This window comes from Methanoculleus sp. DTU007 (assembly GCF_001512385.1).
Taxonomy (GTDB): Archaea; Halobacteriota; Methanomicrobia; order Methanomicrobiales; family Methanoculleaceae; genus Methanoculleus; species Methanoculleus thermophilus.
The window spans coordinates 1-46,394 of sequence record NZ_LFRO01000008.1 but is presented as its reverse complement, the minus strand read 5'-3'; the positions used below and the strand labels follow the sequence as shown (position 1 = coordinate 46,394).

General features: G+C 60.1%; 43 protein-coding genes, 2 tRNA genes and 1 pseudogene. 22 read left to right on the top strand and 24 right to left on the bottom strand.

Annotation, left to right across the window (positions count from 1 at the left end; translation table 11 throughout):
• The 5 genes and pseudogenes from ACI94_RS00945 to ACI94_RS00925 all read right to left on the bottom strand — a co-directional run.
• A pseudogene (locus ACI94_RS00945) lies at positions 1 to 556 on the bottom strand (DNA polymerase subunit beta); the annotation flags it as partial.
• 3 nt (positions 557 to 559) lie between these two features.
• Positions 560 to 1,135 (bottom strand): L-threonylcarbamoyladenylate synthase, encoded by a 576-nt coding sequence (locus tag ACI94_RS00940; protein WP_066957584.1) that lies wholly within the window; start codon positions 1,133 to 1,135, stop codon positions 560 to 562.
• Positions 1,135 to 1,812: a DUF5612 domain-containing protein gene (locus tag ACI94_RS00935; protein ID WP_066957586.1), complete on the bottom strand. Its 678-nt coding sequence runs from the start codon at positions 1,810 to 1,812 to the stop codon at positions 1,135 to 1,137. The genes ACI94_RS00940 and ACI94_RS00935 overlap by 1 nt, the downstream gene beginning before the upstream one ends.
• Positions 1,813 to 1,914: 102 nt before the next feature.
• Entirely contained in the window at positions 1,915 to 2,973 is a 1,059-nt protein-coding gene (locus tag ACI94_RS00930; RefSeq protein WP_066957588.1) for a flippase-like domain-containing protein, read from the bottom strand.
• A 276-nt stretch (positions 2,974 to 3,249) separates the two neighbouring features.
• Entirely contained in the window at positions 3,250 to 4,464 is a 1,215-nt protein-coding gene (locus ACI94_RS00925) for an FprA family A-type flavoprotein (protein WP_286680982.1), read from the bottom strand.
• An 83-nt stretch (positions 4,465 to 4,547) separates the two neighbouring features.
• Between ACI94_RS00925 and ACI94_RS00920 the strand changes: the two genes are divergently transcribed.
• On the top strand, positions 4,548 to 5,363 hold the full coding sequence (locus tag ACI94_RS00920) for a V4R domain-containing protein (RefSeq protein WP_273259235.1): 816 nt from the start codon (positions 4,548 to 4,550) through the stop codon (positions 5,361 to 5,363).
• 137 nt (positions 5,364 to 5,500) lie between these two features.
• Here the strand turns inward: ACI94_RS00920 and ACI94_RS00915 are convergent.
• Positions 5,501 to 5,571, bottom strand: a tRNA-Gly gene (locus ACI94_RS00915).
• Positions 5,572 to 5,908: 337 nt separating this feature from the next.
• Between ACI94_RS00915 and ACI94_RS00910 the strand changes: the two genes are divergently transcribed.
• From ACI94_RS00910 to ACI94_RS00870, 9 genes are all read left to right on the top strand, one after another.
• Positions 5,909 to 6,367 carry a 30S ribosomal protein S15 gene (locus tag ACI94_RS00910; protein ID WP_066957594.1) on the top strand — a complete coding sequence of 153 codons (459 nt, stop codon included), beginning with the start codon at positions 5,909 to 5,911 and terminating at the stop codon, positions 6,365 to 6,367.
• Between the two features lie 6 nt (positions 6,368 to 6,373).
• Positions 6,374 to 7,591 (top strand): DHHA1 domain-containing protein, encoded by a 1,218-nt coding sequence (locus ACI94_RS00905; RefSeq protein ID WP_066957596.1) that lies wholly within the window; start codon positions 6,374 to 6,376, stop codon positions 7,589 to 7,591.
• Entirely contained in the window at positions 7,588 to 7,881 is a 294-nt protein-coding gene (locus tag ACI94_RS00900; protein ID WP_066957599.1) for a KEOPS complex subunit Pcc1, read from the top strand. Before ACI94_RS00905 ends, ACI94_RS00900 begins: the two co-directional genes overlap by 4 nt.
• 4 nt (positions 7,882 to 7,885) lie before the next feature.
• Entirely contained in the window at positions 7,886 to 8,479 is a 594-nt protein-coding gene (locus ACI94_RS00895) for a 30S ribosomal protein S3ae (protein WP_066957601.1), read from the top strand.
• A gap of 58 nt (positions 8,480 to 8,537) precedes the next feature.
• A complete protein-coding gene (locus ACI94_RS00890) occupies positions 8,538 to 9,026 on the top strand; it encodes a hypothetical protein (protein ID WP_150468710.1) in 489 nt (162 codons plus the stop codon).
• Positions 9,027 to 9,085: 59 nt separating this feature from the next.
• Positions 9,086 to 10,321, top strand: a complete 1,236-nt coding sequence (locus tag ACI94_RS00885) for a 2,3-bisphosphoglycerate-independent phosphoglycerate mutase (RefSeq protein WP_066957605.1) — start codon at positions 9,086 to 9,088, stop codon at positions 10,319 to 10,321.
• 17 nt (positions 10,322 to 10,338) lie between these two features.
• Positions 10,339 to 11,178, top strand: a complete 840-nt coding sequence (locus tag ACI94_RS00880) for a polymer-forming cytoskeletal protein (protein WP_066957607.1) — start codon at positions 10,339 to 10,341, stop codon at positions 11,176 to 11,178.
• A 5-nt stretch (positions 11,179 to 11,183) separates the two neighbouring features.
• The gene (locus ACI94_RS00875; protein WP_066957609.1) at positions 11,184 to 12,020 is read left to right on the top strand and encodes a hypothetical protein; all 837 of its coding nucleotides are present in this window, start codon (positions 11,184 to 11,186) and stop codon (positions 12,018 to 12,020) included.
• Positions 12,021 to 12,142: 122 nt separating this feature from the next.
• Entirely contained in the window at positions 12,143 to 13,330 is a 1,188-nt protein-coding gene (locus ACI94_RS00870) for an MFS transporter (protein ID WP_273259236.1), read from the top strand.
• Between the two features lie 41 nt (positions 13,331 to 13,371).
• On the opposite strand, the gene ACI94_RS00865 is transcribed toward ACI94_RS00870, so the two are convergent.
• From ACI94_RS00865 to ACI94_RS00855, 3 genes are read right to left on the bottom strand one after another with little or no spacing between them, the layout of a single operon-like run.
• Positions 13,372 to 15,384 (bottom strand): DEAD/DEAH box helicase, encoded by a 2,013-nt coding sequence (locus tag ACI94_RS00865; protein ID WP_066957613.1) that lies wholly within the window; start codon positions 15,382 to 15,384, stop codon positions 13,372 to 13,374.
• Positions 15,381 to 16,190, bottom strand: coding sequence for a winged helix-turn-helix transcriptional regulator (locus tag ACI94_RS00860; RefSeq protein ID WP_273259237.1), 810 nt, complete (start codon positions 16,188 to 16,190; stop codon positions 15,381 to 15,383). The genes ACI94_RS00865 and ACI94_RS00860 overlap by 4 nt, the downstream gene beginning before the upstream one ends.
• A complete protein-coding gene (locus ACI94_RS00855) occupies positions 16,174 to 16,686 on the bottom strand; it encodes an ArsR family transcriptional regulator (protein ID WP_066957617.1) in 513 nt (170 codons plus the stop codon). The genes ACI94_RS00860 and ACI94_RS00855 overlap by 17 nt, the downstream gene beginning before the upstream one ends.
• 57 nt (positions 16,687 to 16,743) lie before the next feature.
• On the opposite strand from ACI94_RS00855, the gene hypF reads away from it, so the two are divergent.
• Positions 16,744 to 18,954, top strand: coding sequence for a carbamoyltransferase HypF (gene hypF / locus ACI94_RS00850; protein WP_066957619.1), 2,211 nt, complete (start codon positions 16,744 to 16,746; stop codon positions 18,952 to 18,954).
• 204 nt (positions 18,955 to 19,158) lie between these two features.
• Here the strand turns inward: hypF and rpl12p are convergent, their stop codons facing one another.
• The 8 genes from rpl12p to ACI94_RS00810 all read right to left on the bottom strand — a co-directional run bounded on the left by rpl12p (position 19,159) and on the right by ACI94_RS00810 (position 25,008).
• Entirely contained in the window at positions 19,159 to 19,476 is a 318-nt protein-coding gene (gene rpl12p, locus ACI94_RS00845; RefSeq protein WP_066957621.1) for a 50S ribosomal protein P1, read from the bottom strand.
• Between the two features lie 31 nt (positions 19,477 to 19,507).
• Complete coding sequence (locus ACI94_RS00840) at positions 19,508 to 20,533, bottom strand: 50S ribosomal protein L10 (RefSeq protein ID WP_066957623.1); 1,026 nt, start codon at positions 20,531 to 20,533, stop codon at positions 19,508 to 19,510.
• The gene (locus ACI94_RS00835) at positions 20,533 to 21,174 is read right to left on the bottom strand and encodes a 50S ribosomal protein L1 (protein WP_066957625.1); all 642 of its coding nucleotides are present in this window, start codon (positions 21,172 to 21,174) and stop codon (positions 20,533 to 20,535) included. Before ACI94_RS00835 ends, ACI94_RS00840 begins: the two co-directional genes overlap by 1 nt.
• 51 nt (positions 21,175 to 21,225) lie before the next feature.
• Positions 21,226 to 21,702, bottom strand: coding sequence for a 50S ribosomal protein L11 (locus ACI94_RS00830; protein WP_066957627.1), 477 nt, complete (start codon positions 21,700 to 21,702; stop codon positions 21,226 to 21,228).
• A 206-nt stretch (positions 21,703 to 21,908) separates the two neighbouring features.
• Positions 21,909 to 22,382, bottom strand: a complete 474-nt coding sequence (locus ACI94_RS00825; RefSeq protein ID WP_273258859.1) for a transcription elongation factor Spt5 — start codon at positions 22,380 to 22,382, stop codon at positions 21,909 to 21,911.
• A gap of 5 nt (positions 22,383 to 22,387) precedes the next feature.
• Positions 22,388 to 22,597: a protein translocase SEC61 complex subunit gamma gene (locus ACI94_RS00820; RefSeq protein WP_066957629.1), complete on the bottom strand. Its 210-nt coding sequence runs from the start codon at positions 22,595 to 22,597 to the stop codon at positions 22,388 to 22,390.
• Positions 22,598 to 22,603: 6 nt separating this feature from the next.
• Positions 22,604 to 23,701 (bottom strand): cell division protein FtsZ, encoded by a 1,098-nt coding sequence (gene ftsZ / locus ACI94_RS00815; protein ID WP_286680981.1) that lies wholly within the window; start codon positions 23,699 to 23,701, stop codon positions 22,604 to 22,606.
• Positions 23,698 to 25,008 (bottom strand): D-aminoacyl-tRNA deacylase, encoded by a 1,311-nt coding sequence (locus ACI94_RS00810; protein WP_066957633.1) that lies wholly within the window; start codon positions 25,006 to 25,008, stop codon positions 23,698 to 23,700. The genes ftsZ and ACI94_RS00810 overlap by 4 nt, the downstream gene beginning before the upstream one ends.
• A gap of 93 nt (positions 25,009 to 25,101) precedes the next feature.
• On the opposite strand from ACI94_RS00810, the gene ACI94_RS00805 reads away from it, so the two are divergent.
• From ACI94_RS00805 to ACI94_RS00795, 3 genes are read left to right on the top strand one after another with little or no spacing between them, the layout of a single operon-like run.
• On the top strand, positions 25,102 to 25,284 hold the full coding sequence (locus ACI94_RS00805) for a hypothetical protein (protein ID WP_066957635.1): 183 nt from the start codon (positions 25,102 to 25,104) through the stop codon (positions 25,282 to 25,284).
• Positions 25,281 to 26,483 carry a gephyrin-like molybdotransferase Glp gene (gene glp, locus ACI94_RS00800; protein ID WP_066957636.1) on the top strand — a complete coding sequence of 401 codons (1,203 nt, stop codon included), beginning with the start codon at positions 25,281 to 25,283 and terminating at the stop codon, positions 26,481 to 26,483. The genes ACI94_RS00805 and glp overlap by 4 nt, the downstream gene beginning before the upstream one ends.
• Positions 26,477 to 28,354: a molybdopterin biosynthesis protein gene (locus ACI94_RS00795; RefSeq protein ID WP_066957637.1), complete on the top strand. Its 1,878-nt coding sequence runs from the start codon at positions 26,477 to 26,479 to the stop codon at positions 28,352 to 28,354. The genes glp and ACI94_RS00795 overlap by 7 nt, the downstream gene beginning before the upstream one ends.
• On the opposite strand, the gene ACI94_RS00790 is transcribed toward ACI94_RS00795, so the two are convergent.
• The gene (locus tag ACI94_RS00790) at positions 28,281 to 28,763 is read right to left on the bottom strand and encodes a TIGR00725 family protein (RefSeq protein ID WP_083524814.1); all 483 of its coding nucleotides are present in this window, start codon (positions 28,761 to 28,763) and stop codon (positions 28,281 to 28,283) included. The genes ACI94_RS00795 and ACI94_RS00790 overlap by 74 nt on opposite strands.
• 265 nt (positions 28,764 to 29,028) lie before the next feature.
• Here ACI94_RS00790 and ileS point away from each other — a divergent pair, with 265 nt between their 5' ends.
• Positions 29,029 to 32,211 carry an isoleucine--tRNA ligase gene (gene ileS / locus ACI94_RS00785; protein WP_273258866.1) on the top strand — a complete coding sequence of 1,061 codons (3,183 nt, stop codon included), beginning with the start codon at positions 29,029 to 29,031 and terminating at the stop codon, positions 32,209 to 32,211.
• Here ileS and ACI94_RS00780 read toward each other — a convergent pair.
• Complete coding sequence (locus ACI94_RS00780; RefSeq protein WP_066957640.1) at positions 32,194 to 32,928, bottom strand: tRNA(His) guanylyltransferase Thg1 family protein; 735 nt, start codon at positions 32,926 to 32,928, stop codon at positions 32,194 to 32,196. The two genes, ileS and ACI94_RS00780, sit on opposite strands and share 18 nt — an antisense overlap.
• A 41-nt stretch (positions 32,929 to 32,969) precedes the next feature.
• Complete coding sequence (locus ACI94_RS00775) at positions 32,970 to 33,233, bottom strand: PRC-barrel domain-containing protein (protein WP_286680980.1); 264 nt, start codon at positions 33,231 to 33,233, stop codon at positions 32,970 to 32,972.
• 52 nt (positions 33,234 to 33,285) lie between these two features.
• Here ACI94_RS00775 and ACI94_RS00770 point away from each other — a divergent pair, with 52 nt between their 5' ends.
• On the top strand, positions 33,286 to 34,422 hold the full coding sequence (locus ACI94_RS00770) for a CBS domain-containing protein (RefSeq protein WP_273258868.1): 1,137 nt from the start codon (positions 33,286 to 33,288) through the stop codon (positions 34,420 to 34,422).
• 887 nt (positions 34,423 to 35,309) lie between these two features.
• On the opposite strand, the gene ACI94_RS00765 is transcribed toward ACI94_RS00770, so the two are convergent.
• From ACI94_RS00765 to ACI94_RS00755, 3 genes are read right to left on the bottom strand one after another with little or no spacing between them, the layout of a single operon-like run.
• Positions 35,310 to 36,953 carry a radical SAM protein gene (locus ACI94_RS00765; RefSeq protein ID WP_066957646.1) on the bottom strand — a complete coding sequence of 548 codons (1,644 nt, stop codon included), beginning with the start codon at positions 36,951 to 36,953 and terminating at the stop codon, positions 35,310 to 35,312.
• The gene (locus tag ACI94_RS00760) at positions 36,943 to 37,566 is read right to left on the bottom strand and encodes a 6-hydroxymethylpterin diphosphokinase MptE-like protein (RefSeq protein WP_273258870.1); all 624 of its coding nucleotides are present in this window, start codon (positions 37,564 to 37,566) and stop codon (positions 36,943 to 36,945) included. Before ACI94_RS00760 ends, ACI94_RS00765 begins: the two co-directional genes overlap by 11 nt.
• Positions 37,563 to 39,065: a DHH family phosphoesterase gene (locus ACI94_RS00755; RefSeq protein WP_286680979.1), complete on the bottom strand. Its 1,503-nt coding sequence runs from the start codon at positions 39,063 to 39,065 to the stop codon at positions 37,563 to 37,565. The genes ACI94_RS00760 and ACI94_RS00755 overlap by 4 nt, the downstream gene beginning before the upstream one ends.
• 71 nt (positions 39,066 to 39,136) lie before the next feature.
• Between ACI94_RS00755 and ACI94_RS00750 the strand changes: the two genes are divergently transcribed.
• Positions 39,137 to 39,210: transfer RNA gene (locus ACI94_RS00750), tRNA-Lys, on the top strand.
• Between the two features lie 361 nt (positions 39,211 to 39,571).
• On the opposite strand, the gene ACI94_RS00745 is transcribed toward ACI94_RS00750, so the two are convergent.
• Complete coding sequence (locus ACI94_RS00745; protein WP_066957649.1) at positions 39,572 to 40,459, bottom strand: ABC transporter ATP-binding protein; 888 nt, start codon at positions 40,457 to 40,459, stop codon at positions 39,572 to 39,574.
• An 82-nt stretch (positions 40,460 to 40,541) separates the two neighbouring features.
• Between ACI94_RS00745 and ACI94_RS00740 the strand changes: the two genes are divergently transcribed.
• The 5 genes from ACI94_RS00740 to ACI94_RS00720 form a co-directional block, all read left to right on the top strand.
• The gene (locus tag ACI94_RS00740; protein ID WP_066957651.1) at positions 40,542 to 42,347 is read left to right on the top strand and encodes an ABC transporter; all 1,806 of its coding nucleotides are present in this window, start codon (positions 40,542 to 40,544) and stop codon (positions 42,345 to 42,347) included.
• Positions 42,344 to 43,426, top strand: coding sequence for an ABC transporter permease (locus ACI94_RS00735; protein ID WP_066957653.1), 1,083 nt, complete (start codon positions 42,344 to 42,346; stop codon positions 43,424 to 43,426). Before ACI94_RS00740 ends, ACI94_RS00735 begins: the two co-directional genes overlap by 4 nt.
• A gap of 126 nt (positions 43,427 to 43,552) precedes the next feature.
• Positions 43,553 to 44,230 carry a hypothetical protein gene (locus ACI94_RS00730; RefSeq protein WP_066957656.1) on the top strand — a complete coding sequence of 226 codons (678 nt, stop codon included), beginning with the start codon at positions 43,553 to 43,555 and terminating at the stop codon, positions 44,228 to 44,230.
• A gap of 55 nt (positions 44,231 to 44,285) precedes the next feature.
• Positions 44,286 to 45,593, top strand: a complete 1,308-nt coding sequence (locus ACI94_RS00725) for a methyl-coenzyme M reductase glutamine C-methyltransferase (protein WP_066957658.1) — start codon at positions 44,286 to 44,288, stop codon at positions 45,591 to 45,593.
• A 146-nt stretch (positions 45,594 to 45,739) separates the two neighbouring features.
• A partial coding sequence (locus ACI94_RS00720; RefSeq protein WP_286680978.1) for a PRC-barrel domain-containing protein occupies positions 45,740 to 46,394 on the top strand: 655 nt, incomplete at its 3' end.

Below are 46,394 nucleotides of genomic sequence, written 5' to 3'. Positions count from 1 at the left end.
GCAGGACGAACGCGTCAAACGAGATCTCCGGGACCCTTTTATCGTAGACCTTCCGCCACATCCCCTCGCTCATCGCGGGGATCACCCCCGCCGCCACCAGGTGCCGGAGCTGGCGCTGGGCGGTAAACCAGGCGTCGCCGTAGACCACCATATCGATATCGGAGGCGGCGTTCTCAAGGCCGCAGAGGAGCGAACCCGTGCACCCGAACGAGCCAGCCGGGAGGCTGAAGTGTGAGAGGAGTCTCCTTACCCGATCGTTCCGGGCAGCCACTTTCCCGATCTCCTCCTCCGGTTTATAGACCCGGACTACGTCGCTGTGCGGCACCCGGTGGACTGAATCCAGGTACTCCGGTTTATGCTCCCTGATCCAGGCGAATGCCTCGGAAAAATCGTATTTCCGGTAGCGCCTTCCGGTGGTGCGGCTCACCCGCTCCCCCTCCGTATCGGGGACGTAACGGAGAATACAGCCTACCCGGTCGGAGTTGTCGTAGTTTGAGACCGCATAGAGGCAACCCTCGCGGTCCTCGATAAAATCGCGAAGCCGTATCGTATTCATGGGTTACAGGGCCTCCAGAAACGCTTCCACCTCTTCCCATTCGGTGCCCTTCCGCAGGATGCGCCGACTGGAGAGATCCGCCACCGTGCTCGGCGTGCCCGGGAGCTCGCCACCGTCGACCAGGTAGTCGTGGGGAACGGAGACATCTTCCGGCCGGGTCGGCGGGGCCTCGCCGGAGAGGTTCGCGCTGGTAGCGGTGATGGGGGAGTCAAGCCGGGAGATTATTTCAAGCGCGATCGGGTGGTTGGGCCACCGAATGCCGATAAGACCGCTTCCGCCCGTGAGAGTCTCTGGAAGGCAGGACTTCGCCGGGAGGATCACCGTGACCGGTCCGGGCAGGAACCTGTCGATGAAAGCCCGGGCGGCGTCGTCTACCACCGCGACGGCACGGAGCATCTCCATATCCGAGACCGCAACCGAGATCGGTTTTCCAAGCGGCCGGTTCTTGGCCTCATAGACCCGCATCACTGCATCCTCGGAGAGTGCATCCGCCCCGAGGCCATAGACCGTCTCTGTCGGGTAGACAACGAGCCCATCCCGCTGCAAGACCCGCACAGCCATATCGATCGTCGGCTCCATCAGAACTCACGACCCCGCACACGGTTGATATCAAAGACCCCTTTGCTGCTGACGTGCATCACGGCAAAGACCCCGGCCTGGATGGGATCGGTCACGACCAGGTCGGCATGCTCGGGGACGCTGCCAGCCATCTTGAGGGCGATCACCGGGATACCTGCCGCCCTCACCCGATCCACGGCTCGCGAGACCTCACCGCCCATCAGCGACCCCGCAAGCACCAGGATCGAGGCCCGGGGGAGCCGGGCCACCGCATCCACGGCGAGCGCGAGGTTCTGTTCCCCGACGAGGGGGATTGTGTCGACCGATATCCGCTCACCCCGGATGTTATGGCGGTCCGCCTCGTTCACGGCGCCCATCGCCACCTGTGCCACCTGCGCACCTCCGCCGATGATGATCACCCGTGACCCAAATATCCGGGAGAACGGCGGGTAGAACGTGACGTCAATGACGGACGGGATCTTTGTAAGATCGGCGATAAGGTCTCCATGATTCCCGCATTCCTCAAACTCAAAGTAGAGGTAGGCCTTCCCGGTCTTTGGGCCGGTGGTGATGATAGACTGCTGGATCATCTGGATGTTGGCCTGATAGTCCGCAAGAACCGTAGCCACATCGCGCAGCACGCCAGCCCGATTCTCAGTGATGATGCTTAGGGCATACATATCGGTATCGGTGATCATGATCCTCCCCGCTGGAGAAGCGTACGCTTTTAAATCGTCCGCTAAGCCAGAAAAATTCGTTCATATTCTACGTTAATCGATAGATCTTAGTCTCATAAAGGGTTATAGGTTTTCAATACGGCTGGAACCGGTCTCCCCCCTCGCGGTAACGACGCCCGCAAGAAGCCCAAGGGGTATATTGAGGTAGTAGAGGAAGAGACGCCAGAGAAGAACGAAGATGCCGAGAAGATAGGCGGGTACGAACTGGCTATAGAGCGTTGCGGCACCGAACTCTGCAACTCCGGCCGATCCCGGTAAAAGCGGAATGATGGCGACCATCTGAAGAATTACCTGGAAAAGGAGCGATTCCAGAAGAGAAGGCGGCAGCCCGAGAGCAACCAGCAGGGCCGATGCGACGGAGAAGTAGAGAACCCATTCGAGGAACGTGAGCACGAGTGCTCCGCCGACCGCCCGCCGGCCGGCCCGTGCAAATCGGGATGAGCCTGCGATGAACGCCTCGGTCTCGCGGTCGATCCGTTCGGTGAGCGGTTCTGCACCCTCCGCCCCGGGACAGAACCGGAGCCAGCGCCGACTCCGGCTGCACCGATCGATCACCCGGGTGGCAATACCGCCCATTACCCGCTTCGCAAGCGCCGGCCGGCGGGTAAGGGCGATGAGGCCCAGCAAAAGACCAAGCACGATGAGCAGGAAGACCGCCACAGGATAGAGGACGGTTGCGGCAAGATAGCCCCAGAGGTGCTGAAGGAGGGAAAGTGCCACAAGGGTGAGAGAGATAAAGACAACAAGGTCGAGCACCCTCTCCGCGACGGCGACGGCAACGGCATCCCCGAGAGAGAGCCCGGTGCGCGAGAGCCGGTGGATCCTGACGGGTTCACCGCCCACCTGTCCGGGAGTGATCGAGCCGGCGAAGAGCGAGAGGAGCTGGATGGTCGTGAGGCTCCCAAACGGCACCGTGTAGCCGAGACCGCGGCAGAGGACCTGGATCCGCGCCACGCGACAGAGGATTGCCGCCGCACGGAGCCCGAGAGCGATGAGAATGGCGGTGATGCTTGCCTCCCCGAGGTAAGCCCGCGTCTCGGGTGTGAGGGTCACCGCAAGCAGGATTGCGAGGGCAGCGCCGCTGATCAGAAGCGAGAGGACGATCCAGAACCGGTTCTTCATGCCAGTCACGTCTCCCCTCTCAATCAACCATCCCGGCCAACAGCCCCGGCTCAAGGCCGGGGGCTCCCCGGCCCACGATCCCGAACAGAAGGATCATGCGAGGGAGAGTGTTACCAGGGGTAAAAAGCGTATCCACCCCGAAGATGGATGTGAAGAGGAGCCGGACAATCACGGCTCTCCCGCACCGGCATGATCGGGTCTAAAAGAGGTATGCCGCCCAAAAAGGGCGACTATCGTCCTGGATCCGGACGTACAGGCTTTAGTTTTGAAGGGGCGTCACCGTGACCGAACCTTTCGTGCCACGCTTCGTCCAAACTCGTAAGCCCGGGCGAGTTCGTCGGCATCCGGGCGGTAGTTCACCTGGAACCCGCCTTCGATCACCTCAATCCCGGCAGCCTTCAGGAGCTCGTTCGCTTGGGCAACCGCACCGCCCATACCGCCGTGCGACCCGAACGCGCACCCGATCTTCTTTGTCCCGAGACGGCCCGGCCGCAGCCCCCGGAGGTAACTCAGGAAACCCGCCACCGTGGGAAGGACCTCGTCCTGGAGCGTCGGGGACCCGATGAGGACCGCCTTTGAGTCGAGCACCTCGGTGACGACGTCGCTTCGGTGCGTTCCCTCGTGGCGGCCGTCGCGGAGGAGGCAGACCCGGACGTCGACGCCCTCTGCCATGACGCCCTCGGCTATAGCCTTCGCCATCATGCCCGTCGAGCCGTGCATGGTATCGTAGACGATCGTGACCTTGTCCTTTGAGACGCCACGGCTCCAGTCGGTATAGGCCTTGAGGATATCGCCGGCATATGTCCGCCAGATGACCCCGTGGCTCGGTGCGATCATCTTGATATCGATCCCGAGAGCGCCGACCTCGTCGAGTTTCTTCAAGACCTTCGGCGCAAGCGGTATGATCAGGTTCGCAAAGAACTTCTGCGCGTGGGCCAGCGCCACGTCTCTTCCGAGTTCATCGTCGAACCGGGCGGCACTTGCGACATGTTGGCCGAAGGCATCGTTCGGGAAGAGGATGGCGTCCTCCGCGAGGTAGGTGAACATCGAGTCGGGCCAGTGGAGCATCGGCGCCTCAAGGAACGTGAGCGTCTTCCCGCCGAGATCAAGAGTATCCCCGGTCTTCACGACCCGGATGTTCCAGCCGGTCGTATCGTAGTGGCGGGCGAGACCCTCTTTCGCCCGTTCCGTGCAGTAGATCGGGACATCGGGCATCCGCCGCACGAACTCGGGCAGGGTGCCGGAGTGGTCCATCTCGATGTGGTTCACGATGATGTAGTCGATCGTAGCGGGGTCGCAGATGGACTTAATGCGGCCGAGGACCTCCTCCTCGAACCCGCCGTAGGCGCCGTCGATCAGCGCAGTCTTCTCACCCTGAACGAGGTAGGCGTTATAGGTCGTTCCCGGGAGCGTGTATCCATGGTACTCTCTAAGATTCCAGTCGATCGCCCCGACCCAGTGGACACCGGGGGCAAGTTCTTTGGCTATCATTTTTATCCCTCATATAGTTCTACAATATACGAACGTTCTATTGTATCCGAACATTTGATATATCTTCCTTTCGATCTTATTCCATGGAAAGTGAGATCACCCGCAGAGGCAAAGCCGGGCGGCCGAGACCGAACCGGGAGATAGATCTCTACTCGACACCCGGAGGAACGCGGGCTGTCGAAAACCCGGTACGGCGGGCGATTCTTGCGGCACTCAGGGAACGGGAGCATACGTTTGAAGAGATCGTCGATCTAGCCGGGCGGGCCAAATCAACGATCTCGGTGCACCTCCGCGACCTTGTCGCGGCGGGCGTGGTCGGGTCCCGGGTCGATCCGGAGGACGCCCGGAGAAAGATCTTCCACCTCACCGGTGGCCTCGTCGCTAGCGTCTCGCCACAAGATCGTCTGGATGATGAGATCACCGCCTACGCAGGCACGTACCGGCCCGGATCCAGTGACCCCTATACGTTCTACCGGCTGGCCTTCCGGACGATACGGGTCGCGCTCATGCAGGAGGGAGTCCTCCTCGACCCGCTGCTCACCCGGGCCGGGGAGCGGATAGGAGAGGAACTCTACCCGGCGGTTGCCGGCCCCGATACGGAAGCGTTCTGCACCAACATCGCCAGGTTCTGGGAGGAGCATCGCCTTGGCCGAGTCGAAGTCGCGGGAACCGGACCGCTCACGCTCCTGGTCTACGACTGCTTCGAGTGCGCCGATCTCCCCGTAACCGGAAAACCCGCATGCGCCTTCGACTCCGGAATCCTCCGTGCGCTCTTCACCCGCCACTACGGGCGGCCGACGGCGGCGATTGAGACCCGATGCTACGCGATGGGGTTCGACCACTGCCGGTTTGAGGTGGTGCCGGAGGTGACGCAAGAATTGGAGAATCTGCCCGCATAGAAACGGCCCCATCCCGCCACAATCTCGGCCGCGTTCACGCCGCTACGTCCAGGACTCGATACAGCGTATACACGGCAACGGGAATGCCGATGACCGTCAGGATAGAATGGAACCGAGAAAAGAGACGGAAAAACCAATGCGATAGCCGGGAATCGAACCCGGGCTAGAGGCTTGGGAAGCCCCTGTCCTACCGCTAGACTACTATCGCTCCGGTATCATTACATGTTAACCGGAGAGATAATAAAGATTCGGCTCCCGCCGCAAGCGGGATGCGAGCGTGACGGCGGACCCCCTCCCCCCGGGCGACCGGGACACGGCCGCTCGCACGACGGGAGCCGCAAACCGATTCTCCATCCAGGATCCGCGCGCTTTCGATACCCTTAAGATTCCTCCCGGTAAACATGATGCAGCACTTGCATGTGCTGGCTATGGTAAGTCCGACGTGCTCCCGAAAGCACTGCCCTCTCGGGCTTGGGATTACAGAGATTAGTCAGTAAAAGACTCTTTTCTGGACTTAACATAGCGTATCTAACGGAGGTGTATGAATGGCAAGAATGTATGCTCGGCGCCGCGGAACCAGCGGTTCCGTCCGACCCTACCGGAAGGAAACTCCCGAGTGGTCCAACACGGATACAGCGGAGATCGAGAAGATCATCATCGATCTTCGCAAAGACGGCCTCTCGGCCAGCCAGATCGGCCTCGTGCTGCGGGACAGATATGCCGTCCCTGATGTCAAACTCGCCACGGGCAAGCGGATAACGGAGATCCTCCGCGAAAAAGGTCTCGAATCGGAGATCCCCGAAGATCTCAGAGACCTGATGCGGAAAGCGCTCAGGATGAGGAAACACCTGGCGGAGAACAAAAAAGACAAGCTCAACGCGCGCCAGCTCCAGGTCGCGGAGTCCAAGGTGCGCAGACTGGTCAAGTACTACACCAAGTCCGGACGGCTGCCGAAAGACTGGACCTACAGACCGGAGACTGCTGAGATCCTGCTATCGCGCTGATGATCCATGTCGCTTGACGTTGCTGTTGCAGAACTCGCCGATCACCTGCTAAAGCAGGAGTTTGTGGAGGTGCTGGCGCACCACGATGCGGACGGTATAGCCGCCGCGTCCATCCTCTGCCACGCCATGTACCGCAAGGGCATGCAGTTCCGGCTGAGGATCCGCCCGGTCATCACCACGGCGGACGTGCCGCGCGACAGCAGCGTACTTCTCTGCGACTTCGGATCAGCACTCCCGGATCTCTCCAGCGACGTGATGGTGGTGGACCACCATATGCCCCACTTCGAGGGCGAGTACCACGTCAACCCGCGTCTCGAGGGAATCGACGGCGATCGGAACCTCTCGGCAGCCGGCGCAGCATACCTTGTCGCACAGCGCATGGGAGACAACCGCGACCTCGCGGGGCTTGCGCTTCTCGGGATCCTCGGCGACGGTCAGGAGATTGAAGGGCCGAATCGGGAGATCGTGAATGAAGGCATCGCAAACGGGTTCATCACGCCCAACCGGGGCCTCCGCCTCGCGGGGAGGGGCCTGGTGGAGCAACTCGCGCTCGCCCTCAACCCCTACCTCGACGGGCTCTCAGGCACTCCCGAGACCGCCCGCACACTGGTCGCGCAGGTCACAGACGAAGACGACGTTGACTATGAGACCCTCCTCTCCCGGATCGTCCTTGCAACCGCTCCGCAGGCATCGCTCTCCGCACTCTGCGGGCTCTGGGGTACCACCTACAGCCTCGGGCGGGAAGTGATCGACGAGGCCATGAACCTTGCCGCCGTCGTCGATGCATGCGGCAAGACGGGATGCGGCGACATCGGCGCATCACTCTGCCTCCGTTCGACCCACGCGCTCCAGGAAGCCTGGGAGATCGCCGTCCGCTATCGACAGGCGGTCATCTCCAGCATCCAGAGGGCGCGCCGCCTTGACGAGCGTCTTGCTCTCTTTGAGGTGGACGATGGAACGGTGACAAGCGACGTCGCGGATGCGCTCGCAAACGACCTCACCCAGAGCGGTCCCGTCTTTGTCATCGGAGAGAGGGAGGGACAGTGCCATATATCAGCGCGCTGCCCTCCGGGGATCGACCTCGACCTCGAAGCACTGATGCGGAGGCTCGCTGAAGAATGCGGTGGCCAGGGCGGTGGGCATCACCGGAGAGCCGGGGCCAATATCGCTGCCGATCAGGTAGAGAAGTTTAAGCAGGGTCTCCTGGAGGCGGTGCCCGCATGATCCGAATCGAAGGTTTCATCGAGACGCCGCACAGGCATCCCCAGTGCGTCGCAGCAGCGCTCGAGCCCGATAACCTTACCCTGATCAGAACCTACCCGATTGAGGGAGGGGTTCGGGCCGAGATCGATGGAACCAAACTCCGATCGATCACCGCCTCGGTGGACGACTACCTCATGAACCTGGCGATAGCGGAGGAGGTATGCACCTGCGCTTCGAAACGGCGGGAGAACCTCGGGAGTGATGATGCTAACCCATCGGGACTGAGGAGCGAGAAAATCAGAAGGAAGTGATACCATGGCAAAGAAGAAACAGGTTGGAAGAAGAGTTGAAGGCTGGAAGGCCAAGAAGTGGTACCGTGTCTTTGTGCCCGACAGCTTCGGTAAAGTTGAGATCGGCGATACCATCTCTGCCGATCCCGAGAACATGATCGGCCGGGTTATGACCGCAACACTCGGTGAGATTGTGCAGGACTACTCAAAGTCCCACATCAAGATGAAGTTCAAGATCAACAACGTTGCCGGCGATGCCGCATACACCGAGTTCGTCGGGCATGAAGTGACCCGGGACTACCTCCGGTCGATGGTGAAGCGGCGGGCATCCCGCATTGACACCATCCACCCGATCATCAGCAAGGACGGCAAACTGCTCCGGGTGACCGTCGTCTGTCTCACCCTCTCGAGGGCCGATCAGAGCCAGGTCCACGCCGTGCGGCAGGCAATCTCGCAGGCCCTCACCGCCCGTGCGGCGGAGAGCGACTTTGAGACCCTGGTCAAGGATATCGTCTCCGGGGATATGGCCCGCGATATCTTCAAGGTCGCAAAGGAGATTTACCCGATCCGCCGGGTCGAGATCACCAAGTCCAAACTCGAGCAGATCGCAACTGTATAAGGGCGGCTGCTCCCCCCATTTTTCTATCCGCACCAACGTTGCTCTTCTCCCCGTCGCGATGTTGGATCGATACAAAGAGTATATACTCTATGACCGGGTATACCCCCGCACAAAGGCGTCCAGGGAGGTGAAGATGGTGACGGTCAAAGAGCAGGCTACAGAGACGCGGTCAAGTGATCAGGTTATCCCAAACCAGGATCACCCAGAGAAACAGCAGAGGATAGCCCATGGGGTTATCAGAGGAATGCTCGTTCAGTTTTACCGGGAGTGGACAACTTTTCGGAGCGGCGCGAGCGGCGGGACCAGCATGCTCGCGGCAAACGCGCTGCTTGACCGGCACTCGCATCAGATCCACGATGCCGTGTGCGACGTGGAGGCGATCATCGGTGACGATATCGCAGTGGAGATCCGGTGCCTCTCGGCCGATATGATCGAGACGACCAATATCCTCATCATGCTCGGCTGTGAGGAGGAATGCTACAGGCGCGGGGACGCTCTTGCGAAGAGGTGTCTTGCGCTGCAGAGAATGGTCGATGCGGCCCGGTGAGCAGTACCATCTCTGCTCACCGGGAAGAGTAATCAGGTTCGCGATCTCACCTGTTTCCGATGATTGCTCACAAAGTGTTATTTGTGGTGCTGGACGGGGTATCCGACCGTCCCTGTGATGCGTTGAACGGATTGACGCCGCTTGAGGCTGCAAAGACTCCGGTCCTCGATCGGATCGCAGCCGAAGGGATCTGCGGGATCATGGACTCCGTTGCCCCGGGGATCCGCCCTGGCTCCGATACCTCTCACCTTGCCCTGCTCGGTTACCCGCCGCAGGAGTACTACACCGGCCGTGGGCCGCTCGAGGCCGAGGGAACCGGGATCCACATGACCGCCGGGATGATCGGGTTTCGGTGCAACTTCGCCACGGTCGACGAAAACGGCCTCATCACCGACCGCCGGGCAGGGCGGATCTCCGGGACCGCGCCGCTTGCAGAGGCCATCCGGGAGGAAGTCGACCTCTCGGCGCTTGGCGTCGAGTTCAGGTTCGAGTCGGGTGCCGGCCACCGTGCAGCCCTCGCCCTTTCAGGAGTTGGGCTCGGGGATAAGGTCTCCTCGAACGACCCAAAGAAGGAGGGGGTGAAACCGCCGGCCGTCAAGCCCTGCACCGATGATCCGGCGGATAAGAAGACTGCCGAAGCCTGCAACGAGTTTATCCGGCAGTCATCGAAGGTCCTCTACGATCACCCGCTGAATATCAAACGGATGGAAGAGGGGCTCCCGCCCGCAAACCTCCTCCTGATCCGGGGCGCCGGAAAGATGGGCAAGTTCCCGCAATTTTCGGAGCGCTATGGTCTTTCCGGGAGCGTCATCTCCGCCGCGACGCTTATTACCGGGATCGGGAAGGTCGTGGGGCTCGAACATATCCCGGTGCCCGGAACGACCGGGTCGGTCAACTCCGATCTCAACGCCAAAGTGAAGGCGGCACTCGGTGAGCTTGAACGGAAAGACTTCGTCCTGATGAACATCAAAGGAGCGGACGAGGCCGGTCATGATGGGAAAGGCATCCAGAAACGCGACTTCATCGAGGTTATCGATGCAGCACTCGAACCGCTGCTTGATCTCCCAGATACCCTGCTCGTCATCTGCGCCGATCACAGCACACCGTGCTCGATAAAGGATCACAGCGCCGATCCCGTGCCGGTCGTCATCAGAGGACCCGGGGTCAGGGTGGATCGGAACACCCGGTTCGATGAGATCTCGTGCGCCGAAGGAGGCCTCCACCGCATCCGTGGCCTCGATCTCATGCCGATAGTCCTGGATCTAATTAATAAGAGTCATAAGTATGGCGCATGAAGATTATACCAGGTTAAATGGGATCGACCGAAGAGCGCGACTGGATCAGGGCATGCACACTCCCGGATAAGACTGAACTCCAGGAGCGAACGCTCAAGACCGATCGGGATATCGTCATCGGTGAGCGGTCGCGGATCGATTACGGTCTTCAGGGCAACGAGGTCGTGGTCTGTGAGTTCTGCAAGATCAACGGCAACATTCTTGCCACCGGCGACGTCCGGATAGACAACTGGTGCGAGATCGGCGGGGATGTCGTCGTGGAGGGAGACGCCTACCTTGGCGAGGGAGTGAAGATCCAGGGCAAACTCGTCGTCAAAGGCGACCTCGATATCGGGGATAACGTCCAGATTGAGCGCGGGTTCGAGGCAAAGGGCTGGATATCCATCCGCAACCCCATGCCGGTCATCATCTACATCGTGATGTACCTGGTGGCCGTCCTCGGGATCGAGAGGGAGGACGAACTCGACTCCGTCCTCCAGAAACTCTTTGGTGAGGAGGAGAACCCCGCCGCCACCCCGCTGATGATCCCGACCGGTGCCATCCTCGATATGCAGACGTTCTCGGTCCCGGAGAAGATGATCGTCGGATCTGGATGCCGGCTGCACGGAAACATCCGCGCCGCCTCGATCGCGGTCCGGGAGGAGACGACGATCTTTGGAAGCCTGCATGTGCGGGAGGGCGCGAGCATCGCACGAGGTTCGGTCATTCACGGTGAGATCCAGAGCGACGGCGATGTGACTATCGAGCAGGGCGGGCACATCCTCGGAAACATATCCTGCCGGTGCCTCACCCTGCACGAGGATGCCCGTGTGGATGGGGTCATCCGGGCGCCGGGAGGACTGAAGATTGAGAGGTGAGCAGCATGAGGATTGCAGAGATTCTTGAGGTCGACGGGTGCCGGCTGGTTGAACCGTCGTTTGCGGAACTGACAGAAGACATTTACACGACGTTGCTGCTCCAGGGAAGACCGGACGAGGCCCGGCTTCTCGTGGACGAGAACGAGGATCCCCTTGCGCTCGCGCTGCACGACGACGGGGGCTGGCAAGCAGCATCGTTCCTCTTTCGGGATCCGACTCTTGCCGCCGTTGAGTGCTTCGAGGCCGTCGGCGGCGATATCTACCAGGAGAGCCGGGAGGCGTGGCTCTCGGCGGTCCGCGCGTACTACTGTGCAGAACTTCTGGCAGCCACCACGCCGGCTCTTGAAGACCTGCGTTCCGACCGGATAGAGATGATCCGGGATCTTACGAGAGAGGTATGGGGCAATCGCGCCGGAACCCTCTGCCTCGACTGTTGTTGTGGGTCGGGTGTCGGTTCTACGGCCCTTCAGGCGGAAGGGATACGCACACTCGCCTACGACAACGACCCCGCGCTCCTCGCGCTCGGCCTCTCGAAAGGTCGCCTCGTGCCGGAAGACACCATGTGCATCGATGCCCGGGCGGCTTCCCGCTACATTGCACCAGTGCCGCTCGGTGCCGCGTTCATGGCCGGAGAGATCTATACCTACAATACCGACCTCTGGAAGCCGATCGTCACCGAGCTCCTCTCCCTCACCGATGAAACACTGATCACGCTCGGCACAGAGGCCGAAGCAGCCCGGGTTCGAGAGTGGTGCACCGGGCAGGGGCGAGAGGTCGAAGTCTTCGAGAACCAGCGGGATCCCATCTACGACCGATGGTGTTGCGTCGCAAGACGAACTTGATATCGGCAGATAGTCTGGCCAATATATAAGTCGGAGTATCCCCTACCCTTTTTCCCGCAATTGTGACGCATCAGCCGCGGTCCAGGTTCTGCGGCTTTGATCTTCAATCTGGTGTCATCTGCATGAATACAGCCAAACGAATATACAACGTCTTATTCATCTCCGTCTTCGCCACCATGCTAGGGCTGGGTGTCGTCAGCCCGCTGCTCCCCATTTATGCAGAGAACCTGGGTGCGACCGGCATATGGCTCGGAATCATCTTCTCGGCCTTCGCGCTCTCCCGGTCGGTCTTCATGCCCATCATCGGACGGATCTCCGATCGACGGGGGAGGAAGTGGATCATCCTCATCGGCATGTTCGCGTACGCCGTCTTCTCACTCGCTTACCTCATCGTCGATAACGTCTACTCCCTCACGGCCGTCCGTTTCGCTCACGGGATTGCGTCCGCGATGGTTGTCCCGATAGCCATGGCTTATATCGCCGACCTCTCGGAAAAGGGCAAGGAGGGAAGCCATATGGGGAACTTCTCCATATCGATGTTCCTCGGTCTCGGGATGGGACCGCTGCTCGGCGGATTCTTGAACGATGGGTTCGGCATGGCGTCGGTCTTCTACGTCATGGCCGCGCTCTCGGCGTTCGCCACGCTCCTCGTCGCCGTCTCCCTTCCAGAGGCGAGACCGGGGAGGTTTGCTCCCCAGAGCAGAGAGACCGCCCCCGCGCGGGAGATCTTTGGGCTCCCGGTGATGAGAGGAGTCCTGATCTTCACCCTCATCAGCGCTCTCGGCCGCGGTGGGATGATGGTCTTCATTCCCGTCTTCGCGCCGCTGGTCGCGATCAGCCCGTCTGAAGTGGGGATCATCCTCTCTGTGAACACCTTCCTGATGGCGTTCCTCCAGGTGCCGATAGGGAGGATAACCGATAAAGGGAACAAAGTGGCCCTGATCGTCATCGGGTCCGCGGTAGCGGCAGTGGCGCTTGCCGTAATCCCGCTCTCCAGGTCGTTCTGGTCGTTGCTCGTGATCACCGCGATCATCGGCGTCGGGGGTGCCATCCAGCAGCCGTCGATCATGGCCCTGACTGTCGATGCAGGCCGGACCATCGGGATGGGGACCTCGATGGGCGCTTACAACACAACCTTCGGGATAGGCATGATCCTCGCTCCGCTCATCGGAGGCATCTTTATGGACTTTATAAGCATCGACGCTGTCTTTTATGTCAGCGGGGCAATAAGCCTTCTCGCAACCGTTGTCTTTGCGGTGATGATGCAGAAGAGTGCTCGTCAGGACGTCGGTAAAGAAAGCCCCGGATAGGATGACCTCATCCACTCCGGGTCTTGGCGGGGAGAATCACCTTACGGCGTCACCTCCTCCTCGGCGCACTCGAGTTCTGCGACGATCTCGGCCGCATCGTCCACCTGCCGGACGAGATCCCTGATCTCTATCAGGCGCTCGGCACCGATGAAGTGCTCCGCCATCACCCGGGCCATATCGGTGAGCTCGATCCGGCCCGCCCGCCGTCGAACCAGCCCGTAGTCGAGAAGGGTGGGGAGGGCCGGCTCCAGCGTCCCGACCATCGTGTGGTTCATCCGGATGATCTCCTGTTCGTCGCCGCCGCAGACAACGGCGTTTGCAACGAACTCTTCCGTGCTCTGCTCCATATCATACTCGGGTGCAACCTCCTCCATCTCACCCCGCAAAAGACCGATGGCAACCTCTTCCTCGGTCTTTCCGGAAGTCCGGGAGTATGACCCTCCCGGCTCAGCCAGGATGACCACCCGGCCGAGGTCGTGGAAGTCCGGCCGGCCCGCCCGGCCCATCATCTGGTGAAACTCCTGAACGCTGAGCCACTGGATGCCCATCGCAAGGGCGTCAAAGATCACCTGAGAGGCCGGAAAATCGACGCCGGCGGCAAGCGCTGCCGTAGTGACCACGGCAGCGATCTCGCCGTTCGCAAACCGTTGCTCCACGTCCCGACGCTCCTGAGAGGTCAGTCCCGCGTGATACGGAGCAGCCATCTTTCCAAGGGCGTCGGCAATGACATGGCACCGGGCCCGGGAGTTGGTGAAGACGATCGTCTGGCCCCGGTAGCCTTTCGACGACCGCATCTTGTACTCCTCGGCAACCATCTGCTTGATGAACGAGATCTTCTTGGACCGCTCAAGGAAGATGAGATGCCGCTCGAGCGGGACGGGACGATCTGCGTATCGAATGAGGTTTGCCCGGAGTTTCTCGGCAAGCAGCCCGGGAGCACCGATTGTAGCAGAGAGGTAGAGGAACTGAGCATCGGGAGCGATGTACTTGAGCCGGGCAATCAACCCGTCGAGGCGGTGCCCACGCTCGGGGTCCTCGAGCGTCTGGACCTCGTCGATGACGACGGTCCCGATATCTTTGAGCGGCCTCCCGGTCCGGAGAGCGTGGTCGATTCCCTCGTAGGTCCCCACCACGACAGGAGCGTTGAGATCCCGGTCCCCTGCCGGCCGGGTCTCGGGGAGATTGAGGCGGCTCACCCCCACCTGGAGGGAAACCCGGACAAGGTGGCCGTAGCGGTCGCGGAACCGCTGGTATTTCTGGTTGGCAAGCGCGACAAGCGGAACCAGGAAGAGCATCCTTCCACGGCCTTCGAGGAAGTTCTTCATCCCGGCCATCTCCCCGATGAAGGTCTTACCGCTCGCTGTTGCAGAGACGACGAGGAGATGCTGGCCCTCGAGAAGCCCCCCCTGGACAGCGAGCTGCTGGACGGGCATCAGGTACTCAACCCCGGCAGCCTTTGTGAACGCGGGGGGCAGCGCGAGCTCTGTGACATGGGCGGTCTTTTGGACCACATGCGCCTCCAGCCGGTCAAAGAGGGTCCGCTGCCGGTCAGGGTGATCCGGCCCGATGGATGCCAGCACCCGGTCAAGATCCCGAACCTGGGCGAGAAGTTTTTCGAGGTGGACGAGCACCGAACCGCCAAACCTCCCAAGATAACCGAGTTCCCGGCGCATCTCGCGTTTTGCGCAGTCCATACAGATCCACTCCCCGCCGTACCGGACCCCGGTTGCTTTATCGACGGGGACGAACCGGTCTTCGAGCTGGCAGAACCGGCAGATATCAATCCGCGACGACGGGATCTGCAGATCGGCCAGGAACGACTCAAACTCCGGGCTCTCCGCCGCAAGGAGGACTGACGACCGGCGCAGCATCGTGATGAGCTCACGGGTGGGAGTGGGCTTGAGTTGTTTGCCCCGCCTGCGCATCTTGAAGTTCTTCGGGCGATGACCCTTCGGGGTTTTGGTCAGATCGACGAACCCGGAACCCTGAACATGCCCGCTCTCAACGAACAACAGTTTGTACGTGCCTTTCTGGGGCTGGACGATAACCTTCATGGTGCGATCAGGTCGTGGATCGTGTAGGCGAGCCCCACCGTCTCCAGTCGCTTGAGAAAATCAGTAAACTCCTCATCAACAATAAGGATTGCGCACTCACGGCCATGGAACGCCGCCTCTATGACACCCTCGCGGGAGCCAAAGAACATATCCGGCTCGATGTCTGCCTTCTTGAGAGCCACATACGACTCGAGGCCGACAGCGGCCACGACCTCGGCGTTGCGGATGACATCCCTGAGGAGATCCGTGCGGACCTTCCTGGATCCGCCGAGCTCCACTCGCGGCACTTTGCAGACATGGATGAGCCCCTCCTCATGATCGATGATGCCGTTTAACTGAGCAACGCCGAGATCCTCACCGGGCTGGGCATCCATCGTCGCGATCCCGGTGGCGCTCCGCTCCTCTTTCGCCGCATAGAGCCAGCCGTCCTGCATGAAGACACCGACTCTGTCCCCCTTCCGGATCTCCTCGCGGGCGATGGCTGTCCAGACTGCCACCTGCTGAATGATGTCGCGGTTGACGTGGCGGGCGTACGATTCAAGAGCCTCGGCGTGCCGCAGGACCCACTCGATCCCGCTCTTCGTCACCTCGTATCGACCTCGGCCATGAGCGGTGACGAGCCCTTCATCCACCAGCTCCCGGATGTACTCGGAGACTGCCTGGGGTGTCACACCAAGTTTCTCGGCGATCTCCTGCTGGCGAATGGCCGGCTGGTGCTCCGCAATCTCCACCAGGATCTGGAACCGCGTCGCCTCTCGTTTACTGCGCAGGATGACGTAAAGGGGATCTTCACTGAGGCCGGTCAAGCAACACCATTCCCTGCCCTTTCACATCGAGACTGGGGATCCTCTTCGCCAGCCCCTTGATGAAGATCGGACTGACTCCATATTTTCTAGATATATCGCCGATCGAGGTAGTCCCTGCCGAGATCTCCTGCTCAACCGAATCCACGATCGCACGAAGGCTCTCGTCGTTAGAGATGGCGATGTGCAGCAGGTCTCCGATATCCCCCATGGAACACTGAAAATTTGCCCTGAATTTGCTGTATGTCGTCCGGTATTCCTTCATCGGCTTCTGGCCGGGCTTGGGCATCCGCCACTGCTCTTCGATCAGGTTTCCTTTCTTGAGAATGGAGAGGCACTCAGTCACCACCGAGGCATCAACATACGCCCCCAGTTCCTCCTCGGTCAGCCAGGCCTTGTTTAAGAGATCGTAGATCTTTTTATAGTCCGCATTATTGAATGTTATTAGAAGAGGAACCAGTTCAACCGGATCGTTAAGAATCTTAATATGTCCTGTCAATGCGATACCCTATTACTATATCGTTGTATAACTCCATAAATTTTTGCTGAAATTTCAATGCGTACATGTGGCACTATCATCATCCGGGGCATCGTCCAGGGGGTTGGATTTCGCCCCTTTGTCTACGCAAAGGCCCGAGAATACGGGATCAAGGGGACCGTCAAAAATCTCGGGAGCGAGGTGGAGATCCGCGCGTTCGGTGACCGGTTTGAGGAATTTCTGGAGGCTGTTTCACGGGGAACGCCATTATCTCACATAGATTCTATAGATGTCCGGAATCTTTGCGGTGACCCCCCCGATACGTTTACGATTCTTGAGAGCGGCTCCGGAAGTCTCTCGGGCTTCATCCCGCCAGACGTCGCCATCTGTGACGACTGTATCGCTGATATTCTCACACCGGGCGGGCGATACGAGGGTTACTGGGCCACATCCTGCGTCAACTGCGGTCCGCGATACAGCATCATCAATGCGATCCCCTACGATCGGGAACGGACATCCATGATAGAGTTCCCGATGTGCCCCCCCTGCGAGCGCGAGTATACCGATCCCTCGTGCCGGCGCCACCATGCGCAGACGATCGCCTGTGCGGCCTGCGGACCGCACCTTGCCCTTCTGCGAATTGATGGGACTCCGATAGAAGGGGAGCCCATCAAAAAAGCGGCAGAACTCCTCGATGCCGGTTCAATCGTCGCCATCCGTGGGATCGGGGGGTTCCATATCGCCTGCACCGAAGAGGCAGCTCCTGAGTTGAAACGCCGCCTGGGCCGAACGGAGCAGCCCCTCGCAGTGATGGTGACTCCAGAGGAGGTGGAGCGGATCGCGGTCGTATCCGAGGAAGAGCGAAAGATCCTCCACTCCCGGGAGCGGCCGATCGTGGTGCTTGAGAAGCGGGATCCCGCGTCACACCAGGCGATCTCGGATCTCCACACCATCGGGTGCATGCTCCCCTACACCGGGCTGCACCACCTCCTCTTTGCGAACCTCGCTCACCCGCTCCTCGTCATGACGAGCGCAAACCTTCCGGGCTATCCGATGATCACCGATCTTGCGACCGCCCTTGAACGACTCTCGGGAGAGGTCGATTACATCCTCACCCACAACCGGCAGATCGTCAACCGGTGCGACGACTCCGTTGTACGGGACGGTTACATCATCCGCCTCTCCCGCGGCTTCGCCCCGAAACGGGCGGCGATCGATCTCGGTGATGCGTGCATCCTCGGTGTCGGACCGGAACTGAACGCAAACATCTCCATCTACAAGGACGGATTCTGCATCACCTCGCCCCACGTAGGAAACGTGAGAAACCCCCAGACCCTCGCCTACCTGCAGGAGACGGCAGAGAAGATCGGAGGGCTCGTCGGCGCCCGGTATGATTGGATCGTTCACGATCTCCATCCCCAGTTCCTCTCAACGCGCTACGCGAGGGAGGTTGCGGAGGCAACCGGGGCGGACCTCCTCGCAGTCCAGCACCACCGGGCGCACATAGCGGCGGCGACCCGGGAGGAGTGCATCGGGATCGCCATCGATGGTGTGGGCTATGGCGATGACGGCACAATCTGGGGCGGCGAGGTCTTCGCCGGGCAGGTACCCAACCTCGACCGGGTCGGTCACCTCGAGGTCGTCCCGATGCCGGGCGGCGATCTTGCCACCCGGTATCCCGAACGGATGCTCTACGGCATCCTGCCGACAGACGAGGTCCGCGACCTGCTCGCATCGAGAGGGTGGAGCGAGATCGAACTTGCGGTTCTCGCACGGCAGGTCGAACGGGGCTTAAACGTCGCGAGTACTTCCAGCACCGGCCGGGTTCTTGACGCCGCAGCGGCACTCCTTGGGATCTGCCGGGAGCGGACCTACGATGGAGAGCCGGCGATGAAACTTGAGGCGAGAGCCTACGCGGGAAAACCATCGGTCTGGGAACACAACATCCTGCGCGGAAAAGACGGCTGTGAGGTCCTCTCGACCCGATCGATTCTCGCAGAGGCCTACCGGCGGTTCGGTGCCGGGGAGCGGGTCGAAGATATCGCCGCATCCATCCAGTATAATCTCGCGAGAGGCGTTGCCGCGATGGCCGTCAATGCGGCAGAAGAGCGTGGGATCCCGCGGGTTGCCCTCTCGGGCGGGGTAGCCTACAACCGGGCGATCAGAGAGACGATCCGGGCTGAGATCCTTGCCGCCGGGCTCGAGTTCGTCATGAACAGGGATTATCCCCTCGGTGACGGATGCATCAGCTTCGGGCAGGTGGTCTACGGGGGGAGTATTGAGAAGTAAGCCGAGCAGAAACTCTGGCTAAAGCGATCACTCCGGCTCCTGTCCTCGAATATCAGGGAGGAGCCGCCCATCCGATACTCTCCTTACAGCCGTAAGCGTCTCCTCTGTACAGACTGTAGCAAGGCAAAACTATTCTTGAGAAGAGCAACCATCAGGGGAGATATTCACAAAAGCGCCAGCACCCACCGGCGAAAGAAAAAGGGTTTAGCCGAAGAGGGCACCGAGACCGGCCATGCCGCTCTCTTCTTCCTCTTCCTTCTTCTCCTCTTTCTTCTCCTCTGCTTCGGCTGCGGGTGCGGCGGCTGCAGGGGCAGCGGCTGCGGCGGGCGCAGCGGCGACAGGTGCAACGGCGGCCTTGCTGATGGCCTCCTCGATGTTCACGTCCTCGAGTGCGGCGACAAGGGCCTTCACACGGGCGTCATCAACGGCGACACCGGCCGCGTTCAGGACAGCAGTCACATTCTCTTCAGTAATCTCTTTGCCTGCGTTGTGCAGGAGCAGTGCAGCGTAGATATACTCCATGTTGATTCACCTCATTCTTTTGAAATAGTGTTTAGCCGAAGAGGGCGCCGAGACCGGCCATGCCGCTCTCTTCCTCCTCTTCCTTCTTCTCCTCTTCCTTCTCCTCTTCCCCGGACTTTGCCTCGGCCGGCGCCTCTACCGCAGCAGGGGCTGCGGCAGTCGCAGCGGAGGCTGCCTGCAGGGTCGCTTCATCAAGTTCGAAGCCGTGGCTCTGTGCAGCAAGCGCAACGGCCAGCATCTCGCGCTGTGCCCGTCCGATGATCAGGTCGACGATATCTTTCTCGTAGATGCTCGCCTCGACACCCACGTTCCGGGCTTCCTGGACCGCCTTGCCAATGATCGCGCCGATGGTAATCGACGTCGGGATGACTGCGTTGACCGAGAGGTTGAATGCCTGCTGGGCAGCAAGTGCGATGTTGTTCGCGTAGGCTTCTTCATCGATAGAGAGCAGATCCGGTGTAAAGATAGTGCCCCGATAGTAGGCAGCCTGCAGGACGAGGCCGACATCCATAGGCTTGATGCCGAGCTTGAGAAGCGCATCGGCAATCTTCTTATTGATGGTCTCGCCCTTCTTCACGACAGTCTTTTCCTCGCGGATCTTGACTTTTCCGCCCTCAATGACTGCGGGAATGCCCACCTGCTGAAGCTCACCGACGATTGGACCGGGCTTGAAGCTGGTCGGACCCTTCGGGACAACAATATCCTCAGGAGCGGTCTCACCAGGCTTTGCAGCCATCTTCGTCTTGGTCTTCTCCAGCTGCTTAAAGAGCTTGAAGGGATTCTCGTTCGTGAAGATCAGGGCGCTCTGGCCTTCGGCGTAGTCGTTTAATGCCGCAACGCTGCCGCCGAGCTCGTTTAAGGCGTGCTCGATCAGCGTGTTCCGGGCCATCTTCACCGTCGCGGTCCCGCGGAGGTTCCGCCGGATCTGCTGGACCTGCGATGCCGGAATGCCGTACATGTCCACGACACCGACAAGCGCGTGCTCCTCGATGCCGCGCTTGATCGCCTCGACCTCTTCCTTCTTCCACCGGGGCAGGTGGTGCGTATAGAGTGCCATCAGATTACCCTCACTGCCGGCCCCATGGTCGTTTTCACGTAGACCGAATGAATGTTCATTGCCCCGCTCTCGAGGACAGACTCAACCCGTCGCAGGATCACATCAATATTCTCGGCGATCGCTGCCGGGTCCATGCTTGCCGATCCGACCTTCGCATGGAAGACTTTCTTGTCCTTCGTCCGGATCCTCACGGAACTTCTCAGCCGCTGGACGACGGGCCTGATATCCATTCCCTGCGGAATCGGCATCGGCATTCGTCCGCGCGGACCAAGCCTGACACCGAGGTACCGGCCGACGAGAGGCATCACTGCCGTCTCAGCAAGGAAGAACTGGTACTCCTCCGCCACTTTTCGCGCTTCCCGGGGTTCTCCCCCGAGCCGCTCAATCTCCTCAGGCCCGATGATGAGGTCCACATTCACCTCTTTTGCCTGCGTGGTGATGTCGCCCTTCCCGAGAACGGCGATCTTGACGTTGTCAAAACCGTTCGGGAGAAGAATCGTCTCATCAATACGATTCTTGGGCTGGGACATATCGATATTCCTGAGGTTGACGGTGATATCCACACTCTCCTTGAACTTCCGTTCCGGAGCCTTCTCCAGTGCCGTCTTTACGGCTTCCTGTATAGTGGTTCTGTCAACCATCCTTTGCCTCCATAGTACACGACCTCACGATCTTCTATGGTTGTCTGACATCTATTCGACGAGTACGCCGTCGTACTTTCCATCGTTGATGGCCTGGATCATCTCGCGGGGCTTCATACCCTCGACGGTGACACCAACACTCACGCACGTACCGACAACCTCTTTAACAGCGGATTTCAGGTCGTACGAGAGCATGTCATCAAGTTTCATACGGGCGATACGAACGGCGGCCTCCAGCGGCAGGTTTCCTGCCACCTGAGTACCCGGCTCTGCAGAACCCTTCGCGATACCGGCCTCTTTCATAATGAGTGCCGTTGTGGGCGGAATACCCACCTCAATCGTGAAGTTCCGTTTCTCGTCGACCGTGACAGTCACCGGCACCTGCATGCCGTTGAAGTCCGCTGTTTTCTTGTTGATCTCGTCGACGACAGCCTTCACGTTGATACCGAGAGGTCCTAGCGCCGGTCCGAGAGGTGGACCTGCTGTTGCCTTGCCGCCGGGTACCAATACCTCGACCGTTTCTGCCATACAAATTCACCAGCTTATTCCTCAGGAGGAATAGTTGCCTGGGTTATCTAAGGTCATCGTGAGAGAATTTAAATATAGTGCCGGGCGGCTCCACACCGGTTCCCCCGCCAATCAGGGAGCATGAATGCGCGAAGGCGAGAGAACTGGTTAGGCAGCACCTGCAACGCAAGGAGCCTTACCGCCATCCAAAAAGAGTGAGAATATTCTCAGCTCGTCTCTTCCGTCCGCTCTACGATGCGGACGGAGTCCCCGCGTACCGTGATCGGAATCGGGACCATACTCTCGTATAACTCGACCGTAATCTCTTCTTTCCCGGAATCGATCCTCTTTACGACCGCCTTCTCACCCTTGAAGGGGCCGGCGATGATCTCGACGATAGTGCCCTCGGCGATGCCGCTGACCACCGGCTTCGGCACCAGGAAATGTTCAACCTCCGAGAGGGCAGTCGAGCCATGCACCACGGCACGCGCATGGGGGATCAACTCTATCAGTTGCTCGATCCGGGCCAGGGAATCAGGGCTCTCCACAAGGACGTATCCTCTCAGTTCCTCGGGAGCCATAACTGCCACGACATGGATATCCTTCTGGTCCCGGATAACCTTCTCGATGTTGTCGGCTACGGTCCGTTCCTGTTTTGCGGTCGTCTTTATTGCATATATCCGGTTTGTGCTCTCAGCCATATCCATCATTTGGGCATTACCAGCATAATCTCGTATATGATAAAGCCGACAAGACCGATGAGCATGATCCCGGCCGCCGCCACGATCGCAATCTTGGAGAACTCATCGCGGGTCGGCGTTCGTGCAAGCTTCAGCACGCGCCAGTACTTCTTGAAGAGTTCCTCTTCGATCTTGATCGATTTTACTTCGTTGAATTTTTCCTTATAGTCCATCATATCGGCTCACTTCAGAAAGTCGATCTCAAACTCCTTCATCATTCGTGGCGTACTCTTTTCATTCCTCCCATATATTTGTGGTGACCGAACTCCAGTGACGACAAGCAGTGTCCGCATCTTGCCCTGCATATCAGGATCGACCTGGGCACCCCAGATGATGCGGGCATCGGGATCTATACGGTCGTAGACCTCCTGGATGACGGCCTCCGCTTCATACATCGTCATATCCGGCCCACCGACAACATTGACGAGTGCTGCGCTCGCCCCGGAGATATCCACATCAAGCAGTGGGGAACGCAACGCCTTCTTGACCGAGTCGGCGGCTTTATCCTCGCTGTCACTCTCGCCCATCCCGATCATCGCAACGCCGCCGCGCTCCATGACGGTCCGGACATCGGCGAAGTCCAGGTTGACAAGCCCGGGCATCGTGATGAGCTCGGTGATGCCCTTGACGGCCCGCATCAGCACTTCGTCCGAGACCTTGAAGGCAGCGTGGAGCGGGAGGCGGGGAACGACCTCAAGCAGGCGGTCATTCGGGACGACGATGACGGTATCCGCCACTTCCCGAAGCCGCTCAAGGCCTGCCTCGGCATTCTGGGCGCGTATGGCACCCTCGGTCGTGAACGGCAGGGTGACGACGGCGATGGTCAGGGCACCCTCCTCCCGGGCGGCTTTCGCGACGACGGGTGCGGAGCCTGTGCCGGTGCCGCCCCCGAGTCCCGTGGTGATGAAGACCATATCGCACCCCTCAACAGCGCGTTTGATATCGTCTTCGTTCTCAAGAGCCGCCTCCTCACCGACCTGGGGAATCGAACCCGCACCAAGACCGCGAGTTCTCTGCCTCCCGATAAGGATCCGGGTATCCGCGCGGGTTCGGATAAGGTGCTGAGCATCGGTGTTGAGAGCGATCAGCCGCGCCCCATTGATGCCTTCCTCCGCCATTCGGGTGACCGTATTCGACCCTCCGCCTCCGCATCCGACGACTGCGATCTCGGTCCGGAGTTCCATAAGGACATCTTCAAGTTCCTTATCAACCTCAGTGGGTTCAACAAAACGTTGCTCCTCTCGTGCCCGTGAAAGTGCTTCTTCTACGATGGACTTCATATATACCCCTCCAATCCCGGAATATGTATCCGCTTCACGCTGGTTGTCTGCACTGCATCAGGTGTGATCGTTCGCCCCCCGATCTCAACCGCTTCCCCGTTGGCAAGCTTGGCAAAGAGTGATCCTCTTGGGATCCCATGTCTACGCGCCTTTTCAGGATCGAACCGCACCTTCCGAAGGACAAGGTGATCACCGTCGATAGCAGCGTCTTCACAGATAAGTAAGAGTTTTACGCAGAGGGTAGTTATATCCCTTGCGAGTTGAGAGGACTCATTTTCAAAGCCGATAAACGTTGATATGACCTCTTTTGATCCTTTTGAGATATGAGCCACCTTTAATTTGTCAAGGGATTCAAGAAATTCAACCTTATTGGATTTTACGGTTTCTTCAACTAATTCCTGGATTACGGGGACCGGAACAGGGTTTCCCCGTCCAGTAAGATTATGGATATGAATGCGTGATCCGGGGGCGAGATCTTTGGCGAGAGCGCGTACTGCAAGATAGGTGGCCCATTCAAGGCGAGAGGCCTCGATGATCTCCGACTCAGAAAGGATGGGCAGGTTGGTCGCGTCGAGCAACCGTTCAATTCGCCCGGCCTCATCGGATGAAAGTGATTTCCTGTCGACGTAAGCAGCGACAGCAGAACTCGCCTCTTGCATCCTCCGGATGCTCTCGGGGTTGATGGCACCGATCTGACGGGTAGGTACAATATGACCGAAAGCACCCCGGGAGGAGAGGGCAATCTCCGTCTGCCGCACAGCGTAGTGGGTCCCGCCAAAGCCGAGGAGGTTGATCGTCTCAAGGGGCGCCGCAGAGAGGATGCTCTCCGCAACCGCTCTCCCGGCCATTGGATCGGCCCACTCGGCGGCAGTGGAGCCGATCTCGACGAAGAACGACGGTATCGCGAGCGCCGTCGGGCCGTGGTGCGTCACCTCATAGGAGACACGGTAGCCCTCCGGGGCCCTGGCGGCAAGGTTTTGCAGGACGGCATGCATCCAGGCGGGGGCTGCCGGCGCGAGCATCCCGGGCTCCCCTCCAAGGTCGGCGGTCTCGTAGTTGCCGGTCACGTGCACGGTCAGAGCAGGAGTCGGGTGCACACTCGAGTGCCGGGAGATGAAGATGATAAGGTCTGCATCGATCGTCTCGTCGATCCGGTCCTGATAGATCAGCCGCCCATCTATCTCGTGGAACGCGAGCTCGTGATCTGCAAGCGGCCATGGACCGCCCTCCCTTAGCAGAGTTCGAAGGTTGTCACGGATGTTTACCCCGGCAATGTCCTGTTTTGAGTTAATCAGCGCGATCCGCATCGATACATACGTTGGCGGGCTGCACGCTAAATGATAGTGCTGGTTGGCCGGACAGTAAATCCTATCTCTCTACAGGCAAACCATCTGTGTACTATGGACGAAGAGAAGATACGGAAAGCATTCGAGGCATACGGCATAACCAACGAGATTACCTGTCCACAGGCCTTCGAGATCGCCGAGAAATACAATATTCCAAAGATGGATATCGCCCGCTACTGCAACCAGCACGAACCGAAGATCAAGATCAGGAGTTGTCAGCTGGGCTGCTTCAGATGAGCCTCTTCCTTGAGGTCGTACCCGTCAGCGAGGCCGTAGAGACGGTGCGGAGGATAGCACCCTCACCCGGGTGCGAGGAGATCCCGCTCGAAGACGCTCTCTACCGGGTCCTTGCCCGGGACGTCCTTGCCGATATCGATATACCCGGGTTTGACCGGTCGACGGTCGACGGCTACGCTGTCATTGCGGCCGATACCACCGGGGCTTCCGAGGCCATTCCGGCGATGCTCCAGTGCCGGGGTCGGGTCCTGATGGGGAAGGCCAATGCAGATCGGATCTCCCCGGGGACCTGCTGGTACGTCCCTACAGGAGGGGCTCTTCCCGAGGGGGCGGACGCAGTTGTGATGATCGAGCACGCAGAGCAGATCGGAGACGATATCCTGGTGCATCGCCCGGTGGCACCCGGAGAGAATGTGGTCCTTCGCGGCGAAGACTTTGAGGGAGGAAAAACGGTCCTTGAACGGGGACGCATGCTCTCGCCGCGCGAGATCGGTGTCGTCGCGGCGATCGGCGCCGACAGGGTCTGCGTGATGAAGACGCCGAAGGTCGGGATCATATCAACAGGAAACGAGGTCGTCCCGATCACGAGCACTCCCGGGCCAGGCGAGGTGCGGGATGCAAACTCCTACCTGGCCGGGACCTTTGTCGCGGAGCGAGGCTGCCACCCGGTATACTTCGGGATTGTCCGGGATGAACGGGCAGCCTTGCGGCAGGTGATCTCATCGGCACTCGATCAGTGCGACGTAGTCCTGATATCAGGGGGGTCCTCGAAGGATGAACGGGACAACACCGCGGCGGTCATCGAAGAACTCGGTGAGGTGCTGGTGCACGGGATCGCGCTCGCTCCTGGAAAACCCACGATCATCGGGACTGCCCGGGGAAAACCGGTCATCGGGCTCCCCGGGCACCCGGCTTCGGCCTTCGTCGTGCTCGTCGCTATCGTCGAACACCTGCTCGCAGCGATGCTCGGCGTCACCGTCGCCCGGCGGACTGTCCGCGCACGGCTGACACAGAATATCCCCTCGACACGTGGGCGGGAGGACTATATCCGGGTCAGCCTCAGAGACGGAGAGGCGACGCCGGTCTTCGGCAAATCCGGGCTCCTCAATACCCTGGTGAGGAGCGAGGGGCTCGTGCGCATCCCGGCCTCGAGCGAGGGGTTCGAGGTCGGTGAAGAGGTGGAGGTGATCCTGTGGTGAAGCGTTACCTCTCGGTCATATCGCTTGACGAAGCGCGTGCGCTCGTGGCTCGCTCGTTCCCGGGAGTTCCCGGGATCGTCAAAATCCCGGTAAACACCGGGGCGGTGGGGAGGATCACCGCAGAGCCTATATTTGCCCGGTTCTCGGTTCCGGCCATTCACATCTCGGCGATGGACGGGATTGCGGTCAGGAGCGCAGATACACTCGGAGCGAGCGAGCAGCGGCCCGTAACCCTCCCGGATGCAGCGAGGGTCAATACAGGGAATATCATCCCGCCCGGTTACGATGCCGTGGTGATGATCGAGGATGTCTGGGTCGAGGCGAAGTCCGGCGACGGAGAAACGTATACCATCAGAAAACCGGTCAGCCCCTGGCAGCATATCCGGCCGGTCGGTGAGGATATCGGCGAGTCGGAGATGATCCTCCCAAGAGGCCACCGGATCCGGCCGCATGATCTGGGTGCGCTTGCAAGTTACGGGGTTACGGAGATCCCGGTCATACATCTCCGGGCAGGACTGATCCCCACCGGGAGTGAACTTGTGCCGGTCGGTGAGATGCCGCCGCCCGGGAAGGTGGTGGAGAGCAACACCCTGATGGCCGCGGCGATCCTTTCGGAAGCGGGTGTGGAGACGCACCGCTACCCCATCGTCCCGGACGACTACAACCAGATCCGGGACGCCGTCAGGCGGGGTGTCGCAGAGAACGATATCCTGCTCGTCTCGGCCGGTTCATCCGCCGGGACACGCGACTACACCGCCGATATCATTCGCGATCTTGGTGAGGTTCTGGCGCACGGGGTTGCCATCAAACCAGGAAAGCCCGTGATCATCGGTAGAATTGAGGGAAAACCGGTGATCGGTCTTCCCGGCTACCCCCTTGCCGCTGCAACCGTGCTTCGCGAGATCGTCCTGCCGCTGATTTCACGCTACGGCCTTTCCACCCCACGGCCCGAGCGGGTCGATGCCAGACTGACCACGAGCCTTCACTCGGATATCGGCACCGACGAGTTCGTCCTCCTCTCGGTGGGAAGGCTCGGCGAGCGCTGGGTGGCGGTGCCGCAGTCACGGGGCGCCGGCGTCCAGATGAGCGCGGTTCGCGCGAACGGCTACATGCAGATCCCGGCGCAGAAGGAAGGCGCCGAGGCGGGAGAGACCGTTAGCGTCCGGCTTACCGTCCCCCGTGCGGAGGCCGAAGAGGCGGTGCTCATCACCGGGAGCCACGATCCGGCTCTCGACTACCTGGCCGACCTGGTGCGGCCTCGCGGCGTCGATATCCATTCCACCCATGTAGGGAGCATGGGCGGGGTGATTGCGCTAAAAAAAGAGGAGTGTCACGCGGCCCCGATGCACCTCCTCGCTCCCGACGGCACCTACAACACCTACTACCTGGATCGCTACATGCCGGGCGCGGACCTTGCCCTCCTCTGCGTTGCAAAGCGGCAGCAGGGGGTCATCTCCCGCGACGGGTTGACCTTTGACGACCTACCCGGCCGGACGTTCATCAACCGGCAGAAGGGATCCGGGACCCGGATGCTCCTCGACCGCCACCTCGCAGAACGCGGGATCGATCCGGCATCCATTCCCGGCTACGACCGCGAAGTGACGACGCACCTTGCGGTGGCGCTCGCTGTCAAGACCGGTGAGGCGGATGCCGGGATGGGGGTCTACAGCGCCGCAAAGGCGCTTGGTCTCGAGTTCGTCCCGGTGGCGACAGAGCGCTACGAGCTCGTGATGCACCGCGCGATGCTCGATGACCCGAGGATTGCAACGCTCATCGAGACGGTCTCCTCAGAAGCGTTCAAGAAGGTCCTCCGCGACCTTGGGGGCTACGAGACGGACGAGACGGGCGTCCTGCGCGGACTGCGAGGCTGACCGCCTCCTCTGGCGTGGCGCAGGCCCTCACACCATCTATTTTCCAGGTCGAGAGGCCGTAGACGGGCTTTCCGATCTTGAGTGCGACGGCAATCTCCGAGAGCGTGCCGTAACCTCCACCGACGGCGATGACTGCGTCAGCCGACTGGACGAGAATGACGTTTCGCGCATGACCCATACCGGTGCGGATGATCACATCCAGATACGGATTTCCGTCCCCGGTGTCCGGGAGGATGCCTACGGTCGTCCCGCCGGCCTCCCGTGCGCCCCGCGAGACGGCCTCCATCACCCCGCCGAGGCCGCCGCAGCAGACGGTCCCGGCCGCCTCGGCGATGAGGCGGCCGACCGATCTCGCCATATCGTATTCTTCGTCGGAGCAGTCCCCCCTCCCGATGACTGCGATCTGCATGAGAGAGAGTCTGGCGGGCGAAAGATAAAAGGAACAGGGTGGGCTGTGGAACTTTAGTGGTCGCGAGTCGCACTTACAGTGCTCCCACTCCGGACAGGACGTCCATCGTGATTCGCACCTACGGTGCTCACGCTCCTGTCGTTCCGACAGTCGCAAACTGCGTCTTTGGTGCTCGCGCTCCTGTCGGAACAACTGGAGTGCACACAAACACTTTGTCTCCTCAGAACAAACGGTACACCAGAGTGCTGAATATGAGGGATACAAGGTGAAAGAGGTCACCAGCAGTTACAACCCGCGTGAACTTGAGACAGAGGTCCAGGATTACTGGAAGCGGGAGAATATTTATGCACGCGTCCAGGCGCTGCGCAAGGATGGAAAAGCATTCTTTTTCGTCGACGGGCCGCCGTATACCACCGGCCACATCCACCTCGGCACCGCCTGGAACAAGATCATCAAAGACTCCATCCTCCGCTACCACCGGATGCAGGGCAGAAATATCATCGAGCGGGCCGGCTATGACATGCACGGCCTGCCTATCGAGGTGAAGGTCGAGCACCAGCTCGGGTTCACTTCAAAGAAGGACATCGAGGAATACGGCATCGCAGAATTCATCGAACAGTGTCGATCGTTCGCCCTGACGCACATGGCGATCATGAGCGAGCAGTTCCGGCGGCTCGGCATCTGGCTCGACTTCGACAACCCCTACCAGACCATTGATCCAGGATACATCGAGTCCGCATGGTGGGCGGTCAAGCGGGCCGACGAACGCGGCCTGCTCGAGCGCGGCTACCGGGTCGTGAACTGGTGCCCCCGATGCGAGACGGCGATCGCCGACTCGGAGGTTGAGTATTGGGACGAGACCGATCCTTCCATCTTCGTAAAATTCCCGATCGTCGGGCGCGAGAACGAGTACCTGGTGATCTGGACGACAACACCCTGGACCCTTCCAGCCAACGTGGCGGTAGCGGTCAACGCAGAGTTTACGTATGCGCGGGTGCGGGCAAAGAAGGACGATAAAGAAGAGATCCTCTGGATTGCCGAGAAACTCGTTGAATCGGTCCTGAAGATGGGCCGGTACCAGGACTATACAGTCCTAGAGACGGCGAGCGGGAGCGATCTTATCGGGATGGAGTACGCATCGCCGCTCGCCGGCCAGGTGCCGCATCAGGCAGAGATCCGGCACCGGGTCGTCGAGGCAGACTATGTCGCACTCGAGAACACCGGTCTCGTCCACATTGCACCGGGGCACGGGTGGGATGACTACCTGGTCGGCATCCGGGAAGGGCTTGAGATCTTCTGTCCGGTTGACGCCGGCGGATGCTTCACGCCGGCAGCCGGGACGACGTTTGAGGATATGTACGTCCGGGACGCAAACGACTTCATCATTGAGGCGCTCGGCGATTACCTCCTCGCTCGACAGACGATCACCCACCGCTACGGTCACTGCTGGCGGTGCAAGACCCCCATCATCTACCGGGCAACGGCGCAGTGGTTCGTGAAGGCCACCGAGATCCGCGACCAGATGCTTGAGGAGATCGCAAAGGTGAAGTGGTACCCGGAGTGGGCGGGAAGCGCCCGGTTCCACGACTTCGTCAAAGAGTCACGCGACTGGTGCATCTCCCGGCAGCGCTACTGGGGCATCCCCATCCCCATCTGGCACTGCGAGAAGTGTGACAGATACACCGTCGTCGGCACCATCAAGGAACTCGAGGAGTTGTCGGGGGCAAAGATTGCCGACCCCCACCGTCCCTACGTAGACACCGTCACCATCCCGTGCTCCTGCGGCGGGGTGATGCGCCGGGTGACCGATATCTTCGATGTCTGGTTCGACTCGGCGGTCGCCTCCTGGGCAACCCTTGGGTTCCCCCAGGAGCGCGAGGCCTTCGACCGCTACTGGCCGGCGGACTTCATCACCGAGGGGCAGGACCAGACCCGGGGCTGGTTTTACTCCCAGCTCGGGGCGAGCACCGTGGCGTTCGGCCGGGCCCCCTACAAGAGCGTTCTGATGCACGGGTTCGCGCTCGATGCCGAAGGGCGCAAGATGAGCAAGAGCCTCGGAAACGTCGTAACACCCGAAGAAGTGATGAACCAGTTCGGCGTTGACGTTCTGCGGCTCTACGCCCTCTGGGCGAACGCTCCCTGGGACGACCTGAAGTTCAACTGGGAGGGTGTGAAGACCATTCACCGGACGCTCAACATCCTCTGGAACGTCTACCGGTTCCCGCTCCCATATATGATCCTTGACTCGTTCCAACCTGCATCCAGAGAGGACGGCCGGTGGGACGATACCTATGTCCAAGAAAAGATCAGCGAGATGCCGCAGGAGGACCGCTGGATTCTCTCCCGGGTGAACACGCTCATCCGGACTGTGGCCGATGATATGCGCGAGTACAACCTCCACAAAGTGACGCGGGCACTCACGACCTTCATCCTCGAGGACCTCTCCCGCTGGTACGTGCAGCTCGTCCGGCCGAGGATGTGGCTTGAGGAGGACTCACCGGAGAAGAGGTATGCCTACGAGACCTCGTACTATGTCCTGCGCCGTCTGACCGCGATCCTTGCACCGTTCGTCCCCCATATCACCGAAGAGATCTACAGTAACCTCCGCCTTTCCGGGGATCCGGAGAGCGTCCATATGCTCGATTGGCCAAAGGCGGACGACCTCCTGATCGATCCGGATCTTGAAGCGGATATGGAGATCATCCGGTCGTTTGACGATGCAGTCGCCACCGCACGGCAGGCGGGAAAAAGGAAACTCCGCTGGCCGATCGATGAGGCCGTGGTGGTCACCGAGAGCAACGACGTGAAGACGGCCCTTGAGGACTTAAACGCCCTTGCCTTAAACCGGGCGAACGCCAGGAAGGTCAGGGTCGTTACCGGGAGATGGGAGCGGATCTTGTGGAAGGCAGAACCGGTTATGCGGGCTATCGGCCCGGAGTTCGGAAAAGAAGGGCCGAAGGTCAAGAGCCTGATTGAGGGTGCCGACGGCACCGCCCTGAAGACCGCGATCGATCGGGAGGGAGAGGCAAAACTCGACGGCTACACGATCTCCGCACGCCATGTCGCCTTCACCGAAGCCCTTCCGGAGGGGGTCTTTGCAGCTCCCATGAAGGACGCGACGGTCTACGTGGACATCACCCTCACGCCGGAACTCGAGGCAGAGGGCTACGCCCGCGAGGTGATCCGGCGGATCCAGGAGATGCGCCGCCAGTTGAACCTGAACGTCAACGAATTCATCGTCGCGACTGTGGAGGTCGGCGACGAGCGAGTAGCCTCCCTCCTCGGGGAAGAGGTGTGGAAGAAGGAGATTGCCGGCGAAGTGCGGGCAGCAGCCCTCACCATCCGGCATGCTGACGGGGAGAAGCCCAAAGAGGCTTTTGCCCTCGAGAAGGACTGGGATGTGGAAGGCGTGCAGATGCAGATGGGCATCTCACGCGCCGGTGAGTGACCGGATCAGGGCCCTTCCCTCCTCCGTCAAAAAGAGCGGCGTCTCGTCCGGTTCCCGGATGCAGGTCCGCGCAGCCTGCACGGTCTCCCCCGTCAGGGGGTTATACCCTTCTTTTATGCACTCATCCCGATAGAGGAGCGTCCCCCGCCGCTGCCAGGCAGGGGTTGCCGCCAGGTTGACGCCCCGCGCAAACATCATCTCATGCATGGCGTCCGACTGCATGCCCCGGAGGGCCGCGGCGGCTTCCCGGGGGGTCATTCCCTCCTCGATCAGGGCATTCTGGCAGTAAGCGTTGATATGGTTTCGCCACGCCTCGTTCTGCCTCGATATGAGGTACTCGATCGCAAACTCTCCGGCTGCAGGGATGATCCGGGCGTCGAACGCAAGCGGCTCAGTACACCCGAGCTCGATCGTGAGCGCACTTGCCGCAATCGCGGCCGTCACCGAGTCAATCTTTTCCACTCTCCCGGAGAAAGGAAGGGTCTTAAAGTAGAGGCTGATCTCGTCGGAGAAGGTGTAGGCGAAGACCGGCGCTAGACCGCTCCCGGTGAGGAGGTGGCGGCAGACCGAGCACATGCTTGCGTGGAATGCCTGATCGAACGGTTTTTTAAGATCGAGCGTACGGGTCAGGCGGTGGAAGGCCCGGCCGTCGAGTCTGACAAAAATTGGGGGGAAGATGGTGAGATTCGAGAAGATCTCACGGTTTACTATATCCATAATATACTATCGATAGAGATCTCGGGCCGAGAGGGTTGTAGTTACTCTTCCTTTGCCGGCAACTTGAAGATCCCGGGGATGTGGCGGACGATGACGATATCCCCGACGCTCTTTACGATCCGGAAGGGGATCTGCAGCCCAACGTACCCCTTTACCTCACCGATCTCGGGGTTGAGTTCTCCGACTGCAAGGGAGTCAATTTTCTTCTGATCCACATCGATCACAACATCGTCGACATTCCCAACAAAGATGGCCCTATCGGTATAGACGCTCAGTCCGAACAACTCTGTGACCTGTGCTCTCATCGGTACCCTCTGAAGGTATATTACTATAAATGATAAAAAGATACTCATTTTCATGGACGCGTCGCTGCAGATCGGAAACCTTGCCGGGATCCCGGTCAAACTGCATTGGAGTTTCCTTCTGGTAATTCCGCTCTTTGCTTGGATCATCGGGAGCCAGATCGTGCTCACGACCGAGTTGATCGCTGTCCTCTTTGGTGTTCCGATCGACCTGACGCTGATTACGGCGAATTTTAACCCCTACATCCTCGGGACCGTCGTCGCACTCGGCCTCTTCTTCGGTGTCTTCATCCACGAGATGGCCCACTCGCTCATCGCAAAAGTCAAGGGGATCGAGATCCACAGCATCACCCTCCTCATCCTCGGAGGGGTCTCCCAGGTGGAAGACACGATGCCGGACCCGAAGATCGAGCTCCCCATGGCGCTTGCAGGCCCGCTCACGAGCCTTGCGGTCGGCCTTGTCAGCAGCGCTCTGGTCTACGTCTTTGATGCTCTCATCGAAGATCCGGCGGTGGCCGGTGTCCTGGTCTTCACCTTCGGGTACCTCGGGCTCCTGAATGTCCTGCTCTTCGGGTTTAACCTCCTCCCGGCGTTTCCCATGGACGGAGGGCGCGTGCTGCGGGCATGGCTCGCCCGGAGGATGCCACTTGCCCGGGCGACGCGGATCGCCGCCGATGTCGGGAAGGCGTTTGCCGTCCTCTTCGGGATTGTGGGGCTCCTGCTCCTAAACCCCATCCTGATCATCATTGCCTTCTTCATATATATCGGGGCGAACCAGGAGGCCACGTACCTGCGCTACAACATTCTGCTTCAGGACGTCACGGTTGCAGATGCGATGAGCAGCCCCGTCACCACGGTGGAGCCAACAGTACCCCTCGCACGCGTGGTGGAGATGATGTACGAGACGAAGCACCTCGGATTCCCCGTTGTTGAACGCGGCTCGCTTGTCGGGATCATCACCCTCTCCGACATCCACAAGGTCCCGCAGCTCGATCGGGAGGCGATGCAGGTGCGGGACGTCATGACCCGGAACCCGACCACCCTATCACCATCGGCACCGCTCATCGATGCACTGAGAATCATATCCGGGATGGATATCGGGAGGATCCCGGTGGTCGCGGACGATGTCCTGGTCGGGATCGTCACCCGCACGGACGTCCTGCGAGTGATGGAACTTCGGGAAGAAGGGTAGAAAACGACCGGCCAAAGGTGCGGTATACTGGAACGGCAGGAGCTTGGGATGTCCCTGGCTCCCCGAACCCTCGATTTTGTAGAGAACTACTTTCTATTGGAACGTAGTGTTATCCCATTTCACGGATTTCCATTGTTCCCGCACCTTCGGTAATCAAATACCTTACCTACCACACCGTCCATCGCCACGCACTGCCCGCCCCCTTGGGGGCGGAACGACTTTCCCGCAGGGAAAGGAGATTGAGCACCGCCAGGTGCGATTGAGGAGCGCGAAGCGCGGGCGGTGGGGGTTCTGAGGATGGGGTGCAGGTGCCCACGCAGGGGGTGCTCCTATCTTGGAATGGCGATAGATGACATTTGAGTCTTGAGAAGGTCAAGGACCTTAGAAGCGTGTTTGAACACTGTCAGGTGTGAAGAGACTGGGGGATGCTCCTTCGAAGACCTTCGACTTTTTCGCTCTCCATTCCTCGAAACCTTGCGGGTTTCTCGAGTTTTGGCCTTTCAGCCCGTCATGCCCGATGGCGAGCCCCTCAAATTACTTTGTAACCCCCACCCCGCCCGGCCTTCGGCCTCCTCACTCGCACCTGCGGTGCTCCAACTCCTGCCGCTCGCGATGCTCGCGCCAGTCGTTCCCCGCCCCCAGGGGGCGGGGGCAGTGAGTTGCGATAGGCGACGTACCTACAGGAACGGAGCTCAAGCACCGTTAGGTGCATGTGGCGATGGTTTGGAGAACCGGGGCTAGAGCACCGGATGTACGAAGCCGATGGAAATCCGTGAGTGAGATTATGCGATCTTTTAGTCAGGATTAATTCCGATCATGAGTCCAAACATCATCAGGCCAAACGCAACTCCCAAAGACAGCGGCAGTCTGCATATGAAGCCCCCGCCCTAAAACTTCATCACACCCTCGATCCCCGTCTCCCCGACGATCTTTCGGAACTCCTCGAGGCTCCGGAACGGGCGGCGGGCCGCGATGGTTGCGGCCCTCTTCTTCCCGACGCCGGGGATCCACCGGAGCGCCGAGACAGGCAGGGTGTTGATCTCCACCGGGCAGGGAAGGGCCGTCACGGACCGCATTCCCCAGTCCACCACGACGGTGTCAAGGACTGTCTTTACCGGTAGTTCGAGAGGGATCCCGACGAGAATCGGATAGGAGCCCATCTGCCGGCCGAATGAGGGTTTACCGCTGATCTCGATGACGACATCTCGAAGGATGGTCCCGACCGGAAAGACCCGGCGGAGCATCGGCTCGTCGAAGTGGGTCCGGGTCCACTCCTTGAAGGAGCGGAACCTTGCGTCGTGCTTCCCGATGGTGTGCTCGTCGTAGGCCGCCGTCCCCTCAAACGGCATCAGCTGGCGGATATTCACCCGCCGTACCATGAGCCCGGCATCAAGGACACGTTTGAGGAATCTCTCGTTCGCATCGAAGGTCGCCGGCGTCTCCCCGGCAAGACCGATGATGAAGTTCAAGCCCGGCAGAAGTTCTGGGATGCCGTCCGTCCGGCCTCCCCCGACATCGTTCACGACCTCGATCGCACGGAAGACGTCGTCCGGCATCGCTTTGAGGTTGTTTGCCGCGACCACCGTGGGATCGGCGGTCTCCATCCCGAAGGCGGCGGTGTCGCCGGGGGTGTGGCCTGCGACGATCGCCTCAAGCGCCGCCCGCGCTGCATCCTCATGCCGGGCGATGGTGCCCGGATTGATGTTGTCGATATGCAGGGTCGCAAGATCCGGAGCCATGCTCCGGATCGCGGAGAAGAGGTCTTCGAGCACCTCCGGGCGCGGGACCGGGAACTCCCCGCCTTGGCTCTGGTAGGCTAGGAGATCCGGCTGTCGGCCGAGCCTGAAGTGGCGGGCTCCGGCAGCATGGAGCGCCGCCACCTCCTCCGCGATTCCCTCGATGCTCCGGTAGCGCGGGAGGCCGTAAAAGGGTTCGGTGCAGAAGGAGCAGCCTCCGACCGTCGCCCGCGAGCATCCAATCGCGGTCTCGAGTTCGCACATAACGTAGGGGAACGCCGGATGCTGAGCGATGACCCCCGCGCCCAGGACCGACCAGGGATCGGTCAGAGAGTAATCGGCCGCACCGGCAGGCTCCCCGCCCGAGAGCCAGGCGTCCAGTGCGACCGCCGGCGAACCCGAGAGCATGACGTCGAATCCGGCAATCGCCTGCCGAACCGCCATTCTCCCGCCTCCGGACGCGTAACCGAAGGTGATCGGCCCGCCTATCGCGGTAGTCGGTTCCCGAAGCAACGTCCCGAGTTGCTGGATTTCCGTCAGAGTCGCCGGTTTCCCCCCGATGTAGGCACCGGGCACGGTCAGCCCCGCGATCATCACCACAAGATCATCCCGCCCGGATGCGGCGACGAGAGCCGGGTCGGACCGGACCTGGTCGATGGTGACGTAGCGGGGGGCGTAGCCGTGCTCGATGAGAACCCCGGCAACCTCTCTCACGTAAGGGGAGATGTAGGGGGCGACACCGAGGCAGGCAGGCTCGTCGACGTAGCCGTCGATGATGAGGGCGCTAGAGGTCATACCCGATCAGGTGGAGCAATCTTCCCGCCCAGTAAAGTTTTCCCCGCTTGAGGGGATCGACGTCCCGGTCGGCAAGATCGAACCCGATGATCCGGATCTCTGCCGCACCGAGTTCGTCGGCGGCAAAGACCGCCCGGTCGCCATCGGTGAACCCACCGAAGTTGTGGACGCCGGGTATGGGGGCCGCCTGCGTGGTGGCAACGAGCGGGCCCGGCAGACGGGGGACCCAGTGACGAAGAAGCGGGATGTTGTCGCCGTGAGCATGCACGACCATCACCGTCCCCTGCCGTGAGAGGTCGATGAAGATATCGGTTGCCCCATCCAGGTCAGTAAAGACGGCATCTGGCTGGATCCCATGCCCCACGAGCACCTCTGCGGCCGCATCGGCGGCGAGCACAGTCCCCTCGATCCTATCCAGTTCTTTTGCAAGATTAGGGGCGTTCCCGCAGACCGTCACCGATTTTCCCCGAACGAGCTTTTCAAGCACGCCAATATCGTCACGACCGCCGGCCAGTTCTGCAAGCAGCCGGGCCGCATCCTCGTCAGCCTCGCGGTCGAACCCGAAATACTCGAGGATTGCAGCGTAGTGAGGTTCCCAGTCCTCAAACCTCATTCTTCGTCCTCGTCATCCAGGCCGACAATGCTGGAGAACCGCTTGAGGATCGGGTCGATCACCAGGGCGAGCAGGCCCTCCTTCTCCTTCACCATCGAGAAATAATTGAGCGGGATCTGGGCGGCGGCCATCGTAGCGTGCCCGCCCGCCTCTCCGATAGGGCCGAAGGCCTCGGCCATCACCTTACCCAGGTGAATCCTGATATCTTTGTTTCTGGCGGAGATGATGATGTTCTGGTCGCTGATACCGTAGACCAGCGCGGTATTCACACCCTCAAGGTGGATCAGCATATCAGCCGCCTGGGGAAGCGCATCGCGGTTTCTGATGTAACCGACGTTCGAAAAGAGGTAGCCGCTCTTGATCCGCCGGTTCCTGATAGCGTTTCCGATTATATCAACAGTCTCCTGGGAGATTGTAGGGGAGGTAATCTTATCGAGGAGGTCTGAGTCGGTCAGGGGGAGGAGGAACGCTGCATAGTTGAGGTCCTGGGGCGTGACGTTCCTCTTGAAGTCCCTGGTATCCGCCCGAATGCCGTACAGGAGGGCTGTGGCGACCGTCTTGTTCACAGGAATATCGAGTTCCATCAGATACTGTGTCAGGATACTCGCCGTGGCACCGACTCCCGGTCTGATATCAACGAAGTCAGCAACGGAGGGGAGATGCTCACCGTTCTTGTGATGGTCGATGATGATGTTGACCCGGGTGGTCTTGGGGAGTTCGTTATTCACGCCGGGTCCGGACGAATCAACCAGAGCAATATAGCTGCATTCAGAAAGGATCTGGGGGGTGAGCCGCTCCATTTTGATATCAAGAAGGTTGATGAACGCTCGGTTCTCCTGGTGCCCGATATCGCCCTCGTAGACAATCCGGCAGTCGAGTTTGTTGTGGCTCGCGTGCCGCGCAATCATTGAGAGCGCCATAGCGCTCGAGATTGAGTCAGGATCGGGGTTCAAGTGGGTGACGATGCAGAGCGTCCCCTCCCAGGAAGCGAGCAGATCATAGAGCCGCAGGGCGAGCCGCGAGGAATGGAGCTTCCTGATATGGTGGATAGCTGTCCGGGCCACCACCTCCTGTGGATAGAGGACGACATCAGCACCCTCCTGCTGGAGAAGGTCAACGCTGACAGGGTCTGTGGCGCGCGCAATGACGTAGGTCGCCGGATAACGGTTCTTGAGTGTCCTGAGCGCAGCTAGATTGACTTCCCGGTCGTTCGCGAGGATGAATGCGATCTCCGGGACCGGCAGCCGGTCTAGCAGATCGGGATCTCTGATATCTCCAACAATCGCCTCGTACTTCTGATCACGGAGATCTTCGACCCTTTTTTCGTCCTTATCGACAATGATGAGGTCCTCGTTCTCCTGCCCGAGCTCCTCCACGACGTTATAGCCGGTGCTCCCGCAGCCAAGAATGATGTACTTGATACGTTCCTTTGAAACGTTCTGAACCGCCTCAGGCATGCGTACAATGGTGTAACTTCTCATCGTATTAAGGGATTCCATCTCTGCGATTTTCGGGAGGTATCCGTAATATTTATATTCTTTCATATCCTATACTGTTAGGTCAGATGCTTGGGCCTGTAGCTTAGTTCGGCAGAGCGACGGACTCTTAATCCGTAGGCCAAGGGTTCAAATCCCTTCAGGCCCGTCGAACACTTGTCTCTTCTTATCATGTGAATTTTCCCGATCTAAAGATCACTCCAGCAAACCAGTTTCAATCTTGTAGCCGACCATTTATTCAAACGATCCCCCGACTCTCAACGTGGCGCCGGGCAATCCATTCGAGCCCAATCAGCCTCAAGACTAACCGCGGATTCTAACGCGGGCTTGATTGCTGCAAGCTTTCCGGGGTACCGGAGGCACATATATGCCAAAGATATATAATACCTGCTCCGGCGGAATAAACGGACAAATGTGATGCACACCTGACTAAAAAAGAATTCCAGAGGTGCAATCGCTGCAGGCCGCCCGGGGGCGCCGCTGGAGCATCTTCAGGCAAACCCGGGTCGTCACTGTCCAATCTTAAAGAGCATCTCCTCAAGCGTCGGGTAATGAGACTCAATCCGGTCGATCGTCGCGCCATCGGCTGCAAGCGTCGCGGTCGTCCGGTTCAACTCCTCAATAGAGTGAGCTACGGTAAGGTACCGGCCATCGGAGATGGTGTAGTCGACCGATGTGGTGAAAGTTGCCGGGTCACCGATGCGGAAGAAGACCTGATACGTGAGAGATCCGAACTTCTCCCGAAGTTCGGGCATGGTGCCCTTAGCCACCACTCTACCCCGGCGCAGGATCAACACCATATCGCAGACCTCCTCTACCTGAAAGAGGTTGTGTGCCGAGAAGATCACGGTCTTGCCCCGGTCGCGAAGACCTTTGACGTACTCGATCACCGACCGGGAGGTCATGGGATCGAGGCCGGAGGTGGGCTCATCGTAGATGAGGAGACCAGGGTCGTGCATCAGCGACCGTGCGATCGCAACCTTGCGCTTCATGCCTTTCGAGAGTTCCCCGATCTTTTTCCCGTTTGGCTCGAGCGCAAGCTCCGCGAGAAGGTCTTCGCGCCGCCTCCGGATGACCTCCTTCCTGAGGCCGTAGATCTCCCCAAAGAACGCGAGGTAGGCATCCACGGTCATCGTCTCGTAGAGCCGGGACTCCTCAGGGAGGTAGCCCAGGTTCTGCTTCAGATCGAGCGGCCTTCTTGCGACATCGATTCCGTTGATGACGAGGTTACCTGCTGTCGGGAGAATAAGGCCGGCCATGATCTTTAAGAGCGTCGTCTTTCCAGCGCCGTTGTGCCCGATCACCCCAAGTATCCGTGCATCGTCGAGATCGAAGGTGACACCGTCGAGAGCCGGGAAGTCGCCGTAATATTTGACAAGGGAGCGGGCCGTTATCATGGGACACCTCTTTTATGTCTTCGATGTCTACAAATAGTTTGTTGCAGAGAGTTATGAATCTCTGACGTCACCGGGCATTACCATGAGTCGCGCTTCTTCTATCTGGACGATCGCCGTCTGGGAGATGAACAGGTCGATGACCACGATGGGCAGGCATGTCTTACCGCTCGCGGCAGGTTTGCTCGTCCTCCTGGTACTGGTGATGGGGTTTGCCGCCTCAAGCGGCGTCCATATGCAGGACGGGATCTATCGCATCGGCATCGATGACCCCGAGGTCGCCCGGATCGTCGCCCCTGATAACCGCTTTACCCTCTACCTCGATGATGGCCCGGCCCTCTGGGAGAACCGGTTTGCATATGATATAATCATCTTAAACGGCGAGGTCTATGCCGCCGAAACAGAGAAAGGGCTGGCGGCGCTAAAGACACTGAAGCGTGATTACGATGGTTATGTCTCTCGCGTGGCCGCAGGGGAGCCCGATCTCTTTGCAGGCTACCCGCTCTGGATCGATCTGGAGTACGTGAAGAGCGAGCTTGATTTTCAGACGGTAATGAGCGGAGAGCAGGCGAGCCCCACGGCAGATACCAGAGTACCCCGCGCTACGCCCGGATCAGTCGAGGCGGTGACGCCCCCACCGTCGGCCATGCTGGTCTCCGAGGATGACCTTCGAGTACACCTCGCGGAGGCGAGGAGCGATCACCCCATGAGTCGCTACACCGGTATCCTCTCGGGCAGTTCTGCAACAGACGGGCTTCTCGTACCCTCGGAGCTCTCGCCTCCGCTCCCCTACGATGCACTCATTCTTGTCTTCGTCTTTATATTCCCGCTTTATTTCACCTCACAGTTCTTCATGATGAGCGTGATGAACGAGCGGGTGGGAAGGGCCGGGGAGGCGCTCCTCTCCACCCCGATCAGATCGAGCGCGATCGTCATCGGGAAAGCCCTCCCCTACTTCGGGCTCATGCTCATCATTGCAGGCGCAATCACCGTCTTTATCGGGGCGCCGCTCACGATCCTCCTCCCGCTCATCCCGGTCATCCTCTTCTTCCTCGCAAACGCCCTGATCATCGGGATGGCCTCCCGGAGCTTCAAGGAGCTCTCGTTCGTCTCGATATTCTTCTCGACGCTCGCCACATCGTACCTCTTCTTCCCGACGATCTTTGCAAACACCCATGTCATAAGCATCATCTCCCCCCTCACCCTGATCGTCCTCGAACTCCAAGGTGAGGGATTCACCGCCATGGAGTATGTCTACTCGACCGCGCTCTTCTTTGCAACAAGCATCATCCTCTTTTATCTCGGCACAATCAACTTCCGCGAGGAGCGGCTCTTTTCCGAGAAACCCCTCACATCACGGCTTGCGGACTTCATCTCAGGCGCGATCAACCGCGACCATCCGAACCTTGCGCTCTTCATCCTTGCCGCCTTCACAATACCGTTCGTCTTTATGGCGCAGATGATGACGCTCGTCCTCTTCTTCAACATCCCGATGCCGCTCTCCCTCGTCCTCCTGACCGTCTCTGCGGCATTCATCGAGGAGTTTGCGAAGTCGATCGGGATCTACGCCGTAGCACGTGAACGTCCAACGTTCCTGACGCCAAAGAACCTGATCTTCGGGGCGGTCGCCATCGGTCTCGGGTTCCTTGTCGGGGAAAAACTCCTCCTCTTTGCCACGCTCGCCCAGATCACGGAGTCGATCTTCGGAAGCGTCCTCTTCCTCTCTCTCCAGGTGCTCTGGATGCCGCTCCTTCTCCATATCACCGGGGTGCTGATCACCGGCGGCTTCCTTCTGCTCGGGGGACGCCACGCCTATGTACCCGGCCTCATCGCGGCGAGCGTGGTGCACAGCCTCTACAACCTCTACTTCCTCACGGGGGGACTGCTGTGAACGGCCGTCATATCGGGATCATTGCAAAGAAAGAGTTCCTCGGACTCTCATCGGAGAAGACGATTCTTTTTGCCGTCCTCCTGCAGGTCTTTATCGCGATGTTCTCCTCGTTCCTGATGGTGGGGCTCACCGCCATGTACGACCCCGAGGCGATCGAGAGTTACTCCGCGACCACCTACGGTGTCGGCTACACCGGGGCAGATTCACCACTCATCGATGAGTTCGCAAAAAGGGACGACCTCGTGCTTTACCGGATGGATCTCCAAACAGCGATCGACGCGCTCAGCGATCGCCAGATCGCAGCGGTGGTTCATGTCCCGGATACACCGCCGGATGCAGAGGGGCCGATCACGATCACGCTCTACCTCATCCAGAACGACCTGCAATCGAGCATCATCAACGTGAAGTTAAAAGAGGTCCTCCAGAGTTACGAAAGGGAACTCCGGGAGGTTCGGGCCGACCGGATGGTCTCCTACCCCATCGGGCTGAACTTCCCTAAGGCCAGTGGCGGTGAGAGTTTCTTTGAATTCGTTTACGGCCTCCTCATTCCCCTGCTCGTCCTCCTCCCGGCGATCGTCTCGGCGGCGTTGATCATCGATCTCATCACCGAGGAGTACCAGCGCCAGACACTTGAGACACTCATCTCGACGCCGATCACGTACACGGAGATGATCTGGGGGAAGATTGCCACCTGCGCAGTCCTGGTTCCGGTCCAGGCAGGAGCCTGGCTCCTTCTTCTCGGGTTAAACGGCATCGCGGTCGGAAACATAGCCGCAATCCTCCTCCACGCTTCAGTGGGCGGTCTCTTCCTCATCCTTCTTGCGGCAATCGTTGCGCTTCACTACCGTGAGAGAACCAGCGCCCAGTTCGTCTTCTCGACGGCCCTCGTCGTGGTCTTCCTCTTCGTTATGGCCGTCCCCTACAACCCCTTAAACCTCATAGTGCGACTCGCGGTGGATACCGCCGGCCCGATCCACTGGCTGATCCTCGCCCTGACCGCAGGTGCAACGGTGCTCCTCGGCTGGGCTGCAACAGCCTATGCCCAGAAGATCGGGGAATCCGGCCAGAAAGAACGATGAGATGAGAGAATTAGAGAACGTCGCATTCCGTCCCGGTGAATCCGACACGACCCGGGGTAGAGATGCCCCCACCCGAGATCATTTTTGATAAGTTATATATTGTGAATTATACAATTCCGGCCATCGATGACCAACCTCCGCTACCTCAACACAACCTGTGCAGTCTGCGGCGACCCCTGCCGGTTCACCATCCCCGAGGCCGCCGGCAGTGTCGGGTCGCGGGACCTCGATACCCGTCCGGCCGAACCTCTGCGCTCCACAATCTATGCATGGGTGAAACGTTGCCCATCCTGCGGTTACTGTGCCCCGGATCCGGGGAAGGCCCCAGAGGGGGTGGCCGACGTGGTGAAACTACCCCGCTACCGCTGGCAGCTCGACTCCCGCAGGTTCCCGAGACTTGCAAACACCTTCCTCTGCTGGTCGATCATTCAGGAGGAACTCGGTGCTCCGGCCCAGGCCGCGTGGGCATCCCTCCATGCCGCCTGGATCTGCGATGATGAAGGTGATGACGTCCCCGCCCGAATCTGCCGAATACGCGCCGCCGATCTCCTGCGGCGGGCGTGGGAACAGGGGGATCGGCTGACCACCCAGGCAGGAGGCGATGAGGCGATCTTGGTAGATCTTCTCCGCAGGGCAGGAAGGTTCCGGGAGGCACGTGCCCTGGTGCGGGAGACGCTGGAGCAGAACCCGCCGCCCCTCATTGCAGAGATCATGCGGCTCCAGGCCCGGTTGATCGACGCGAAAGACCGCAACACCCATACCGTGGCTGAGGCCCGACGCTACAAGATGCCGACGACGCTCTGACTGGGCTTTGCGGAGCCTCACCATTTGTATACTGCCCTGCAGATACTGTATAATCATGGATATCACGATCTTCTCCCCCGGCATCTACACCTACGGCGCCATGCTGATCGGCGGCGTTCTGCGCGATGCGGGACACGAGGTCACGCTCACCCGGACGCCCGAGGTTCCGGAAGGCTCACTCCTGCTTGCGAGCCTCTTCTCGACCCAGCACCTTCTCGACCCCAAAATCAGGTCGCTTGTCCGGAGACACCGCGAGCGGGGGGGCACGGTCTACGTCGGGGGACCGGTCTCGGCCGTACCGGAGATCGTGCTTCGGGAGCTCGCTCCCGATGCGGTGGTCGTCGGCGAGGGCGAGGAGACCGTGGTCCGCCTCGCCGAGGAGGGCGCCTCGGAGACCCTCCCCGGTATCGCCTACCTTGACGGCGACCAGGCCGTCGTGACGGCCCCCGCCCCACCGGCGCCGATCGATCGGCCGCTCCCCCTGATCCCGGAGGATATCGGCAGCCAGAGCATCCGGGGCGCGAGCGCGTACATCGAGACCCACCGGGGATGCATCGGGGGATGCACCTTCTGCCAGGTGCCCCGGTTCTTCGGGAGAGAAGTCAGGAGCAGGCCGCTTGAGAGCATCATCGAGGAGGTGAAGGCATTCCGTGCAGCCGGGGCCAAGCGGCTCTCGATCTCGGGGGGGACCGGGTCGCTCTACGGCTCCCACGGTTGCGAGATGAATCCCGGGGCCTTCATCGCCCTTCTCCGCGGGATGGCGGAAGTGATGGGGCCAAAGAATGTATCCGCCCCGGACATCCGCGTCGACTGCATCACCGACGAGATCCTGGACGCCATCCGGCAATATACCATCGGGTGGGTCTTTTTTGGGATCGAGTCGGGGAGCAACCGGGTGCTCCGACAGATGGGCAAGGGCGCGACCGTCCGCGAGGTCGAGGAGGCGGTGGAACGGTGCCGGGAGCATGGTCTTCACGTTGCAGGAAGTTTCATCGTCGGCTACCCGGGCGAGACGGAACGGGACTACGAGGCGACAAAAGACCTGGTTGCCGCGCTCTCACTCGACGATGTCTTCATAAGCAGCGCCGAGCCAATTCCCGGGACGCCGCTCGCCGATCTGGTGATCAGGACGCCTCGCGATAAAAACCCGGCTTTTATGCCGCATACCGGGGAGTACCGGGCCCTGCATCTTACGGAGAGCGAAGCGCGGTGCTTTGACCTGATGATGCATGCCGATATGTATCGGCCGCAGATTCGGCTTGTGACTGACGAGGTCTACGCCGCGTACTTAGCCGAGGCAAAGAAACAGGGAGAAGACATCCGGGCGGCAACCGAGCTGATCCTCCGCTACGCCCAAAGATGAGTTCGGGACCGGAGATCCCTCTTCTCATTAATTCCTGATCACGACAGATTCTCCCGAACGGGAAACCCTTAAGTATCCTCGATCCTCTACTCCCCCTGCCTTGAAGGGATACCCCTTCGCAGGTAAACGAGTTAGAGGGAGATACGATGGCTGGACGACAGACTGGGCCGGCGCTGGAGATGGAGACCCGGCCAAGATTGGGAGAGACGGTAGACCTGATGCGGGCACATGAGATCAGGGATATCAGGGTTCAGAACCCGGAGGGAGAGAGGCTCGGCGACCTTACCGATATCGCGATCGACCGCGAGAGTGGCTGTATCAGATACGCGGTGCTCGCCTACGGCGGGATCCTCGGGTTTGGTGAGAAACATTTTGCCATTCCCTGGGAAGCAGTTCGAACCCGCCCGGGAGAGAGGGTTGCTGTTGTGGATACCGATAAGCAGAGGCTTGATAGTGCATCAGGGTTTTCCCGGGAGAGTATGCCCGCCGAAGGTGACTGGAGCCTGATCAGGACACCACCACCGGTTCGCGGCGGGGTAGTGGAACCCTCACGCCCGGTAACAGAACGCCCACCCTCGGCGGAGATGGGAGCGGCGGCACCGAAGGCGGAACCCATGCCCCCGGAAAGAGACGTCCCGATGCCACCGCCCGTCCAGACGGTCGCGGGCGGTTGGGGCGGAGTCCCGACGACCCCGCGCACCGAGGAGCGGCCGACCCGGAGAGAGACCGTCGTCGAGGAGGTCAGGAGAGAACGTCCGGCAGAAGCGGAGACCCGTCCGGTGATGGGGGCCGAACGCCCCA

What these genes read in the sequence shown, in the direction of transcription:
- ACI94_RS00930 (WP_066957588.1), bottom strand. Translation starts at nt 2,973, where the DNA reads ATGAAGAACCGGTTCTGGATCGTCCTCTCGCTTCTGATCAGCGGCGCT.
- ACI94_RS00840 (WP_066957623.1), bottom strand. Translation starts at nt 20,533, where the DNA reads ATGGCACTCTATACGCACCACCTGCCCCGGTGGAAGAAGGAAGAGGTC.
- ACI94_RS00875 (WP_066957609.1), top strand. Translation starts at nt 11,184, where the DNA reads ATGAGGATTGCAGAGATTCTTGAGGTCGACGGGTGCCGGCTGGTTGAA.
- ACI94_RS00790 (WP_083524814.1), bottom strand. Translation starts at nt 28,763, where the DNA reads ATGCAGATCGCAGTCATCGGGAGGGGGGACTGCTCCGACGAAGAATAC.
- ACI94_RS00745 (WP_066957649.1), bottom strand. Translation starts at nt 40,459, where the DNA reads ATGATAACGGCCCGCTCCCTTGTCAAATATTACGGCGACTTCCCGGCT.
- ACI94_RS00925 (WP_286680982.1), bottom strand. Translation starts at nt 4,464, where the DNA reads ATGATAGCCAAAGAACTTGCCCCCGGTGTCCACTGGGTCGGGGCGATC.
- ACI94_RS00770 (WP_273258868.1), top strand. Translation starts at nt 33,286, where the DNA reads ATGGACGCGTCGCTGCAGATCGGAAACCTTGCCGGGATCCCGGTCAAA.
- hypF (WP_066957619.1), top strand. Translation starts at nt 16,744, where the DNA reads ATGCGTACATGTGGCACTATCATCATCCGGGGCATCGTCCAGGGGGTT.
- ACI94_RS00775 (WP_286680980.1), bottom strand. Translation starts at nt 33,233, where the DNA reads ATGAGAGCACAGGTCACAGAGTTGTTCGGACTGAGCGTCTATACCGAT.
- ACI94_RS00730 (WP_066957656.1), top strand. Translation starts at nt 43,553, where the DNA reads ATGACCAACCTCCGCTACCTCAACACAACCTGTGCAGTCTGCGGCGAC.
- ACI94_RS00870 (WP_273259236.1), top strand. Translation starts at nt 12,143, where the DNA reads ATGAATACAGCCAAACGAATATACAACGTCTTATTCATCTCCGTCTTC.
- ACI94_RS00940 (WP_066957584.1), bottom strand. Translation starts at nt 1,135, where the DNA reads ATGGAGCCGACGATCGATATGGCTGTGCGGGTCTTGCAGCGGGATGGG.
- ACI94_RS00885 (WP_066957605.1), top strand. Translation starts at nt 9,086, where the DNA reads ATGATTGCTCACAAAGTGTTATTTGTGGTGCTGGACGGGGTATCCGAC.
- ACI94_RS00760 (WP_273258870.1), bottom strand. Translation starts at nt 37,566, where the DNA reads ATGAGGTTTGAGGACTGGGAACCTCACTACGCTGCAATCCTCGAGTAT.
- glp (WP_066957636.1), top strand. Translation starts at nt 25,281, where the DNA reads ATGAGCCTCTTCCTTGAGGTCGTACCCGTCAGCGAGGCCGTAGAGACG.
- ACI94_RS00755 (WP_286680979.1), bottom strand. Translation starts at nt 39,065, where the DNA reads ATGGAATCCCTTAATACGATGAGAAGTTACACCATTGTACGCATGCCT.
- ACI94_RS00805 (WP_066957635.1), top strand. Translation starts at nt 25,102, where the DNA reads ATGGACGAAGAGAAGATACGGAAAGCATTCGAGGCATACGGCATAACC.
- ACI94_RS00780 (WP_066957640.1), bottom strand. Translation starts at nt 32,928, where the DNA reads ATGGATATAGTAAACCGTGAGATCTTCTCGAATCTCACCATCTTCCCC.
- ACI94_RS00820 (WP_066957629.1), bottom strand. Translation starts at nt 22,597, where the DNA reads ATGATGGACTATAAGGAAAAATTCAACGAAGTAAAATCGATCAAGATC.
- ACI94_RS00910 (WP_066957594.1), top strand. Translation starts at nt 5,909, where the DNA reads ATGGCAAGAATGTATGCTCGGCGCCGCGGAACCAGCGGTTCCGTCCGA.
- ACI94_RS00830 (WP_066957627.1), bottom strand. Translation starts at nt 21,702, where the DNA reads ATGGCAGAAACGGTCGAGGTATTGGTACCCGGCGGCAAGGCAACAGCA.
- rpl12p (WP_066957621.1), bottom strand. Translation starts at nt 19,476, where the DNA reads ATGGAGTATATCTACGCTGCACTGCTCCTGCACAACGCAGGCAAAGAG.
- ACI94_RS00825 (WP_273258859.1), bottom strand. Translation starts at nt 22,382, where the DNA reads ATGGCTGAGAGCACAAACCGGATATATGCAATAAAGACGACCGCAAAA.
- ACI94_RS00765 (WP_066957646.1), bottom strand. Translation starts at nt 36,953, where the DNA reads ATGACCTCTAGCGCCCTCATCATCGACGGCTACGTCGACGAGCCTGCC.
- ftsZ (WP_286680981.1), bottom strand. Translation starts at nt 23,701, where the DNA reads ATGAAGTCCATCGTAGAAGAAGCACTTTCACGGGCACGAGAGGAGCAA.
- ACI94_RS00895 (WP_066957601.1), top strand. Translation starts at nt 7,886, where the DNA reads ATGGCAAAGAAGAAACAGGTTGGAAGAAGAGTTGAAGGCTGGAAGGCC.
- ACI94_RS00920 (WP_273259235.1), top strand. Translation starts at nt 4,548, where the DNA reads ATGGAAAGTGAGATCACCCGCAGAGGCAAAGCCGGGCGGCCGAGACCG.
- ACI94_RS00905 (WP_066957596.1), top strand. Translation starts at nt 6,374, where the DNA reads ATGTCGCTTGACGTTGCTGTTGCAGAACTCGCCGATCACCTGCTAAAG.
- ACI94_RS00835 (WP_066957625.1), bottom strand. Translation starts at nt 21,174, where the DNA reads ATGGTTGACAGAACCACTATACAGGAAGCCGTAAAGACGGCACTGGAG.
- ACI94_RS00890 (WP_150468710.1), top strand. Translation starts at nt 8,538, where the DNA reads ATGTTGGATCGATACAAAGAGTATATACTCTATGACCGGGTATACCCC.
- ACI94_RS00740 (WP_066957651.1), top strand. Translation starts at nt 40,542, where the DNA reads ATGAGTCGCGCTTCTTCTATCTGGACGATCGCCGTCTGGGAGATGAAC.
- ACI94_RS00725 (WP_066957658.1), top strand. Translation starts at nt 44,286, where the DNA reads ATGGATATCACGATCTTCTCCCCCGGCATCTACACCTACGGCGCCATG.
- ACI94_RS00900 (WP_066957599.1), top strand. Translation starts at nt 7,588, where the DNA reads ATGATCCGAATCGAAGGTTTCATCGAGACGCCGCACAGGCATCCCCAG.
- ACI94_RS00880 (WP_066957607.1), top strand. Translation starts at nt 10,339, where the DNA reads ATGGGATCGACCGAAGAGCGCGACTGGATCAGGGCATGCACACTCCCG.
- ACI94_RS00935 (WP_066957586.1), bottom strand. Translation starts at nt 1,812, where the DNA reads ATGATCACCGATACCGATATGTATGCCCTAAGCATCATCACTGAGAAT.
- ACI94_RS00810 (WP_066957633.1), bottom strand. Translation starts at nt 25,008, where the DNA reads ATGCGGATCGCGCTGATTAACTCAAAACAGGACATTGCCGGGGTAAAC.
- ACI94_RS00865 (WP_066957613.1), bottom strand. Translation starts at nt 15,384, where the DNA reads ATGAAGGTTATCGTCCAGCCCCAGAAAGGCACGTACAAACTGTTGTTC.